This window comes from Streptomyces cavernae, from assembly GCF_004023625.1.
In the GTDB taxonomy this organism is placed as follows: domain Bacteria; phylum Actinomycetota; class Actinomycetes; order Streptomycetales; family Streptomycetaceae; genus Streptomyces; species Streptomyces cavernae.
In genome coordinates, this window is record NZ_RPDJ01000005.1 from 55,072 (window position 1) to 112,742 (window position 57,671).

At 71.9% G+C, this 57,671-nt stretch carries 47 protein-coding genes and 3 pseudogenes (2 of these 50 only partly in view); 23 read left to right on the top strand and 27 right to left on the bottom strand.

Going from position 1 to position 57,671, the window contains the following annotated elements; genetic code table 11:
* A protein-coding gene (locus tag EF387_RS14855) for an ABC transporter permease (protein ID WP_128377025.1) crosses the window boundary here: on the top strand, positions 1–1,983 show its 3' portion. It extends 675 nt beyond the left edge of the window; 1,983 of the gene's 2,658 nt are visible here — the last part of the coding sequence; its start codon lies beyond the left edge, outside the window; it ends in the stop codon at positions 1,981–1,983.
* A gap of 99 nt (positions 1,984–2,082) precedes the next feature.
* Here the strand turns inward: EF387_RS14855 and EF387_RS14860 are convergent, their stop codons facing one another.
* Positions 2,083–3,387 carry an MFS transporter gene (locus EF387_RS14860; protein WP_128377026.1) on the bottom strand — a complete coding sequence of 435 codons (1,305 nt, stop codon included), beginning with the start codon at positions 3,385–3,387 and terminating at the stop codon, positions 2,083–2,085.
* Between the two features lie 734 nt (positions 3,388–4,121).
* A complete protein-coding gene (locus EF387_RS14865; RefSeq protein ID WP_128377027.1) occupies positions 4,122–5,150 on the bottom strand; it encodes a DUF8017 domain-containing protein in 1,029 nt (342 codons plus the stop codon).
* Between the two features lie 179 nt (positions 5,151–5,329).
* On the opposite strand from EF387_RS14865, the gene EF387_RS14870 reads away from it, so the two are divergent.
* The 3 genes from EF387_RS14870 to EF387_RS14880 all read left to right on the top strand — a co-directional run bounded on the left by EF387_RS14870 (position 5,330) and on the right by EF387_RS14880 (position 8,545).
* Positions 5,330–5,767 carry a DUF4442 domain-containing protein gene (locus EF387_RS14870; RefSeq protein WP_128377299.1) on the top strand — a complete coding sequence of 146 codons (438 nt, stop codon included), beginning with the start codon at positions 5,330–5,332 and terminating at the stop codon, positions 5,765–5,767.
* 380 nt (positions 5,768–6,147) lie between these two features.
* A complete protein-coding gene (locus tag EF387_RS14875; protein ID WP_238431528.1) occupies positions 6,148–7,755 on the top strand; it encodes a carboxylesterase/lipase family protein in 1,608 nt (535 codons plus the stop codon).
* Positions 7,756–7,870: 115 nt separating this feature from the next.
* Positions 7,871–8,545 carry a DedA family protein gene (locus EF387_RS14880; protein ID WP_128377028.1) on the top strand — a complete coding sequence of 225 codons (675 nt, stop codon included), beginning with the start codon at positions 7,871–7,873 and terminating at the stop codon, positions 8,543–8,545.
* A gap of 94 nt (positions 8,546–8,639) precedes the next feature.
* On the opposite strand, the gene EF387_RS14885 is transcribed toward EF387_RS14880, so the two are convergent.
* Positions 8,640–9,170 (bottom strand): gamma carbonic anhydrase family protein, encoded by a 531-nt coding sequence (locus EF387_RS14885; RefSeq protein ID WP_128377029.1) that lies wholly within the window; start codon positions 9,168–9,170, stop codon positions 8,640–8,642.
* Positions 9,171–9,348: 178 nt separating this feature from the next.
* On the opposite strand from EF387_RS14885, the gene EF387_RS14890 reads away from it, so the two are divergent.
* Positions 9,349–10,104 (top strand): acyltransferase, encoded by a 756-nt coding sequence (locus EF387_RS14890; protein WP_202918266.1) that lies wholly within the window; start codon positions 9,349–9,351, stop codon positions 10,102–10,104.
* Positions 10,105–10,192: 88 nt separating this feature from the next.
* Here EF387_RS14890 and EF387_RS14895 read toward each other — a convergent pair whose 3' ends face one another.
* The gene (locus tag EF387_RS14895; RefSeq protein WP_128377031.1) at positions 10,193–11,050 is read right to left on the bottom strand and encodes a DMT family transporter; all 858 of its coding nucleotides are present in this window, start codon (positions 11,048–11,050) and stop codon (positions 10,193–10,195) included.
* Positions 11,051–11,156: 106 nt separating this feature from the next.
* On the opposite strand from EF387_RS14895, the gene EF387_RS14900 reads away from it, so the two are divergent.
* Both EF387_RS14900 and EF387_RS14905 read left to right on the top strand, forming a co-directional pair.
* A complete protein-coding gene (locus tag EF387_RS14900; protein ID WP_162467145.1) occupies positions 11,157–11,729 on the top strand; it encodes an XRE family transcriptional regulator in 573 nt (190 codons plus the stop codon).
* 23 nt (positions 11,730–11,752) lie between these two features.
* The gene (locus EF387_RS14905) at positions 11,753–12,310 is read left to right on the top strand and encodes a YbaK/EbsC family protein (protein ID WP_128377032.1); all 558 of its coding nucleotides are present in this window, start codon (positions 11,753–11,755) and stop codon (positions 12,308–12,310) included.
* A gap of 55 nt (positions 12,311–12,365) precedes the next feature.
* On the opposite strand, the gene EF387_RS14910 is transcribed toward EF387_RS14905, so the two are convergent.
* The gene (locus EF387_RS14910) at positions 12,366–13,400 is read right to left on the bottom strand and encodes a cation diffusion facilitator family transporter (RefSeq protein WP_128377302.1); all 1,035 of its coding nucleotides are present in this window, start codon (positions 13,398–13,400) and stop codon (positions 12,366–12,368) included.
* Positions 13,401–13,697: 297 nt separating this feature from the next.
* On the opposite strand from EF387_RS14910, the gene EF387_RS14915 reads away from it, so the two are divergent.
* Positions 13,698–14,057, top strand: a complete 360-nt coding sequence (locus EF387_RS14915) for an ArsR/SmtB family transcription factor (protein ID WP_162467146.1) — start codon at positions 13,698–13,700, stop codon at positions 14,055–14,057.
* A gap of 196 nt (positions 14,058–14,253) precedes the next feature.
* Positions 14,254–14,469 carry a twin-arginine translocase TatA/TatE family subunit gene (locus EF387_RS14920; protein ID WP_128377033.1) on the top strand — a complete coding sequence of 72 codons (216 nt, stop codon included), beginning with the start codon at positions 14,254–14,256 and terminating at the stop codon, positions 14,467–14,469.
* A gap of 94 nt (positions 14,470–14,563) precedes the next feature.
* Here the strand turns inward: EF387_RS14920 and EF387_RS14925 are convergent, their stop codons facing one another.
* The 3 genes and pseudogenes from EF387_RS14925 to EF387_RS14935 form a co-directional block, all read right to left on the bottom strand.
* Positions 14,564–15,790, bottom strand: coding sequence for a beta-ketoacyl-[acyl-carrier-protein] synthase family protein (locus EF387_RS14925; protein WP_128377034.1), 1,227 nt, complete (start codon positions 15,788–15,790; stop codon positions 14,564–14,566).
* Between the two features lie 797 nt (positions 15,791–16,587).
* A pseudogene (locus EF387_RS48340) lies at positions 16,588–16,767 on the bottom strand (sigma factor-like helix-turn-helix DNA-binding protein); the annotation flags it as partial.
* A gap of 187 nt (positions 16,768–16,954) precedes the next feature.
* Positions 16,955–17,362: a CoA-binding protein gene (locus EF387_RS14935; protein WP_128377036.1), complete on the bottom strand. Its 408-nt coding sequence runs from the start codon at positions 17,360–17,362 to the stop codon at positions 16,955–16,957.
* A gap of 325 nt (positions 17,363–17,687) precedes the next feature.
* Between EF387_RS14935 and EF387_RS14945 the strand changes: the two genes are divergently transcribed.
* From EF387_RS14945 to EF387_RS14960, 4 genes are all read left to right on the top strand, one after another.
* Entirely contained in the window at positions 17,688–18,878 is a 1,191-nt protein-coding gene (locus tag EF387_RS14945; RefSeq protein ID WP_128377038.1) for a 4-hydroxybenzoate 3-monooxygenase, read from the top strand.
* 130 nt (positions 18,879–19,008) lie between these two features.
* Entirely contained in the window at positions 19,009–19,866 is an 858-nt protein-coding gene (locus EF387_RS14950; protein ID WP_128377039.1) for a hypothetical protein, read from the top strand.
* A 143-nt stretch (positions 19,867–20,009) separates the two neighbouring features.
* Positions 20,010–20,591: a SixA phosphatase family protein gene (locus tag EF387_RS14955; protein WP_128377040.1), complete on the top strand. Its 582-nt coding sequence runs from the start codon at positions 20,010–20,012 to the stop codon at positions 20,589–20,591.
* A 253-nt stretch (positions 20,592–20,844) separates the two neighbouring features.
* Entirely contained in the window at positions 20,845–21,471 is a 627-nt protein-coding gene (locus EF387_RS14960) for a YigZ family protein (protein WP_128377041.1), read from the top strand.
* Positions 21,472–21,702: 231 nt separating this feature from the next.
* Here the strand turns inward: EF387_RS14960 and EF387_RS14965 are convergent, their stop codons facing one another.
* Positions 21,703–23,199, bottom strand: a complete 1,497-nt coding sequence (locus EF387_RS14965) for a CehA/McbA family metallohydrolase domain-containing protein (RefSeq protein ID WP_128377042.1) — start codon at positions 23,197–23,199, stop codon at positions 21,703–21,705.
* 263 nt (positions 23,200–23,462) lie between these two features.
* Between EF387_RS14965 and EF387_RS14970 the strand changes: the two genes are divergently transcribed.
* From EF387_RS14970 to EF387_RS14980, 3 genes are all read left to right on the top strand, one after another.
* The gene (locus tag EF387_RS14970; protein ID WP_128377043.1) at positions 23,463–24,986 is read left to right on the top strand and encodes an FAD-dependent monooxygenase; all 1,524 of its coding nucleotides are present in this window, start codon (positions 23,463–23,465) and stop codon (positions 24,984–24,986) included.
* 240 nt (positions 24,987–25,226) lie between these two features.
* Positions 25,227–26,390, top strand: coding sequence for an exonuclease SbcCD subunit D (locus tag EF387_RS14975; RefSeq protein WP_128377044.1), 1,164 nt, complete (start codon positions 25,227–25,229; stop codon positions 26,388–26,390).
* The gene (locus EF387_RS14980; protein WP_128377045.1) at positions 26,387–29,377 is read left to right on the top strand and encodes an AAA family ATPase; all 2,991 of its coding nucleotides are present in this window, start codon (positions 26,387–26,389) and stop codon (positions 29,375–29,377) included. The genes EF387_RS14975 and EF387_RS14980 overlap by 4 nt, the downstream gene beginning before the upstream one ends.
* Positions 29,378–29,446: 69 nt before the next feature.
* On the opposite strand, the gene EF387_RS14985 is transcribed toward EF387_RS14980, so the two are convergent.
* Complete coding sequence (locus tag EF387_RS14985; RefSeq protein WP_128377046.1) at positions 29,447–29,902, bottom strand: Lrp/AsnC family transcriptional regulator; 456 nt, start codon at positions 29,900–29,902, stop codon at positions 29,447–29,449.
* A gap of 94 nt (positions 29,903–29,996) precedes the next feature.
* Between EF387_RS14985 and EF387_RS14990 the strand changes: the two genes are divergently transcribed.
* Together EF387_RS14990 and EF387_RS14995 are read left to right on the top strand one after the other, a co-directional pair.
* Positions 29,997–30,467 (top strand): rhodanese-like domain-containing protein, encoded by a 471-nt coding sequence (locus EF387_RS14990; RefSeq protein WP_128377047.1) that lies wholly within the window; start codon positions 29,997–29,999, stop codon positions 30,465–30,467.
* A gap of 91 nt (positions 30,468–30,558) precedes the next feature.
* Complete coding sequence (locus EF387_RS14995) at positions 30,559–31,404, top strand: SDR family oxidoreductase (RefSeq protein ID WP_128377048.1); 846 nt, start codon at positions 30,559–30,561, stop codon at positions 31,402–31,404.
* A 342-nt stretch (positions 31,405–31,746) separates the two neighbouring features.
* Here EF387_RS14995 and EF387_RS15000 read toward each other — a convergent pair whose 3' ends face one another.
* The 6 genes from EF387_RS15000 to pdxR form a co-directional block, all read right to left on the bottom strand.
* Positions 31,747–33,438 carry a DUF885 domain-containing protein gene (locus EF387_RS15000; protein ID WP_128377049.1) on the bottom strand — a complete coding sequence of 564 codons (1,692 nt, stop codon included), beginning with the start codon at positions 33,436–33,438 and terminating at the stop codon, positions 31,747–31,749.
* 265 nt (positions 33,439–33,703) lie between these two features.
* A complete protein-coding gene (locus tag EF387_RS15005; RefSeq protein WP_128377050.1) occupies positions 33,704–35,155 on the bottom strand; it encodes a GNAT family N-acetyltransferase in 1,452 nt (483 codons plus the stop codon).
* Between the two features lie 188 nt (positions 35,156–35,343).
* Positions 35,344–35,520 (bottom strand): hypothetical protein, encoded by a 177-nt coding sequence (locus tag EF387_RS46670; protein WP_155589760.1) that lies wholly within the window; start codon positions 35,518–35,520, stop codon positions 35,344–35,346.
* A 123-nt stretch (positions 35,521–35,643) separates the two neighbouring features.
* Positions 35,644–36,717, bottom strand: coding sequence for a DUF7824 domain-containing protein (locus EF387_RS15010; RefSeq protein ID WP_420802574.1), 1,074 nt, complete (start codon positions 36,715–36,717; stop codon positions 35,644–35,646).
* Positions 36,656–38,230 carry an alkaline phosphatase D family protein gene (locus EF387_RS15015; protein ID WP_128377052.1) on the bottom strand — a complete coding sequence of 525 codons (1,575 nt, stop codon included), beginning with the start codon at positions 38,228–38,230 and terminating at the stop codon, positions 36,656–36,658. Before EF387_RS15015 ends, EF387_RS15010 begins: the two co-directional genes overlap by 62 nt.
* 371 nt (positions 38,231–38,601) lie before the next feature.
* Positions 38,602–40,020: a MocR-like pyridoxine biosynthesis transcription factor PdxR gene (gene pdxR / locus EF387_RS15020; RefSeq protein ID WP_128377053.1), complete on the bottom strand. Its 1,419-nt coding sequence runs from the start codon at positions 40,018–40,020 to the stop codon at positions 38,602–38,604.
* A gap of 47 nt (positions 40,021–40,067) precedes the next feature.
* On the opposite strand from pdxR, the gene EF387_RS15025 reads away from it, so the two are divergent.
* Entirely contained in the window at positions 40,068–40,994 is a 927-nt protein-coding gene (locus EF387_RS15025; protein WP_128377054.1) for a DMT family transporter, read from the top strand.
* 92 nt (positions 40,995–41,086) lie between these two features.
* Here the strand turns inward: EF387_RS15025 and EF387_RS15030 are convergent, their stop codons facing one another.
* A complete protein-coding gene (locus EF387_RS15030; RefSeq protein WP_128377055.1) occupies positions 41,087–41,917 on the bottom strand; it encodes an alpha/beta fold hydrolase in 831 nt (276 codons plus the stop codon).
* Positions 41,918–42,133: 216 nt separating this feature from the next.
* On the opposite strand from EF387_RS15030, the pseudogene EF387_RS15035 reads away from it, so the two are divergent.
* Positions 42,134–42,730 (top strand): annotated as a pseudogene (locus EF387_RS15035) (sigma factor).
* Positions 42,731–42,965: 235 nt separating this feature from the next.
* Complete coding sequence (locus EF387_RS15040) at positions 42,966–43,727, top strand: GntR family transcriptional regulator (protein ID WP_128377056.1); 762 nt, start codon at positions 42,966–42,968, stop codon at positions 43,725–43,727.
* 70 nt (positions 43,728–43,797) lie between these two features.
* Here EF387_RS15040 and EF387_RS15045 read toward each other — a convergent pair whose 3' ends face one another.
* Positions 43,798–44,952 (bottom strand): ROK family transcriptional regulator, encoded by a 1,155-nt coding sequence (locus EF387_RS15045; RefSeq protein ID WP_128377057.1) that lies wholly within the window; start codon positions 44,950–44,952, stop codon positions 43,798–43,800.
* Positions 44,953–45,304: 352 nt separating this feature from the next.
* Here EF387_RS15045 and EF387_RS15050 point away from each other — a divergent pair.
* Positions 45,305–45,673, top strand: a pseudogene (locus EF387_RS15050) (ABC transporter permease); the annotation flags it as partial.
* Between the two features lie 77 nt (positions 45,674–45,750).
* Here EF387_RS15050 and EF387_RS46675 read toward each other — a convergent pair.
* Positions 45,751–45,900, bottom strand: coding sequence for a hypothetical protein (locus EF387_RS46675; RefSeq protein ID WP_155589761.1), 150 nt, complete (start codon positions 45,898–45,900; stop codon positions 45,751–45,753).
* Positions 45,901–46,139: 239 nt separating this feature from the next.
* Between EF387_RS46675 and EF387_RS15055 the strand changes: the two genes are divergently transcribed.
* On the top strand, positions 46,140–48,521 hold the full coding sequence (locus EF387_RS15055) for an ATP-binding protein (RefSeq protein ID WP_128377058.1): 2,382 nt from the start codon (positions 46,140–46,142) through the stop codon (positions 48,519–48,521).
* Positions 48,522–48,588: 67 nt separating this feature from the next.
* Here the strand turns inward: EF387_RS15055 and mug are convergent, their stop codons facing one another.
* The 8 genes from mug to EF387_RS15095 form a co-directional block, all read right to left on the bottom strand.
* Entirely contained in the window at positions 48,589–49,134 is a 546-nt protein-coding gene (gene mug / locus EF387_RS15060) for a G/U mismatch-specific DNA glycosylase (RefSeq protein ID WP_128377304.1), read from the bottom strand.
* Complete coding sequence (gene purB, locus EF387_RS15065; protein ID WP_128377059.1) at positions 49,131–50,573, bottom strand: adenylosuccinate lyase; 1,443 nt, start codon at positions 50,571–50,573, stop codon at positions 49,131–49,133. Before purB ends, mug begins: the two co-directional genes overlap by 4 nt.
* A 152-nt stretch (positions 50,574–50,725) precedes the next feature.
* Positions 50,726–51,067, bottom strand: coding sequence for a DUF4326 domain-containing protein (locus tag EF387_RS15070; protein WP_128377060.1), 342 nt, complete (start codon positions 51,065–51,067; stop codon positions 50,726–50,728).
* 37 nt (positions 51,068–51,104) lie between these two features.
* Positions 51,105–51,905: an SGNH/GDSL hydrolase family protein gene (locus EF387_RS15075; protein WP_128377061.1), complete on the bottom strand. Its 801-nt coding sequence runs from the start codon at positions 51,903–51,905 to the stop codon at positions 51,105–51,107.
* A 53-nt stretch (positions 51,906–51,958) separates the two neighbouring features.
* Positions 51,959–52,981, bottom strand: coding sequence for a hemolysin family protein (locus EF387_RS15080; protein WP_128377062.1), 1,023 nt, complete (start codon positions 52,979–52,981; stop codon positions 51,959–51,961).
* Entirely contained in the window at positions 52,978–54,381 is a 1,404-nt protein-coding gene (locus tag EF387_RS15085; protein ID WP_128377063.1) for a hemolysin family protein, read from the bottom strand. The genes EF387_RS15080 and EF387_RS15085 overlap by 4 nt, the downstream gene beginning before the upstream one ends.
* Before the next feature lie 257 nt (positions 54,382–54,638).
* Positions 54,639–55,058 carry a GNAT family N-acetyltransferase gene (locus EF387_RS15090; RefSeq protein ID WP_128377064.1) on the bottom strand — a complete coding sequence of 140 codons (420 nt, stop codon included), beginning with the start codon at positions 55,056–55,058 and terminating at the stop codon, positions 54,639–54,641.
* A gap of 185 nt (positions 55,059–55,243) precedes the next feature.
* A protein-coding gene (locus EF387_RS15095) for an ABC transporter permease (protein ID WP_128377065.1) crosses the window boundary here: on the bottom strand, positions 55,244–57,671 show its 3' portion. The gene runs 137 nt beyond the window's last position; 2,428 of the gene's 2,565 nt are visible here — the last part of the coding sequence; its start codon lies off the right edge, out of view; the stop codon is at positions 55,244–55,246.

Sequence of the window (57,671 nt, forward strand, 5' to 3'; positions counted from 1 at the left end):
GATCTGCCGGGCTATCAGCGCGTGGACATCCGCGCCAAGGACGGAGTCCCGCAGAGCGAGCTGTCGCAGCAGGTTCGCGGCGTACTCGACAGGACGTCCGCCGGCGCGTCCCTCGCTTCCGGGCGCGCCGTGCGGGCCCAGGAAGCCCGCGACACGCTGGAGGGGGACCTGAAGGAGGTCTTCCAGCTCATCTCCGTGTTCCTGGCCGTCGCCGTGGTGGCCGCGGCGCTGGTCGCCACCTCCACCTTCCGCATCGTCTTCGCGCAGCGGCTGCGGCAGTTGGCCCTCCTGCGCGCCATCGGCGCCCAGCAGCGGCGGCTGGTGACCGCCCTCGCCGTCGAGGGCGCCGTGGTGGGCGCGGTCGCGGGCTCGCTCGGGGTGCTGCTGGCGCTGGGCGCCGGACACCTCGCCCCGCCGGCCGCCCGCCTCCTCGCGGGAGCGAACCTGTCGGCACCGGGCTTCCCCGTCCTGTACACCGTGCTGGTGGTCCTGGGAACCGTTCTGGTGACGGTGTGCGCGGTCCTCGCGCCCGCCCTGTCAGCGGCAGGTGTGTCACCGCTCCAGGCACTGCGCTCCGCGGGCACCGTCCCGGGCGAGCGCGGTATCCGGCCCGCACGGCTCGCCGCCGGCGTCCTCCTCGCCGCCGCGGCGACGGGGCTCGCCGTCCTGCTCCTCGGCGATCTGCCCGAGCCGGGCCGGCAGGACTACGACCGCGACTTCCCCATGCTGGGCACCGTCGCCTCGGCGGCCCTGGCCTTCCTGGCGCTCATCGCCCTCGGCCCGCTCCTGGTCCGGCCCGTCCTGACCGTGGCCGGCTGGCCGCTGCGCCGACTGGGCACCACCGGCAGACTGGCCGTCAGCGGCGTCGGAGGCGCACCGCGCCGTGCCGCGGCCGTCTCCGTCGTCGTCGCCCTCGGCGTCGCCCTGGTCTCCGGCGCCCTCGTCGGCCTCGCCTGCCTCACCGGCTACATGGAACGCTCCGACGCCCTAGCGGCCCCCGCCGACTTCCGGGTCGCGGACGACAGCAAGGGCCTGGAACCCGCCGTCGTACGACAGTTCGCCGCGTTGCCCCAGCTCACCCATGTCACCGGCTACCGCACCCTCCAGGTCACCGCCGGCCCCGAGGGGGCGCGCGAGGAGATCGAGGTGTCGGACCTGGATCCGGGCGCCCTGCCCACCGGCAAGGACATCGGCACCGCCACCGGCACCCTCGACGACCTGGAACCGGGCAGCGCGGTCGTCGCGTCCGACGTGGCCGACCTCCTCGGCGTCACCGCGGGCGACACCTTCACCCTCAACTCCCGCCGCGGCGGCATCCGGCTGACCGTCGCCGCAACACTGCCCGGTCAGGGCCCGCTCCAGGCAGGCGTACTCGTCGTACCCGCCGATCTCGAACGGATGGGCGCCGCAAAGAACCCGAGCGGCATCCTCGCCGACGCCGCCACCGAGGGCCTCACCGCCCGCGGCAAGGCGCACCGGGCGCTGGAGGCCACGATCCGCGAGACCCGTGAACACATGGCCGACCCCGACGCCGTCACCATCAGCGTCCTGGCGGAGAACCGGGACAACAGCCGGGAAACGATCCGGATCACCGGCACCACCGCACTCGGCCTCGTCGCCCTGACCGTCCTCATCGCGGTCGTCGGCGTCACCGCCACCACCAGCCTGACCGCGATCGAACGCACCCGAGAGTTCGGACTGCTGCGCGCGCTGGGGCTGGGCGGCGGCGCACTGCGCCGGACCATCACCATGGAAGCCGGTCTGTACGGAGTCCTCGGCGGCGTCCTCGGCCTGGCCCTCGGCATCCCCTATGCCTGGTTGCTCATCCGCATCGCCGTCACCGAGGCACCTCTGCGGCTGCCCGCGGGGCAACTGCTGGTGGTCTTCACCGGCCTGGCGGCCCTCACGGCCCTCGCGGGCCTCCTGCCCGCCCGCCGCGCGACGCGTGTCACCCCGATGACAGCACTGGGCGACACCGAGTGAAGCCGTGGCCGAACGCCCCCCAGGTCCTGTGCCGTTGCCTCGCAGTCGTGTGCGCGTGGATTGGCCGGCAGGGCGGGCCCGGGGGGCGGGCCTTACCCTTCACCGGGTTCCGGTGCTCTCGCGCGAGGACGAGGGGCGCCCCGACGTGACCGGGACCTCCGGCGCCGGGGCCACCGCGACCTCGCGCCCGCGCCGCGTCAGATTCCGTACGTCCGGCACGCACAGCACCGCCACCGTCACCACCACGACCAGCGCGGCGCACCCCCACAGGGAGGCCGTACGCCCGAACGCGGTCTCCGCGGGGCCGGCCAGCGCCGTTGCCAGCGGTACCATCGCGATGGAGCCGAACCAGTCGTACGCCGAGACACGCGACAGCTTTTCCTCGGGGATCTCCTGGTGCAGCGCGGTCATCCAGGAGACGCCGAACACCTCGATCGCCAGCCCGCTGACGAACATCACAGCACACAGCGCACCCACCGGCGCCGGTACCGCGAGCGCGGCCGACGGCAGGGCCAGCGGGAAGACGCAGAGCGAGCCGGCCAGCAGCATGCGGCGCGGCTTCCAGCGCATCATCAGCACGGCGCCGCCGACCGTACCCGCGCCGAACGCGCCCAGCGCAAGGCCCCACGGTCCCGCCCCACCCAGGTGGTCCCGTGCGACCAGCGGCCCGTAGACCGACTCGGCCGCGGCGACGACCGCCACCACCACGGAGAACTGGGCGACGATCGTCCACAGCCACGCCCGACCGGTGAACTCCCGCCAGCCCTCGCGCAGATCGGCGAGCAGCCCGCCGCCCTTGCCGCGCGGCGGAATGTGGCTGACGTCGAGGAAGGAACGCAGCGCGGCGGCGACCGCGAACGCCGCCGCGTCCACCGCCAGTACCCAGCCGGGCCCGATGGCGGCCACCATGGCACCGCCCAGGGCCGCACCGCCGAGCCCCGCGCCCTGGGTGGCGAGACGGAACAGGGCGAAGGCGCGGCCCGCCTGCTCGCCGCTGACCGTGGACATCAGCATGCCCTCGGCCGCCGGGTTGAAGAACGCCTGGCCGGTGCCGCCGAGCGCGGTCAGCAGCATCATCTGCCACAACCGGGGCTCGCCGGCCAGGACCAGCACCGCGAAGGCGCCCTGCGAAAGGCAGTTGAGGGCGTTGGCGACGACCATCACGCGGTGCCGCGGCAACCGGTCGGCGACCGCGCCGCCGATCAGCAGGAAGAGCACCAGTGGCAGCGTCCGGGCCGCCGCGACCAGACCGACGTCGCCGCCGTCACCGCCCGAGTCGAGCACCGCGAACGCGGCGGCGATCAACGCTCCGTGGGCGCCGAGGTTGGTCACGACAGCGCCGGCGGTCAGCAGAGAGTAGTTGCGGCCGGCCCAGGGCAGACGGCGGCGCTCGAGGGAGGTCACCGGGTGACTATGGCGCCACGAGCCGGGCCTGCCAAACGATTTACCGACCGGACCGCATGATTCGGCCCGAACTCGCGACGGCCGGACCTTGAGGGTCGTTATCGCGCCAAGAGTCCGGGGCCCGCTGGGAGTCGGGGGTCCGCTGGGAGTCGGGGGTCCGCGGGGAGCCGGGGGTCCGCCGGGAGCCGGGGTGCGCCGAGAGTCGGGGGTCGCGGGGGCTGGGGTCCGCCGGGAGTCGGGGGTCCGCTGGGAGCCGGGGGTGCGCCGGGAGTTGCGGGTCGCGGGGAGTTGGGGTGCGCCGAGAGTCGGGGGGTCGCGGGGGCTGGGGTCCGCCGGGAGCCGGGGGTCCGCTGGGAGCCGGGGGTGCGCCGGGAGTTGCGGGTCGCGGGGAGTTGGGGTCCGCCGAGAGTCGGGGGTGCGCCGGGAGTCCGGGGCTGGTTGTGAGTCCGGCGCTGGCTGGGAGACTTTCAGGGTTCGCTGGGAGTCCGGAGGTTGCTGGGAGTGCGGGCCTCGCCGGGAGATCGGGTTCGCCAGGGGACCGGGGTTCGCCAGGGCGTCCCCGGCTTCGCTCGGCGCCAAGGCTTGCTAGGACCCTGGGGCTCGCTGGCTTGCTAGGACCCTGGGGCTCGCTTGGACCCAGGGCTCGCAGGATCCAGGGCCCGCCAGGACCCGGAGCTCGCTGTCGCGCCAGGGCGCCCGGTGGTTCCAGGGCTCGTCGGGAGGCGGGGTCCGGCTCAGGGTCCGGTCGGCTCGCCGTGCAGTCGTACGGTGCTCATGATCTGCTTGATCATCGATTCAGGCACCTCACCGCTGACACCCTTGGCCCCGTAGAACGTCCACGACACGAAGTCCCCCGCGGAGTTCTTGAAGGCGAAGGTGGTCGCCTTCCCGTCGGAGTCGCACTTGTCCTTCTTGACGACTCCCGTCGTGTAGCTCGACGCGACGCTGCCCTCGACCCCGCCCTTCGACTTGTACGCGGCCGGCTTGCCTATCACGATCTTCTTCTCGTCGGCCTTCGTCTGCTCCGTGTAACCGGCCCAGGCCCAGGTGGCCGAGTCACTGCGGGCCGCGGCATCCGTGCTCTTGGCACCGTTCTGGCCCTTGGTGCCTGCCGCGGCCAGCGCGGTGTCCTCCGTGTTGCCGTCCTTGTTGTCGTCGGACGTGCACCACTTGTCCTTGTAGAAGGCCGGTGCGGACATTCCCACGATCGCCGAGCCGTCGCCCTTCTGCGCGTCCTCGAAGCCGATGAACGTCCCCGGGGACTCGATCGTCCAGTCCGAGGGAACGTCGAAGGCGGTGCCCCACTTGGGGTTGACGACGGTCTTCCAGCCGGCGATGAGCGGCTTCCCGTCGTCGGCCTCGCGCGGGTTCCCCGACGAGACGGAGGCGCTCGGCTGCTGTTCCACCGTGGGGGACTCCTTGGCCTTGTCCGATGAGCCACCGTCCGCCGCGTCGTCCTCGCCGCCGCCCAGGACCAGGACTCCGGTGACCACGGCGGTGACCACGACCGCCAGGGCGGCGACGACCGCGACGATCTTCGTCCGTTTGCTGTCGTCGTGCGGTGGCCCGGGCGGGGGAGTGGCGCCGAGCGGCATCGTGGGCGTGCCCCATCCGGGCTGTCCCTGCTGCTGCCCGTAGGGGTTCTGCTGCTGGTAGCCGGGCTGCTGATACGGATTCGGCTGCTGGTACCCCGGCTGCTGGTAGGGGTTGTCCTGGTGCTGCGGGTTCTGCTCGCCCCCGGGCGGCTGGTTTCCTGGCCACATGGGCAGTAACCCTAGTGCGGCCGGGGGAACGATTCGGTCACTTTGCTTCGCCGGCTTTGCACTTGATGAGGCTCGGCCCGGGGTGTGACGGCGATCGCTCGCCGGGGACCAAGCTGTGTGCCAGGTCATGGCCAAAGCTTCCTACTCGCGGGTAACCTCGCTTCATGAGCGCAGTCCAGATGTCCATCGGCGAGATGCTCGCCGCCACCGTGCCCATGGTCCGGACCCTGAACCTCGAGTTCCTCGAGACCACGCCCGAGAAGGCCGTGATGACCCTTCCGGACCAGAGCGAGTACCACAACCATGTCGGCGGGCCGCACGCCGGAGTGATGTTCACGCTCGGCGAGTCCGCCAGCGGCGCGGTCGTCCTCGCCGCCTTCGGCGACCAGCTCGCACGCGCCGTCCCGCTCGCCGTCCGCGCTGAGATCGCGTACAGGAAGCTCGCCATGGGACCCGTGACGGCCACCGCGACACTGGGCCGCCCCGCCGCGGACGTCGTCGCGGAACTGGACGCCGGCGAGCGCCCCGAGTTCCCGGTGTCCGTCACCATCCAGCGCGGCGACGGAGCGGTGACCGGCGAGATGACGGTCGTCTGGACCCTGCGCCCGAACGGCTGAGCAGGCCCCCTCAACTGCAAGCCTGACCCTCGTTGCGCGACGAGACCCCAGCCCGCCTGCCTGCCTGGCGGGGTCTCGGCGTCCGGCAATGTTCGCCCCTCCACTGCGTCGCCCCGGTGATGTGCGGCTCCTGGTGGAATCCGGTCCGGGCCGGCTTCCGACCGGAATCCTTCGGTTGTTGTCGGTGAGTCCGCCGTTTCTCGTTCAGGTCGTTGACACGAGTCACTCGCGGCCGTAGTTTTCCCGCCGCGTCACTGGTGCGAACGGTGTGCCAACTTCCCTCTGGTTCATGGCGAGTTCAGAGGTTGAACGCACAATCCGCCAGGGGCGCGCCGCGGTGCACACCGTCGTGCCCGCGCACGGAAGGAGGGTGACGGCTCATGCTCGGATCCATGGCCTTACGCGGTCTCGCCGCCGGAGCGACACTGCTCGCCGCGGTGGTCGCGGCACCAACGCCCGCACAGGCGGCGGGCGGTTCCACGCTCGTCCGTACCGACGCCGGCCGAATCCAAGGCGAAGTCACTTCCGAGGGACGGCAGTTCCTCGGTGTCCCGTACGCCCAGCCGCCCGTCGGCGATCTGCGCTGGAAGGCGCCGCGGCCGGTAAGACCCTGGCAAGGTGTCCGCCAGGCCACGGAGTTCCCCAACCGCTGCGTGCAGACGTCGAGTTGGGACCCCGGCTACGAGCAGCCCAGCTATACCGAGGACTGTCTCTACCTCAACGCCTATGTCCCCGAAGGGAGCGCCGCTGTCCCGGACGGCACGGCGCAGCGGCCCGTGATGGTGTGGCTGCACGGCGGCGGGCTCACGGCGGGCGCCGGCGAGGACGTGGTTCCGGACACCTTCGCCCGGCAGACCGGCGCGGTCGTCGTCACGGTCAACTACCGCCTCGGAGCGATGGGTTTCCTCGCCACCGACGACCTCGACCGGGAGGCCCGCGACGGCGTCTCGGGCAACTACGGCATGCTCGACCAGCAGGCGGCACTGCGCTGGGTACGCGCCAACATCGGCCGCTTCGGCGGCGATCCGGCGCGGGTCACCATCGCCGGCGAGTCCGCCGGCGGCCGGTCGGTGTGCACCCAGATGGCGTCACCGACCGCCAGGGGCCTGTACCGCGCGGGCATCGTGCAGAGCGGTGCCTACGGCGACTGCGCGGCCCGCACCCAACGGGACGCGGACACCTCCGGGGCGGCCTTCGCCCGGCAGCTGGGCTGCTCCGACGTGGCCTGCCTGCGCGGCAAGCCGGCCCAGGAGATCCTCCAGGCGCAGGGCCGCTACGACTGGGGTCCGGTCGTCGGCGGTGACTTCCTGCCGCTGCAACCCTTCGAGGCGTTCCGGAAGGGCGCCGCGGCCCGGGTCCCCGTACTCAACGGGGCCAACAAGGACGAAGGGACCATGTTCGCGTTCGGGCAGTTCGACGCGAACGGGACACCCCTCACGGCCGAGCAGTACCCCGGCGTCCTCACCTCCGTCTTCGGCCCGGAACAGGGCGAGCGGGCCCTGCGGCGCTACCCGCTGTCCGGTCATCCGTCGCCCACGCTTGCCTACGGCACCGCCTTCGGTGACTTCCTGATGGCCTGCCCGGCGCTGCGGCTGGGCGAAGAGCTCAAGGGGCGCGGACCCGTCTACTCCTACGAGTTCGCCGACCGCACCTCGCCTCCGTTCGCCTCGCTGCGCAACCTCGACACCGACTTCCCGTTCGGTGCGACCCACGTCAACGAAGTGCAGTACCTCTTCAAGCACTTCGGTCTGCGGACACCCCTGAACGCCGAGCAGAAGGTGCTCGCCCGGCGGATGGTGCAGTACTGGGGGTCGTTCATCCGCGGCGGGGCGCCGCGTGCGGACGGCCAGCCGCCCATGCCGGACCAGCGGACCCAGGACGGCCTGGTGCTGTCGCTGAAGACGGCCTCCGCGGGAGGGAACACGCTGAGCGGGACCGTGCACCGGGAGCACCGGTGCGACCTGTGGGACTCCGCTCCGACAGAGTGAACAGGTAGGCTTCCCGGCGTGCGTCGGGGGGAAACGCACGCCGGGTTCGTCGGTTTCGCCGGAATCCTCCGGGTAGGCCGAATCCGCCAGCTTTTGTCGGGGAAAGGGAGCTGCGTTGCACGTCCAGGAATGGCTCGAGACCGTGCCGGCGGTCAGTATCTACATCCTGGTGGGCCTGGTCATCGGCCTGGAGAGTCTGGGCATTCCACTGCCGGGCGAGATCATCCTGGTCTCCTCCGCGCTGCTCGCCTCCCAGCACGGCGATATCGACCCGCTCATCCTCGGTATCTGCGCCACCGCGGGCGCGATCATCGGCGACTCCATCGGCTACGCCATCGGCCGCAAGGGAGGGCGGCCGCTGCTGGCCTGGCTCGGCGGCAAGTTCCCCAAGCACTTCGGTGAGGCGAACATCGCCACCGCCGAGCGCTCCTTCGAGAAGTGGGGCATGTGGGCGGTCTTCTTCGGCCGGTTCGTCGCCCTGCTGAGGATCTTCGCGGGGCCGCTCGCGGGTGTGCTGCGCATGCCGTACTGGAAGTTCCTGATCGCCAACGTCCTCGGCGGCATCCTCTGGGCGGGTGGCACCACGGCCGTCATCTACTACGTCGGCATCGTCGCGGAGTCCTGGCTGAAGCGGTTCTCCTGGCTCGGGCTGGTGGCGGCCGTGCTCGTCGGACTCACCTCGATGCTGGTGCTCAAGCGCAAGGCGAAGAAGTCCGCCGAGGCCGCGTCCGCCGCCGCTCCCGCCGAGCGGGGGGCGACGGAACCCGAGGCGGTTCCGGCCGCGGACTAGTGCCTCGGGCCGGGACCTGTGCCTCGGCCCGGGCGGGGACGTAGGTGGTTGCTCGCGTAGCCCCCGCGCCCGCCTTCGGGGCACCTGGTCTCCGTCAGTCTCCGTACTCCTGGCTGTGCGCCTTCGCCAGTTCCGTGTAGTACGTGCCGTTCAGCGTGATGCCCTCGCGCTCCTCGTCGGTCAGGGGACGCTTGACCTTGGCGGGTACGCCCGCGACGAGTGAGCCCGGGGGCACCCGCATGCCCTGTGGCACCAGCGCCTGTGCGGCGACCAGTGAACCCGCGCCGATCACCGCGCCGTTGAGCACCGTCGCCCCCATGCCGATCAGACAGTCGTCCTCGACCGTCGCGCCGTGCACCACGGCGTTGTGCCCGACCGACACCCGCGCGCCGATGGAGATCGGGAAGCCGGGGTCGACATGCAGCGTGCAGTTGTCCTGGATGTTGCTGTCGGCACCGAGGACGATCGGTCCGCAGTCCGCACGCAGTACCGCCCCGTACCAGACGCTCGCGCCGGCGAGCAGCGTCACCTCGCCGATCAGCACGGAGGTCGGGGAGACGAAGGCCGCGTCGTCCACCTCCGGCTCCTTGCCGCCGAATGCCGTGATCAGCGCATGCTGCCTCATCGACGTCCGCCTCGTCGTCCGCCCCATCGTCGTTCCCCTCTTCTCTTCGTCCCACGCCCTCGCCGGTGTGCTCACCGGAACCGTAGGGCATGGACGCCAGAGCCCGGCCGGGCGGGTGGGGCGAAGATCACAGCCGTATCGGCCCGTGCGCCGGGAGCGCCCTGAGTACGGTGAGCGGGTGCCCAAGAGCAGGAACACGTTCTCGTCATGGCGACGGCGCCTCGCGCAGCGCGCAGTCCACGTCGGCTGGGCCTGGGTGCAGCGCACGGGGTCGGTGAGCGCCGAACGCCCGGGACGGTTCGCCTTCGGCGCCATGGGAACGGGTACCAGACTCGCCTTCCCGCTCGGCACGGTCTTCGGAGAGCCCTGGATCCACCTCGGCGCGCACTGCATCATCGGCGAACAGGTCACCCTGACGGCCGGGTTGATGCCCGACCTCGACCTCGGCCCCGACCCCATCCTGCGCATCGGCGACGGTGTCGTACTCGGCCGCGGCAGCCATGTCATCGCCGACACGACGGTGACGATAGGCAGCGACTGCTACTTCGGGCCCTATGTGTACGTGACCTCGACCAACCACTCCTACGACGACCCGCACGAGCCCATCGGCAAGCAGTGGCCGCGCATGGACCCGGTCTCGATCGGGTCCGGCTGCTGGATCGGCACGGGGGCGGTGATCCTGCCGGGGGCGCGGATCGGGCGGAACGTGGTGGTGGCGGCCGGGGCGGTCGTCCGCGGTGCCGTCCCGGACCACTCGGTGGTGGCCGGGGCGCCGGCCCGGGTCGTACGGCACTGGGATCCGGTGGACGGCTGGCAGCCGCCGCTGCGCACCCCGCCACCGGTGCCGATACCCGAAGGGGTCACGCCGGAGCAGCTGCTGGCGCTGGCGGACCTCGACGAGGAGGGGGCCGCGCGGCTCGCGGAGCTCGACTAGCAGGTGCGGTTGTGGAGTTGGGTGGGAATGACGGCGGACGCCCCCTGCGGCGGCGGACGCCCCCTGCGGCGGCGGGCGTCGTGGTGGCTCAGCCCGTCGCGAGCAGCACCGTGCCCGCGAGCGCCAGAGCCGCTCCCGCCGCCTGCACCGCGCGCAGCCGCTCGCTGAGGAAGCCGCGGGCGGCCAGTGCCGTGACCACCGGGTAGAGCGAGGCCAGTACGGCGGCCACCGTGACGGGGCCGTGCTGGGCGGCGATCGCGTAGGTGCCGTTGGCGGCGACGTCGGCGAGCCCGACGAAGCCGAGGGCGGGGAGCGAGCGCCAGGGGAAGCCGTCCTCGGGCAGTGCCCGCGCGCCGCGCCGCACCGATACGTACAGCGCCGCGCCGCCCGCGGCCACGTTCATCACGCGCTGTACGAAAAGGGCGAGGAACAGGCCCGTGATCGTCGTCGAGGCCTCCGCGATCAGGGACATCACCGCGCCGAAGCCGACCGCGGCGAGCAGGGTGAGCCAGACGGCCTGCCGCTGTACGGGGGCGCCCTTGAACTGTGGTCCGCCCGCGAGCACGACTCCGACCACGGCGACCGCGATGCCAGCGAACTGCAGCAGCCCCGGGCGTTCCCCGAGCACCAGCCCCACGGCGACGGGTACGGCGACACCGAGCGAGCCGAGCGGTGAGACCACGCCCATCGGGCCGAGGGCCAGCGCCTTGTAGAACCCGAGCATCGCCACCGGCCCGACCAGGCCCGCCGCCACCGCGAACCACAGCTGACCGCTCGCCTCGCTCCAGGCGCCGGTGCCGAACACGATCGCGCCCAGCACCGCCACCGCGATCGACTGCGAGACGACCACCACCGTGAGCGCGGGGGTGCGCCGGGTCAGCAGTCCGCCACCGAAGTCGGCCAGCCCCCACAGGAGGCTGGTGGCCAGGGCGAACGACGTGGTCATGGGGCTCCTCGCAGTACAGTTCAGTGAACGATCAGGTGCACCTCAGCATAGTTCATTGGACTGTACTGAGTCATCCACAATAGTGGACGGACAGAGTGGACGGAATGTGTCGGACCTCGACCTGCTGACCCAGTCCCTGGCGCGCAACGTCAAGCGCTGGCGGAACGAGCGCGGCTTCACCCTGGAAGCGCTCGCCGCCAGGGCCGGGGTCAGCCGCGGCATGCTCATCCAGATCGAGCAGGCCCGGACCAACCCCAGCATCGGCACCGTCGTCAAGATCGGCGACGCCCTCGGGGTCAGCATCACCACCTTGCTCGACTACGAACAGGGCCCGAAGGTCCGGATCGTCCCGGCCGAGCAGGCGGTGCGGCTCTGGCACACCGAGGCGGGCAGCTACAACCGGCTGCTCGCGGGGACGGAGGCGCCGGGGCCGCTCGAGATGTGGGACTGGCGGCTGATGCCGGGTGAGAGCAGCACCTCGGACCCGCATCCGGCGGGGACGGTGGAGCTCGTCCATGTCACGGCCGGCGAACTCGCGCTGACCGTCGACGGCGTACCGCACCGTGTGCCGACCGGCGCGAGTGCCTCCTTCGAGGCGAACAGTTCCCACACGTACGGCAATGACGGGGAGCTGCCGGTCGAAATGATCATGACTGTTTCGGTGCCGCCCGTGAGGTGAGGTGGCCCTGTTAGCGTGCCGGTATGCGCGCACCCATCGGACACTTCGACAACGCCACGCCCGCTCCCGACTGCCTCGAAGAGCTTCCGCCACCGGTGGCCGAGGCCGTACGCCATTGGGGCGGCAGCGTGCCCGCCGAGCAGATCCTCTACGTCGACACCGAGCCGCAGTGGGCGGACACGGCGGTGTTCCTGGAGCACTACGGCAGGGAACTGCTCGACCAGTCCGCGAACTGCGTGGTCGTCGCGGGCAAGCGGGGTGCGGAGACGACGCTCGCGGCGTGCGTGGTGCTGTCCGCCACGCGGGTGGACGTCAATGGCACGGTCCGTCGCCAACTCGGCACCCGCAAGGCGTCCTTCGCGCCGATGGAGACCGCCACCGGGGAGACCGGGATGGAGTACGGCGGCATCACGCCCATCGGGCTGCCCGGGGCCTGGCCGGTCCTGGTGGACTCCGCGGTGGTGGATCTGCCGTACGTGCTGGTCGGGAGCGGGCGGCGCAGGGGGAAGCTGTTGGTGCCGGGGAAGGCGTTCGCGGAGTTGCCCGGCGTGGTGGTGCTGGAGGGTCTGGGGCTGGGCTGAGTTGCCCGGCGTGGTGGTGCTGGACGGTCTGGGGCTGGGCTGAGCGGCCCGTGCGTTACGTCCTCGCGTGGTGTGACAGGGCCTGGTGGGGATCCGATTCCCCGGGGCGCGGGGACGGGTCCGCGTGGACCAGGGCCGCGGTCAGCCGGGGCACCGCGTGCAGGAGTGCGTGCTCCGCCTCGACCGCCACACAGTGTGCCTGACGTACTGTCAACTCTCCGTCCACCACCACCGCGACCTCCGCCCGCAGCCGATGCCCCACCCAGCGCAACCGCAGTTCGCCCACCTCGGTGACCCCGGGGACCCTCCGCAGGGCGTGCTCGGCCGCGTCCACGAGAGCCGGGTCGACCGCGTCCATCACCCGCCGGAAGACCTCGCGCGCCGCGTCCCGCAGCACCAGCAGGATCGCGGCCGTGATGGCCAGACCCACAAGTGGGTCGACGAGTGGCAGGCCGAGGGCCGCGCCGCCCGCGCTCAGCAGGACGGCGAGTGAGGTGAAGCCGTCCGTGCGGGCGTGCAGTCCGTCGGCGACGAGTGCGGCGGAGCCGATCGACCGGCCCACGCGGATGCGGTAGCGGGCCACCCACTCGTTGCCCGCGAAGCCGATCAGGGCGGCCGCGGCGACCGCCCCCACGTGGTCGATGGCCCGCGGGTCGAGCAGCCGGTCGACCGCGCTCCACGCGATGAACGCGGCCGAAGCGGCGATCGTGAGCACGATGGCGATCCCCGCCAGATCCTCCGCCCGCCCGTATCCGTACGTGAACCGGCGGGTCGCCGCGCGTCGGCCGAGTACGAACGCGATGGCGAGCGGCACGGCCGTGAGCGCGTCGGCGGCGTTGTGCACCGTGTCGCCCAGCAGGGCGACGGAGCCGGACAGGACCACCACGCCCGCCTGGACGGCGGCCGTCAGACCCAGGACGCCCAGCGAGATCCAGAGTGCTCGCATCCCCCGCGCGGACGACTCCAGGGCCCGGTCGACCTTGTCGGCGGTGTCGTGCGAGTGCGGGGTGAAGGCGTGCGACAGCCGGTGGCGGAGCCAGGAGAGGGGGGTGTGCGCGGGGGAGTGGTTGTGCTCGTGCGGGCGGTGCACATGATCGTGGTCGTGCCGGCCGGGGTCGTGCTCGTGGTCGTGTCGGCGGAGGCCGTGGTCGTGCGGGAGGTGCGCATGTTCGTGGTCGTGCCGGCGGTGCTCGTGCCGGTGGGGGTCGTGGGTGCCGGTGTGTGACGTGGGGCCGGGCCCCGGCGTGTGGTGGGCGTCCCCGTCCTCGTACGGCTGGGTGTCTCCGGGCCGGTCGGTCACGAGCTTCCCCTTTCGGGCGTGCGAGCGCGGTCGCGGGGCCGCGTCGGACGGTGGACTTCTGCCCCGCCCCTGGCCCATTATGTGCGTATGAGCGCACGCATGCACCTTTCATCTGCGAACGATGCGCATCCGCGCAATCCGGGCGAGGAGCAGTTCGCGCTCGCCGCGGAGTTGCTCGCCCTGTTGGGGGACCGCACCAGGCTCACCCTGCTGCATGCCCTGACCGGCGGTGAGGCGGACGTGAGCACCCTCACCGAGATCTGTGGTGCCGCGCGTCCGGCGGTCAGTCAGCATCTGGCCCGGCTTCGGCTCGCGGGGCTCGTCGCTACCCGCAAGGAGGGGCGCCGGGTGGTCTACTCGCTGCCCGACGGCCACCTCCGTCGTGTTGTGGCGGAGGCCCTGAACCTGGCGGATCACCGTCTGAGCAACCGTCCGGCGCACGACTGACGAAAGCGGCGAGGCCGGTACGGCCCGACGGGAGACCCCTGACAGCGAATGTGTCCTGACGTGCACCGGCTTCGCGACGGAGCGTTTCGCCGGGTTGTACAGCCCTGTAAATTGCCTCCCGTGCCGGAACGCCTCTCGTACCGGCCGCGGTCCGCGCCCGTGCGACCCCGTCCGTCCCCGGAAGAGAGCAGTCCAGATGTTCGGCTTGAGTGAACTCGCCCTGATCCTCCTCGTCGTCATCGTTGCGCTCGGTGTCAAGAAGGGGCCCGAGCTGATCCGTTCGGCCGGCCGGGCGACGCGTGTCTTCAAGAGCGAGGCCAAGGCGCTGCGCGATCCGCGGGCGGGGACGGCGCCGCGCGTCGTGCCCGGCACGGTCGTCGGGCGTGACGATCCGGCGGCGCCGCGCGCCTGAGAACGGCACCGTCCGTCGGAGGCGGATTCCGCCGCCGCCGCGTTCCACGGTGGGCGTACACCGTGGAACACCGGAGGGACGATGACTTGATGTGTCAGGTCGCGGAGGTGAACACGGCGGCGGCGTTCTGGCCGCCGAAGCCGAAGGAGTTGCTGAGGGCCGCGCGGATCGTCGCGTGCCGGGGGGACTTGCGTACGACGTCCAGCTCGATGGCCGGGTCGAGGCTGTCGAGATTGGCCGTCGGCGGAATGACCTGCTGCTGGAGCGTGAGCACCGTGACCGCGGCCTCGATGCCGCTCGCTGCGCCGAGGGCGTGCCCGAGGACGCTCTTGTTCGCGGTGACGGGCGGCGGGGTGCCGAACACGGTGTGCAGGGCACGGTACTCGGCGAGGTCGCCCGGGACCGTCGAGACGCCGTGCGCGTTGACATGACCGACGTCGGCGGGGCCGAGACCGGCGTCGCGCAGTGCGATGGTCATCGCCTCGGCGGCGCCCCGGCCCTCCGGATGCGGGTCGGAAAGGTCGTGGGCGTCGCTGGTCGCACCGAAGCCCGCGAGCAGCGCCCGTGGTCGCGCACCGCGTCCGACGGCGTGCGCGGTCCGCTCCAGCACCAGGATCCCGGCGCCCTCGCCGAGCACCGCGCCGTCCCGGTCCCGGTCGAAGGGACGGCAGGCACCCTCGGGGTCGTCCAGGTGCTCCGACAGCGTGCCCGTCTGCTGGTAGCAGGCCACCGACGCGTAGGAGCACCCGGATTCGGCCCCGCCGGTGACGACGACGTCGCAGGAGCCGCCGCGCAGCAGATCACGGGCCACGCCCAGGGCCGTCGCCCCGGAAGCGCAGGCGGTGGTCACGGACAGGCTCGGCCCGCGGGCGCCGAGGTCGAGGGCGACCTCGGCGGACACCATGTTGGGGACGCTGCGTGCGAGGGCGAGCGGCGGCATCTTGTGCGCGCGGCCCGCGTTGATCCGGGCGTACTCGCGCGGATAGCGGTCCAGGCTGTTGCCGCCGACGCCGAGGACCACGCCGACCCGTGTCGGGTCCCAGCCGCCGCTCCTGAGGCCGGCGTCGATGACCGCCTCGCGGGCCGCCACCAGTGCGAACTGGGCGGCCCGGTCGGGCCGCCAGTCGAAGGTGCGGCCCAGCAGTTCCTCCGGGGCGAAGGCGGCCACCCGGCAGGTGAAGTCGACGTCCAGCTTGGTGAGTTCGGGGTCCACGGTGGCCGTGGAAGCTCCCTCCAGCAGGCCCCGCCAGGTCGCCTGGGTGCCGATGCCGGCCGGGGTGACCAGACCGATGCCGGTGACGGCGATGTCGTGCTCTGTCATCGGCGGGGTCCCGTCGGACGAAGTTCGCCGCGGACTGCGGCGTCTGGCACGGGAGCGACCCCGGCGGCGCGAACGCCGACCATCGGGTCATGGCTTGTGGTCACGCTGAATCTCCTGCGGGGAACGGGGAGTCGACCGAAGGGAGCGACGGGCCGAAGAGGTGGTGCGACGGAGGTGATGCGACGTCGGCTGTGCGGCGTCGGCGATAGGGGAGGGTGGGGCCGTGTGGGGCGGCTGAGGCGGGTTGGCGGGGTGGGGTGGCGCTCTGGAGCGGTCACGTTCGGCGGCGCCGGTGGTGTGGCGCGATGAGGCGGCCGTGTGGTGTGGGGCAGCGCCGGTCGGGACGCGCGATGAGGTGGCCGCGTGGGGCGGCGCCGTGGGGTGGCGGTCCCCTGGTCGGAGACGTCCCGACGGAGGTGGGGACGATGGCCCGTGGTGCCCGTCCCGATGCGTCTGTCGCGCCGGTTGCGCCCGGTTGGATTCCGGGCCCGACGCGGGGCCCGGAGCGGAGGGTGTGCCGCAGGTTGGGGGACGGGCGTGACCCGTGACAAGAGCATGCTTCCTCGCATGTGCACGACGGCGAACGGCGAGGACTCTACATGGTGTGATCTGATGCTAACGCTCAGCTATGACAAACGTCCGACCCAGGGCCAGGGGCTGGGTTAAGGTCGAAGGTTCACCCCCGGACCCTGGGCCCTCCCCGGACCCTGGGCCCTCCCCGGACCCTGGGCCATCCACGCGCCCGCTGCACCCTCCGCGCCCGCGGCGCCGTCCACGTATCCGCGTTCGGGCATCACGACGCCCCGTTCCCGCAGGGCGAGTCGGAGTTGGCGCAGGGCGTAGTACAACCGGGACGTCACGGTCCCCGGCGGAATGCCCAGGACCACGGCTGCCTCCCGAGGCGTGCGCTTCGCGAAATACGTCGCGTACAACACCTCCTGGTGCGCGGGGGACAGACTCTGTAACGCGTCTCTCATCACGGCGACAGACTAACCGGTCTGTCGGCAACTCCTTACCCAGGGCCTACATCCGGGGCGGGTCCGTCAAGCGGGTTTGCTCACAGCCGGACGAGGTCGTCAATGCGAGGGGCGCGCCGACTTCCCCGGTCAATCGTTCGGTATCGGCCCGCTCGCGGTTCGCGCAGTGACCGAGGTGATTCGAAGGTCAGCCCAGGGCCGGGAGTTCGATGGCCGGGCAACGGTCCATGACCATGTCGAGGCCCGCCTCCCGGGTGCGCTCGTACGCCCGCTCGTCGATCACGCCGAGTTGGAACCACACGGCCTTGGCGCCGATCCGGACGGCGTCGTCGGCCACCGGCCCCGCGAGATCGCTGTTCACGAAGACGTCGACGACGTCGACCTCGAAGGGGATGGCCTCCAATGAGGGGTAGCCCTTCTCGCCGTGCACGGTCTCGGCCTTCGGGTGGACGGGCACGATGCGCTTGCCGTGGCTCTGGAGGAACCGGGCGACCCCGTAGGCGGCCCGACTCCGGTTGTCGGAGAGGCCGACGATGGCCCAGGTGTCGCCGAGATCGGTGAGAATCCTGCGGATCGTCGCTGCGTCGCCGTACACGGTCGCCTCCTCGGCTTCGGGCCCTGCTTGCTGTTCGCCCCAACAGCGAGCGGTCCGCCGGGATTCCCAGGTCGATGGCGGCTGCGGGGGTGCGGGCAGGGTTGTCCTGCTTGTTCGGGCGGGGTGGTTGTGGGGTTCGGGCAGGGGTGGTTGTGGTGGTTCGGGCGGGGGTGGGCTTTCGGCGCGTCGGCCGCCCGGCCGAGTGTTCTCGCTGTTGTCCGGCCGACGGAGGCACGCCCATTGACAGGGGTCGGGACTGTGCGGACACTCGGAGGAACGCCTTGGTGAAGAGAGTTTCACCAGGCGAACAAGACGAGGAGAGGTCATGCACACCACCGTCGGGATCATCGGAGGCGGCCCGTCCGGACTGCTGCTCGCCCGTCTGCTGCACAACGCCGGCATCGACAGCGTCGTACTGGAGAGCCGCGACCGGGCCTACGTGGAGCAGCGGCAGCGCGCCGGAATCCTGGAGCAGGCAACCGTCGACGTCCTGCGAGAGGCCGGCGCCGGAGCGCGGCTGGACCGCGAGGGCCTGGTCCACGACGGCATCGAACTGCGCTTCGACGGACGCGCCCACCGAATCGACTTCCCCGCCCTGACCGGCGGCCGACGCGTGTGGGTCTACGCCCAGACCGAGGTGGTCAAGGACCTCATCGCTCTCCAGCTCGACGAAGGCGGACCGCTGCTCTTCGAGGCCGAGGCGCACGCGGTGGAGGGCGCCGACACCGAGCGGCCCGTGATCCGTTACACCCACGAGGGCGTCGAGAAGACGCTGACCTGCGACTACGTGATCGGCTGCGACGGCTTCCACGGAGTCACGCGGGGCGCCGTGCCGGAGAGCGTGCGCACGACGTACGAGCGGACCTACCCGTACTCCTGGCTGGGCATCCTCGCCGACGCCGCACCCGTCTACGACGAGCTGATCTACGCCCACTCCGAGCGCGGATTCGCCCTTGCCAGCATGCGCTCGCCGTCCGTCAGCAGGCTCTACCTCCAGGTCCCCAACGGCACCGACCCGGCGGACTGGCCCGATGAGCGGATCTGGGACGAGCTGGACACCCGCTTTGCCGTGACCGCCGACGCCGGCTGGCGGCTCAAGCGCGGCACCGTCACCGCCAAGGCGGTACTGCCCATGCGTAGTTCGGTGACCGAGCCGATGCGCTACGGACGGGTCTTCCTGGCCGGCGACGCCGCGCACATCGTGCCGCCGACCGGGGCCAAGGGACTGAACCTCGCCGCCGCGGACGTGATCGTCCTCGCCCGAGCCCTCATCCACCTGCGCGACACCGGCTCGACCGAACTGCTCGACGCCTACTCCGACACCTGTCTGCGCCGGGTCTGGCGGGCCGAGCACTTCTCGTACTTCATGACCACCACGCTGCACGTCGACGAGGGGCAGTCCGCCTTCGAGACCCGGCTGCAGCTGTCCCAGCTCGACCGCGTCGCGAGTTCGCCGCACGCCGCGGCGGAACTGGCGGAGAACTACACCGGATTGCCGCTCGGGCCGGTGGACTGAACAGGGGCGTCGGGGACTCGGTGAGACGGCGCCGGGTTCCACAGCTGGGCGTCACCGGTTCGGGCCCCGCCTCCTCCGGTTTGGGCCCTGCCCCCTGCGACCCGGCCGCCGTCCGCCTACGCTCGGGCCCGTGCTCCACATCACAGATTCCCGAACCGGCGCCCCCGCGGCGCTCGCCTCCGGACGGCTGACCCGCGTCGACGCGCACCCCAGGGGAGCCGACGTGCCGACGGCCGTACGCATCCTGCTGGTCGCCGACGTGCTGGCCAGAGCGCTCGACATCGGCGGCGCCCCGGTGCGCACCGGCCTGATCACACCGGACCTGCCCGCGGAGGTGCGGCCGTGGGCGGCTGCCCTGGGTATCCGCCCACCGGACGCACAGGGCGACATCGCCCGGGTCGCGGGGGAGCTCGGGGGAGGCCGGGGGGTCCAGGTGTGCGCCCGCGGTGGCGGGGTGGACGGGGGTGTGCACATCGAAGTCGCCGGGGTGGAGTGGGCGGCGGCCGACGCGGCGGTGTGGCCGGACGCGGAACCGGGAGCGGGAGCGGGAGCGGGAGCCGGCGGGGGGCCTCCCGGTGCCTCCGGCGCCGCCTCAGGTCCCGCCTCCGGCGCCGCCTCATCCGGTCCCGCCTCAGTCTCCGTCTCCGCCTCGGCGTTGCGGTTGGCGCTGCTCGCGCATCCCCGCGGGATGCCCCTGCGCCTCACGGAGGAGAAACTGGCCGAAGCCGCTGAGGTACTGGGCCGGTGGCGCGGCAGCGTCGCCCGGTGGGCCACGGAACCGTCCCGTCCCATCCCCGACGACGTACGGCGCGAGCTGCGCGGCACCTGGGAGAACGACCTCGACCTACCGGCCCTGATCGAGACCTTGGACCGGCTGGAACGGGGCGGCGCCGACGACGTTCCGCGGGGCGCGCTCTTCGAGGCGTTCGTCTACGCGGACCGAGTGCTCGGCGTGGAACTGGCACGGGAGATCGGAGGGCCGATGTGAGCACCGATACCGCGGCACACCATGGCACCTCAGCACCCCGTGGCACCTCAGCACCCCGTGGCACCTCAGCAGCGTCCCGTGGCACCGCAGCGTCCCGAGGCGGGGAGTCCGCCTGCGGCGAGGAGGTGGTCGGTCGTGGCGAGGTGGCTGGCCGTGGCGGGGAGGCCGTCCGCGGTCAGGCAGTCGGTCGGCCCGAGTCCGGTGGACCGTCGCGGCGGCTCGTCGTCCTGCGGCACGCCAAGTCGGCCTGGCCCGCGGGTGTGCCCGATCACGAGCGGCCCCTGGCGGCCCGGGGACGCCGCGACGCGCCGGAGGCGGGGCGGGTACTCGACGCGGTCGGCTGTGTGCCCGACCTCGTCCTCTGCTCCACCGCGGTCCGGGCCCGCGGCACCTGGGAGCTGGCCGCCGCACAGTGGGCAGTCCCGCCGCCCGTACGCCACGACCCCCGGCTGTACGCGGCCGACGCGGCGGAACTGCTGGCCGTCGTACGGGAAACGCCCGCAGCGGTCGGGACGCTGCTGCTGATCGGCCACAACCCGGGCCTCGAGGACCTGGTTCTCGAGCTGGCCGGGGACGGCCTCGACGACGCGCTGGACGACGTGCGGACGAAGTTCCCGACCTCGGCGATCGCGGTCCTCACCTGGCAGGGCGGCGCATGGCGGTCGCTCGCCCCGGGCGCCGCGCTGCTCACCGACATGATCGTGCCGCGCGGCCGGAAGGACTGAGGGGTCCTTTCACTATGCCGGCCCGGGTCGCGTGGTCTGGCACCGCTCCCCCAAGCTCTCGGCTGCGCTCGAGCAGGGGGCACCCCCATCGCCGCGTTGCCAAAGGTCCTAGTAGCTCCGCTACGAGGACCTTCCGGCGCCTTGCGATGCACGGCACCAGACCACGCGACCTGATCGGACGCTCATAGTGAAAGGACCCCTGAAGCCCGGCCGGGCGGACAGCCGTCACCGGGGGTGCGCATAGGCTGACCGGATGCAGGACGAGTACCGCACCGTCGCCCGCGCCGGCGTGCACGAGACCGAGGTCAACCGCTCGCGCTTCCTCTGCGCGCTGGCGCCCGCGGCGACCGAGCAGGAGGCGCAGGAGTTCATCGCCGGTGTCCGCAAGGAGCACGCCGACGCCACCCACAACTGCTACGCCTACGTCATCGGCGCGGACGCCGCGATCCAGAAGGCGAGCGACGACGGCGAGCCCGGCGGCACCGCGGGCGTACCGATGCTGCAGATGCTGCTGCGCCGGGATGTGCGGTACGCCGTCGCCGTCGTCACCCGCTACTACGGAGGCGTCAAGCTCGGCGCGGGCGGGCTGATCCGGGCCTACGGCGGCGCGGTCGGCGAAGCGCTGGACACCCTCGGCACCATCACCCGCAAACGCTTCCGGCTGGCCACGCTGACGGTCGACCACCAGCGCGCGGGAAAGGTGCAGAACGAACTGCGCGCCACCGGACGGGACGTGCGTGACGTGCGGTACGCGGAAGCGGTCACCATCGAGATCGGGCTGCCCGAGGCGGAGGTACCGGACTTCCGGTCCTGGCTCGCGGACGCCACGGCGGGAACGGCGAGGCTGGAGCTCGGGGGCGAGGCCTACGGGGACGCGTGAAGTGGACGTGCGCAGGGCACAGCGCACAGCGCACGTCCTGGAACCGCCGTGGCGAAACGTGGCGAGGGTGCACAGTGCCCACAGTGCCCAGGAAGCAGGCCGGCACGTCTCACCCCAGTCCCCGGCGGATCCCGACGCCGAGGCGCGGGCCGGGCAGCCTGAGCAGCGGCCCGGCCATGTCGACGACATACGCCGGGGCGGACCCAGCGCTGACGCCGAGCCGCTGCGGCACTAGCGGACCTGGACGAACACCGGGTTCGAGTAGAACCAGAGGTCCTCCCACGGGCTCTCCAGCCCGTCGGCGAGCGGCTCGGCCTCGTCGGTGCTCGTGCCGCGCACTCGAGCGTAGAGGTCTGTCTCGACGTTGCGCAGGGTGTGCTTGATGACGTACTCGTGCCCCTGCTTCCGCCAGTCACGGGGACCGAACCGCGCCACGACCTTCGTGGTGGGGTTGGTGTCGGAGTCCGGGTTGGAGCTGGGGCCCGTGACCTGACCGACGATCAGGTCGACCCGCCGCACCTCCGGACGGTCGCCGTTCGCGTTCTTGCCCGTCAGCGGCCGGAACCTGACCTCGATGTCGACATCGCCGCGGTGGCGGCGGCTCACGACGAGCGTCTCGCCCATGGCCGCGCTTCGGCCGCGGCTGCCGGCCGTGAGGTCGAGGCTGGTGATCAGGTCCCCCGTCCCGACCCATATCCGGCCGTTGCGGAGCCCGTCCATGATGTCGGCGTAGTCCTGCCGGGCGTACACGTAAGTCTTGCTGTACTCACCGGGCCAGAAGTCGGTCCCCCCGCGTGTCCAGTGCACGTGCGAGTCCGAGGTCGCGGTGATCCACCAACGGCGGCCTTCGCCCAGCAGAGAGTCCCACAGTCCGCCGACACGGGCCGTCATCTGGTCGAAGCCACCGTAGGTCGGATGGTTGCCGTAGCCGCCGCGCGCGTCCCCGTTGAGCGGGCCGGCCTGGTGTCCGGGAGCGCCCTCGAAGCCGACGTAGACATCCGGTGCGGCGTTGTTGCCGTTGCGGAACTCGCGCGGAGTGTCCTGCCCGTACACGCCGAGGCCCGTCGCCGACCGTGCGGCGTGATGGGCGATCACCAGCGGCTTCTGCCGCATGTCCTTGGCGGCCTTCAAGAACTCGATCATCTTGGCCTCGGTGTTGCGCCCGGGATCGGCGGGGAACGCGTCGTTCTTGGCGAAGCGGCTCTCCAACTCGAACAACTGCTGTGCCTCACCAGCGTGGTGAGGGATCATCAGCGTGTGGTGGTCGAGCGCGGGAGCGTCGAACTCCATACCCCAGAACTGGAGCACCTCGGGCACGAGGATGCGGGACCGCAGGAGGTCGGGATAGGCCTGCTCGAGGTTCACCTTCGAGTGCGTCGGCCCGCCGTGGTCGGTGCACATGGCCCAGGTGAGACCGAAATGCTTCGCCATGATCGCGTTGGTGACGATCGGATACACCGCGTCGGCGCCCTTTTGGAATCGGGGCGGGTTGGTCGATGTGTCGAACGAGCCGCTGTACTCAGAGTGCACATGGTGATCGCCGGCCCGCCACACTCTCTTTCGGGCGCCCGCACCGTAGTTGCGGTCGTCGGCGGCGTCCGCCGAAGCAGGGCTCGCCGCCGCCAGGGGGCTCGCAGCGACGAACGTCGCCCCCACACCCGTGTACTTGACTAACTGGCGCCGGGAGATTGCCGAACGCGCGGAATCCTCGTCGTGCCGGTCCTTCATCGAAAAGCCTCTCGATCATCGATTGTGATCATGCCTGGCGGGCAAGTCTCGAAGCACCCACTGAACGCGGCATGAACACGCCGGTAAGCGCGGAGAACGAGGACGCGGCCAAGGGCCATGGCGGGGCAGGTGGCGGTTGGTGCCGCCGATGCGCGCGGGCCCGGTCGCAGGGTGTACGCGACCGTTGCCGCGGCCTGCGATCAGGGCCATGGCCTGGTCGGACATCGCGCGTCGGTGGGCAGGGCCTGCACTATCGTGGGTTCATGGCGGCACCACTGGATGTGCTGGTAGTGGGTGCAGGTCCCACAGGGCTCGCGCTCGCCGCGCAGCTGCGCTCGTACGACACCGGCTTCCGGATCGTCGATCGGTCTCCGGACCGGGTGCGTGAGTCACGTGCCCTGGCCATCCAGCCGCGCACACTCGAGATGCTGAACGGGTTCGGGGTCACGGAGCGACTGGTCGAGCGCGGTAACCCGGCGGTTCAGCTGCGGATGCATCTGCCTCGTGGCGTCGCCGTGCAGCTACCGCTGTTCGACATCGGATTCCAGGACACCCCGTATCCCTACCTTCTCTTCCTGTCGCAAGCCGAGACGGAGAGGGTCCTCACGGAGCATCTGAGTCAGCAGGATGTGCCGGTGGAACGCGGCACGGAGCTGCTCAGGCTGGAGCGCGAGAGCGGACTCGTGAAGTGTCGGCTGCGGCGGCGGGACGGCACGGAGGAGACCGTGAGCGCCCGCTACGTCGTCGGCTGCGACGGTGCCCACAGCCGCGTCCGCAGCCAGGCGGGCATCGATTTCGAGGGGTATGCCTACCCGCAGACGTTTCTCCTGGCCGATCTGGAGGTCGACGGGTTGGAACAGGGCGCCGCGCATACGTTCATGACAGAGATCGGGATGCTCTTCTTCTTCCCGCTCGGTTCACCGGCCACCTGGCGGATGCTGGCGATGTGGCCGAAGGACGCGCCGGACACCGAGGTCACGCTTGATCTGTTGCAGGGCGTCGTCGACCGGTACGCCGACGAGCGGCTGGTGCTCCGCGATCCGGTCTGGATGACCGACTTCCGTATCCACAATCGTGGAGCCGTGAGCCATCGCGCCGGTCGTTGCTTCCTCGCCGGGGACGCGGCCCACATCCACAGCCCGGCCGGCGCTCAGGGCATGAACACCGGCATACAGGACGCCCTCAACCTGGGGTGGAAGCTCGCCTTCGTCTGCCGGGGCGCCGCTCCGGGAGCCCTCTTGGAGACCTACGAAGCCGAGCGTGCCCCGATCGGGCACAGCGTGCTCCGCTTCACCGACCGTGCCTTCACCATCGGCACCAGCCACCATCCGCTCATCCGCCTGGCCCGCGCCCGACTCGCCCCGCGACTGGCCCCGTTGGCGCTGCGCGCGGACGGCCTGCGCGGACGGGTCTTCCGTACGGTCTCCGAGCTGGGCATCCACTATCGGAGCAGCCCGCTCTCCACCATCGGACCGCGTCCGCCGCGCAAGGGCCCTCGGGCCGGAGACCGGCTGCCCGACCTGCCCCGCGGAATCCAGGCCCTGGCCGCCGCGCCGGGCTTCCACCTGCTCCTCGCTGGTCCGCCCCGACTCTGGGGCGACCGGAGGACCGGCCCACTCCTGCACGGCCGTGAGGGCCTCGTCAGCGTCCACCACCTCGATACGCACAACCCTTGGCCGGACGTGGCCCATGGTCTGGTCCGCCCCGACGGGTACCTCGGGTACGCGGCACTCGGAACCGGGAGCCAGGGCCTGCACGCATACCTCGATCAATGGCTGCCGACCTGAAACGGCCCTCGGACATCGTTCTCGCGCGTCACCGCCGGGGAGTTCGCCACCGGCAACCCTTCGGATCGCCCCGGACCTCCACGGCCGTCCGACGCCCCATGCCGGTGGCAGACTGAGGTCCGTGAGGGATCAGATGCTGCCAGGGGTTAGCGTGGTCGGTGCCGACAGCGAAGACCGTGCTGGTTCGGTGCCTGGGTCCGGGGGTGAAGTTGGGGGAAGCATGCGGGTCGGAGCGGCGTCTTGAGAATTCTGCACACATCCGACTGGCATCTGGGCCGGTCCTTCCACCGGGCCGACATGCTCGGGCCGCAGGCCGAGTTCATCGGACATGTCGTCAGCACGGTGCGCGAGTACGCCGTGGACGTGGTGGTCGTGTCGGGTGACGTGTACGACCGGGCCGTGCCGTCGCTCGCCGCGGTCGAGTTGTTCGACGACGCGCTGCACCGGCTCGCCGAACTGGGTGTGCCCACGGTGATGATCTCGGGGAACCACGACTCCGCTCGCCGGCTCGGCGTCGGCGCCGGACTCATCGGCAAGGCCGGCATCCATCTGCGGACCGCACCCGCCGAGTGCGCCACGCCCGTCGTCCTCGCCGACGACCACGGCGACATCGCCTTCTACGGGCTGCCGTACTTGGAACCTGCCCTGGTCAAGAGCGAGTTCCAGGTCGAGAAGGCAGGCCACGAAACGGTGCTCGCCGCCGCGATGCAGCGGGTCCGCGCCGACCTCGCCACCCGCCCACCGGGCACCCGTTCCGTCGTCCTCGCGCACGCCTTCGTCATCGGCGGTGAACCCAGCGACAGCGAGCGGGACATCACCGTCGGCGGGGTCGCCGCGGTACCGGCCGGTGTCTTCGACGGGGTCGACTACGTGGCCCTGGGCCATCTGCACGGCAGCCAGACCATCACCGAGCGCGTGCGCTACTCCGGTTCCCCGCTCGCGTACTCCTTCTCCGAGGCCGGCCACCGCAAGACCATGTGGCTCGTCGACCTCGGAGCCGACGGCTCCATCGCCGCCGAGCGGATCGACTGCCCGGTGCCCCGCCCGCTCGCCCGGATCCGGGGGCGGTTGGAGGAACTGCTCGCCGATCCCGAACTGGCGCGTCACCAAGGCGCCTGGGTGGAGGCGACGCTCACCGACCCGGTCCGCCCCTCCGAGCCCATGGCGCGCCTGTCCGAGCGCTTCCCGCACACCCTCAACCTCGTCTTCGAGCCCGAACGCGCCCCCGACGACCCGGACGTGTCCTACGCCCGGCGCCTCGCGGGACGCAGCGACCAGCAGATCGCGGAGGACTTCGTGGCCCATGTGCGCGGCACGGGACCGGACGACCAGGAACGCGCCGTGCTGCGGGACGCGTTCGACGCCGTACGCGCCGACGAGACCGTCCGCGAGGTCGCCCGATGAGGCTGCACCGGCTGCGGATGACCGCCTTCGGCCCGTTCGGCGGCACCCAGGAGGTCGACTTCGACGACCTCTCGGCCGCCGGTCTCTTCCTGCTGCACGGACCGACCGGCGCCGGCAAGACCTCCGTCCTGGACGCGGTCTGCTACGCCCTGTACGGCACGGTCCCCGGCGCCCGCCAGAGCAGCGGCCTGTCGCTCCGCAGCGACCACGCTGCCCCCGCCAACCGCACCGAGGTACTCCTCGAACTCACCGTCGGGGGGCGCCGGTTGGAGGTCACCCGGCAGCCCCAGTGGGAGCGCCCCAAACTGCGCGGCAAGGGCATGACCACCGAGAAGGCCCAGAGCTGGCTGCGCGAGTACGTCGCCGGCACCTGGAAGGACCTCAGCCGCTCCCACCAGGAGATCGGTGAGGAGATGACCCAGCTGCTCGGCATGAGCCGCGAACAGTTCTGCCAGGTCGTGCTGTTGCCGCAGGGCGACTTCGCGCGGTTCCTGCGAGCCGACGCCGAGTCCCGCGGGAAACTCCTCGGTCGGCTCTTCGACACCCGCCGCTTCGCGGAGGCCGAGCAGAAACTCACCGAGCGGAAGCGGGCCGCGGAAGCCGAAGTCCGGGCCGGTGACGCCGAGTTGCTCGCGGACGCGCACCGGATGCAGCAGGCGGCGGGGGGCGCCGCCGAACTGCCGCTGCCCGAGTCGGCCCCCGGCGACCCGGGACTCGCCTCGGCCGTGCTCTCCTGGGCCGCCGTCGCCCGCAGCACGGCCCGGGAGACACTCACCATCGCCCAGTGCGGGCTCACCGCCGCCGAGTCGGCGCAGTCCGCCGCCGAACGCGCCCTGGACGACGTACGCGAAGTCGCCCGGCTGCAACGGCGGTTCGCCGAGGCGCACGAGCGGGCCGCACTCCTCGAGGCGCGGGCCGAAGCCCACCGCGAGGCACGGACGCGCATGGAGCGGGCCCGGAAGGCGGAAGCGGTGGCGCCCGCCCTGGAACTGCGCGACACCACCGACGCCGAACACCGGCGGGCCGTCCGGGAGGAGGCACGCACGCGTGCCCTGCTCCCCGACGGCCTCGCCGACGCCGGCGCGGCCGGACTCGCGGCCGCCGCCCGCAAGGCCGCCGAGGAACTGGGCGGCCTGGAGGCGGCTCGCCGGGCCGAGCACCGGCTGGCGGAACTCGCCACCGAACGCGCCCACCTGGACCGCCAGGAACGGGCCGACGAGGACGTCCTCGAGGACGCCGAGAGCTGGCTCGCGGAGTGGGACGCCACCCGTGCGGACCTGCGGGCGCGCATCGAGTCCGCGCAGGAGGCGGCCGCCCGCGCCGAACAGCTCGACGTCCAGCGCGAGCCCGCCCGGGGGCGGCTCCGGGCGGCCCGGCTGCGCGACCAGCTCGCCCAGGACACGGATGCCGCCCAGGCACGCGCGCTGGCCTCGAGGGAACGCGCCTCGGCCGCCCACGAGCAATGGCTCGCCCTGAAGGAACAGCGGCTGCAGGGCATCGCCGCCGAACTCGCCGAGGGACTGACGGCCGGCGAGGCCTGTGCCGTCTGCGGCGCCACCGAGCACCCCGCGCCCGCACGCAAGGTCGCCGGGCACGTCGACCGGCAGACGGAGGAGGCGGCGCTCGCCGCGTACCGGCGGGCCGAGCAGAAGCGCGACGAGGACGAGGAACGCCTGGGCGTCGTACGGCAGGCACTTGCGGCCGCCACCGCCGAGGCGGGCGACACACCCACCGACCGTCTCGCCGAACAGGCCGACGAGCTGGAGCGGCTGTACACCGAGGCACGAACGGGAGCCTCCGGACTGCACGCCGCCCGAGAGGCCCTGCACCGGGCCGAGCAGGAGCACGAGCGCCGGGTCGCCGCCCAGCACGAGGCCGCCCGCCGGGCCGCCTCACGGGCCTCCCTGCGCGACGCACTGGAAAGGGAACGGGTCGCCCTGGAAGGGGAGTTGGCGCAGGCACGGGGTGATGCCGCGAGCGTCGCCGCACGCGCCGCGCAACTGGAGCGCCGGGCCGAACTGCTCACGGAGGCCGCCGACGCGGCCCGCACCGCGCAGGACGTCGCCCAGCGGCTCAAGGACGCCGACGCCCGCCTCGCCGACGCCGCCTTCCGCGCCGGGTTCGACACCCCGCGCGCCGCCGCGGAAGCCCTGCTCGACGACGCCGCCCACCGGGAACTCCAACGCAGGCTGGACGCCTGGCAGTCGGAGGAGGCGGCGGTGCGCTCCGTGCTCGCCGAATACGACACCGCCGCCGCGGCCCAGCTGCCGCCCGCCGATCTCCCGGGCGCCGAACGGTCCGCCGATGCCGCGGGCCGGCGCCTGCGGGAGGCCGTCTCCGCCCGCGACGACGCCGCCCGGCGGTGCGCCGAACTCGACCGGCTCACCCGGCGCACGCTCTCCGCGGTACGGCGGCTCGCCCCGCGGCGCGAGGAGTACGACCGGGTGGCACGTCTCGCGGGCCTCGCCGCGGGCACCTCCGCGGACAACGAGCGCAAGATGCGCCTGGAGTCCTACGTCCTCGCCGCCCGGCTGGAACAGGTCGCCGCCGCGGCGACCGTGCGGCTGCAGCGCATGTCGTCCGGGCGCTACACCCTCGTCCACTCCGACGACCGCACCGGACGCGGCAGGAGCGGCCTCGGACTGCACGTCGTGGACGCCTGGACCGGCCGCGAACGCGACACGGCCACCCTCTCCGGAGGCGAGACGTTCTTCGCCTCCCTCGCGCTGGCGCTGGGCCTCGCGGACGTCGTCACCGACGAGGCGGGCGGCGTACGGCTCGACACACTCTTCATCGACGAGGGCTTCGGCAGCCTCGACGACCAGACCCTGGACGAGGTGCTCGACGTCCTGGACACGCTGCGTGAGCGGGAACGCAGCGTGGGGATCGTCAGCCATGTCGCGGACCTGCGCCGGCGCATCCACGCCCAGCTGGAGGTGGTGAAGGGACGGTCGAGCTCTGTCGTGCGCCAGCGGGGCGGGACGTAGGGGCCGGGGAGGGCCTGGAAGGACCCGGGAGACCTGGGAGGGCCCGGGAGACCTGGGGGGCCCGGGAGGTCAGTGACCGATCGGTCTGCGCGGCAGCGGTGAGGAGTACACCACGCTGGTCGTCACCGACCCCAGCGCGCCGATCCTGCCGGAGACCTCCTCCAGGTGCCGCATCGAACGCACCGCCACTTTGATCACGAAGCAGTCGTCGCCGGTGACGTGGTGCGCCTCCAGGATCTCCGGCGTCGCGGCGACGAGGTCGTGGAACGGCTTGTAGTTGGCGTGCGGGTAGCGCAGCCGTACGAAGGCCAGGATCGGCAGGCCCAGGCGCTCCGGGTCGACCACGGCCGCGTACCCCTGGATGACGCCGGCCTCCTCCAGCCGCCGCACCCGTTCGGTGACCGCGCTCGGGGACATCGAGACGGAGCGGGCCAGTTCGGCGAAGCTCGCGCGGCCCTCCCGCTGGAGGACGTCGAGGATCCGCCAGTCGGTGGCGTCGGGGGTGTACGGGGAATGCGTGGTCATGAGCGATGAGTAGCAGGGGAATCCACGGCGGATCAAGACAAGCGCCGTGGTTTGCTCCTTCAAGGTGCGGATGTGCGGCCGTAGTTTTCTGGTCATGACCGACACCAACGCCGTGCTCCGCGTCCCCCCGGCCTCCCCGGCCGAGGCGGCCGCCCACTTCGCCGCGAGCGTCGCCTTCCACACCGACGTGTCCGACGTCGCCGCCGCACTCGCCACCGACGGCGACCCCGGTTTCGTCCTGCTCGACTCGCGTTCCGCCGAGGCCTGGGACCAGGGCCGTGTTCCCGGCGCGGTCCACCTGCCCACCGCACTCGTCCCCGACCAGGCCGGACAACTCCTGGACAGATCCGTCCCGGTCGTCACCTACTGCTGGGGCCCCGGCTGCAACGGCGCCACCCGCGCGGCCCTCGCCCTCGCCGAACTCGGCTTCCAGGTCAAGGAGATGCTCGGCGGCTTCGAGTACTGGGTGCGGGAGGGCTTCGAGTACGAGACCTGGCAGGGCCGTGAACGACGCCCCGCGGACCCGCTGACCGTGCCGGTGGGGGAGGGGGACTGCGGCTGCTGAGCATGCCGACGGTCTTGTGGGAATGAGCATGCCGACGGTCTCGTAAAAAATCACGTGCGGCCCACCGCCCGGGTGTCCATCATGAACTCCCATGCCTGCATTGCCTGCTCCCACAGCCCAGGACCTCCGCCGCGACCCGCTGCCGCTGCGCGGTCGCACCGCCCTCGTCACGGGTGCCAGCCGACGGGCCGGTATCGGCTACGCCGTGGCCCGGCGACTCGCCGCGTATGGTGCGAGCGTGTATCTGCACCACCATGTGCCGCACGACGAGGCGATGCCGTGGGGTGCCGACCGGCCGGAGGCGGTGGCCGCCGGGGTGCGGGAGGCGCTCGCCGATCCGGCGGCGCGGGTGGCTCACGGGCCCGGTGACCTGTCCACGCCGGACGCGCCGGCACGACTGATCGAGACCGCCGCCGAAGCCCTCGGCGGACGGCTGGACGTCCTGGTCGCCAACCACGCCCGCAGCGGCGCGGACGGCACGCTGGACGCCGTCGACGCGACGATGCTCGACGAGCACTGGGCGGTGGACACCCGCTCGGTGATCCTGCTGGTCCAGGCGTACGCGCGGCTGCGGGCCGAGTCGCCGCCGCGGACTCCGGGCGGCCGGGTGCTGATGATGACGTCCGGGCAGGACATCGCGGGCGGGATGCCGGGGGAGATCGCGTACGCGCTGCAGAAGGGCGCCCTCGCGTCGATCACGCGCTCACTGGCGACGACGCTGGCGGAACGAGCGATCACGGTGAACACGGTCAACCCCGGTCCGGTGGATACCGACTACCTCGCCGGGGCGGACTACGCGGCCGTCGCGTCCCACTTCCCCGGCGGGCGCTGGGGTATGCCGGACGATCCGGCACGTCTGCTCGCCTGGTTGGCGACGGACGAGGCGGAGTGGGTGACCGGGCAGGTCATCGACTCGGAAGGTGGCTTCAGGCGTTGACCCGGCTGTCATCAGCGGACCGCGAACCGCGTTGGTCGGGTGTGAACCGGGTTGTCCGCTGTGAACGGCATGGGTCTGGCGTGAGTTGTGCGTGCGGGCGTGAACCCGTGCGGGTAAGTGCGAACCTCTGTAGGTGGGTGTGCGGGCGCCGAAGGCTCGGTGAACCGTGGCGACGAGTTGTAACCGTGGCGACGGCTGGCAACCATGGTGACGATTGTGAACCGTGACGGCAACTGTGAACTGACGGCAGCTGTGAACTGTGACGGCAGCTGTGAACCCATACGACAGCTGTGAACAGCGGCCGGGCCGTGGGAGCTTGGCCCGGCCGCCACACATCAACCCTCAGAGCCGGGACAGTTCCTCCACCAGGTCGTCCAGGCCCAGCGACCCCTGTGACAGGGCCGCCATGTGCCAGGCCTTCGCGTCGAAGGCGTCACCGTGCCGCTTGCGAGCGTTCTCACGGCCGAGGAGCCAGGCCCGCTCGCCCAGCTTGTAGCCGATGGCCTGGCCGGGGATGGTCAGATAGCGCGTCAGCTCGCTCTCCACGTAGTCCGCCGGACGGCTGCTGTGCGCGCCGAAGAACTCCTCCGCGAGCTCCGGGGTCCAGCGCTCGCCCGGGTGGAACGGCGAGTCGGCGGGGATCTCCAGCTCCACGTGCATGCCGATGTCGACGATGACGCGGAGCGCGCGCATCATCTGCGCGTCCAGATAGCCGAGCCGTCGCTCGGCGTCGCTGAGGAAGCCCAGCTCGTCCATGAGCCGTTCCGCGTACAGAGCCCAGCCCTCGCAGTTGGCGCTGACCCAGCCGATGGTCGCCTGGTAACGGGAGAGGTTCTCCGCGACATGCGTCCACTGCGCCAGCTGGAGGTGATGGCCCGGCACTCCCTCGTGGTACCAGGTGGACACCAGGTCGTAGACAGGGAACCGCGTCTGACCCATCGTCGGCAGCCAGGTGATGCCCGGCCGTGAGAAGTCCTCCGACGGCGAGGTGTAGTACGGGGCCGCGGCACCGCCCGGCGGCGCGATACGGGACTCGACCTTCCGTACGCGCTCGGCAAGTTCGAAGTGCGTGCCGTCCAGGGCCTCGATCGCCTCGTTCATCAGGTCCTGGAGGTAGGCGCGCACCTCCTCGACGCCCTCGATGTGCGTGCCGTGCTCGTCCAGGTGTGCCAGCGCCACCCAAGGTGTCTCCGCCCCGGGCAACACCTTCTCGGCCTCGGCCTTCATCTCGCCGAGCAGCCGGTGGTATTCGGCCCAGCCGTACGCGTACGCCTCGTCGAGGTCCAGGTCCGTGCCGTTGAAGTAGCTCGAGAACCGGGCGTACCGCTCCCGGCCGACCGTGTTCGACGAACCCTCGATCGCCGGCGCGTACACATCGCGCATCCAGTCGCGCAGGTCCACCACAGCACGGGTCGCCGCACTCGCGGCCTCGTCCAACTCGGTGCGCAGCGCCTCGGGGCCCGCCGAGGCGAACTCCTCGAACCAGCCGCGGCCCTTGCCGTCCGGGTCCGCCCACTCGGTGAGCTGGTCGATGAAGGTCGCGGTGGGGCGGGGTGCGGCGGGCACCTTGCGCTCCAGGCCCAGTTCGAGCGACTCGCGGTACCCGGCGAACGCCGTGGGCACCGCGCGCAGCCGCTCGGCCACCGCCGCCCAGTCCTCGTCGGTCTCGGTCGGCGTGATGGTGAAGACCTCGCGGATCGAGTGCGGGGCCGTGTGCAGATTGCCCACCCAGCGCAGGAACTCGTCCGCCTCGATCACGGCGAGTTCCGCGGTCAGCCGTTCCCGCAGCAGCCGACCGCAGCGGCGCTCGATGCCACGGTCCGCGCCCGGTTGTCGCTCCGCCTCGTCAAGTCGCGCGAGCGTGGCCCGGATCAACTCCGCGTGCGCCTCGTGCCCCGCGGGCGAGGTGTCGGGCAGCTTGCTGTGACTCTCCTTCACCCCGAGGTAGGTACCGACGAGCGGATCGAGTTCGATGAGATCGGCGACGTAACGGTCGGCGACTTCACGTGGCAGCGGGCTCTTGGTATCTGACATGCGGACATCCTCGTACGGGGACGGGGTGCGCGTCAGCACGATTCTGAGCTGCGCCTTCGTGGTTGGCCGGAACTCGGCGACGGACCGGGCGGACCGGGAGGCCGGTTCGGACGGGCGGTCCGCGAGGCCGGTTCGGAGCCGGGCGGTCTGGGCCCTCCGGGCGCTCCGGGCGGGCCTGGGGGAGCCGGTGGGGAGGTGGGGAGTCCGGCCGGGTCGGGTGCGTGGGCCCGGCCCGGCCGGACGTTCCTGGGTGTGACGACAGGAGCTAGTCGCGCGGCGTCCCCTGCACCCGGTCGTACGGCAAGCCCGAGCGCACCGGCGTCGCGTCCAGGCGGGCCGTGATCACCAGCGTGCCCTCCTCTATCTGGTAGTCCAGCGGCAGCTCGAGCCCCCGCATCGCCGCGACCATGCCGGTGTTGGAGGCCTGTGTCACCGCGTACACGCTCTCGCAGCCGCCCTCCACCGCCATCGCCACCAGTCGGCGGAGCAGTTCGCTGCCGATGCCACGGCGCTGCCAGGCGTCCTCGACGATCAGCGCGATCTCCGTCTCGTCTCCGTCCCAGAGCAGATGGCCGAGGCCGACGATCCGCCCCGACGCCGTACGCACCGCGAGGGTCCGCCCGAAACGAGGGCTGAGCAGATGGTTCAGATAGCGGTCCGCGTCGCCGACGGGGCCGTGGTAACGCATGCTCAGCGTCCGCGCCGAGCAGCGCTCGTGCATCGCCTTGGCCGCGTTGAGATCGGCGGTGTCTGCCCGCCGTACGGTGATCGCGTTGCCCTCGGGCAGTGTCAGCACGTCCTGACTGCGCGGAACCCGCGGGCCGAGCCGGCTGTCCAGTTCGACGAGTGCGCGGGCCCGCGCGAACTCGGTGGGGGTGAACGGCAGATAAGCCCGCTCCACTGTGATCACTCCGCCTTCGGGTGCCCTCAGCCTCAGCATGGTGTCCTCCAGCGCGCCCTCCTCGGGAACGCCCGCGTCGCCCACCGAGGCGGCAGGCAGCGAACGGATGGTGCACCGGCCGAGCAACTGCCGCAGTGCGAGCGGAAGTTCGGCGGCATCCAGGGCGGTGCGGGTGGCCAGACCGAGGACCCGGGTGGGAGCGTCGACCAGATCGTGGGCGTCGGCCCGCTCGATCCAGGTGTCGCTGCCGCCCGCCTCGGAGACCGCACGCGTCAAGTCGGCGGTGGGGAGCCGCGCCGGGACCCGCAGCAGGAACTCGTCGACGGTGCCCTCGGCCAGCGGATGCGTCTGCAGGCTGAGTATGTCGACCTGATGACCGGCCAACGCCGTGCACAGCAGGGCCAGCGAACCCGGCTGGTCCCGCACGGTCGTCCGCATCCGCCACAGTGTGGTCGCCGCGCCGGGCGCCTGTGCAGCGTCGGGCCGGGTCTCCGACGGCTCGGTGCCCGACAGTTCGCTCCCCGACGGCCCGGCCTGCCGCGACTCGGCGGGCGGCCGGGCACCGGTATCGAGCTTCGGCGGCGCATGACCGTGGCGCCGTGACCACCACACGTGGAACCCGGCCGTGGCGATCAGCGCGACCGCCGAGATCACCAGCAGGGCGGGGCCGTCGGGCCCGTGCCCGACAACGTTGGCCACGGCGTCCGCGACCGCCACCGCCGTGAACAGTGCCGCCAGTTCGACCACGTCCCGCCGCCAGTGGCGGACCGGCCGCCCGTCTTTCGCACGCCTCACATCAGACATCTTCGGAGTCATACAGCAACTGTGAAGGAAGGGTGTTGCGTGATCACGAACGCTCTGTGACCCCACGGTTAAGCGTAGTTCTGCCCCTTTTGGTGTTCTTTTGGGAGAACTCTTGCGCAAGCGGAGTCCGTGGATGCCGCCTCAGGTCGACGGGACGTGAGCGGGGCACCGCGCCCTGTCACGGCTCTGTGACCGCCTTCTTACGCGGTCAGCGCCGTGTGCAGCCGCCGGGCCTGTGACAGGACCCGCGACGAGCCCTCGCGTGCCGCCACCTCGGCCAGATGCGTGACCTCGCCGCGCGCCCGGGACCGCTCGGCGCACTCGGCGCCCACCGCCAGCAGATCCCCGAGTCCGCACGCCACCTTGCCCTGTGCCACGACGCTGCCTAGCAGACCGGGCAGGGCGTGGCGGAGTATCGCTCAGACGGGTCGCGTACGCCCCCGAGACCGCCGCGGTCCTGAACGATGCCACGAACCGGACCGGCTTGGCGGCACCGCAGCTCACCAACGCCTGGAGGTCTGCGCCCAACCGCTCGGGGTCAACTGCCCGCGTGCGGCCGGCACGAGCAGCGCGTCCACGGCCGGCAGCCGGTCCTCCTGGTGCCGTGCGCACAGCCCGTACGCCAAGCAGAGGTGCACCGCCTCGCCCGCTTCGCCGTCCGACTCGGCGAGCAGCGCCAGCGGGATCCCGTTGTTGGGGCCGTCCCACCTGCTCTTCGACGCCAGGTCGATCAGCAGCCGCGCGGCCACGAGCTCCCGTCGGCCGGGCAGCACGGCCAGCCAGTGCTCACGCCCGGTGCTGTGCCAGTGTTCGCAGTGGTAGTGGTGTATCTGGAACGGCGCGACGGGACCGCCGATACCCCGGAACCGCACAGGGAGGTCCGTCCGGAACTCCGGGGCCTCTCCCAGTTCGAGCGCCATGGCAGCGTCCTGCGTACGGCGCCGGACCGTCGGGTGCTCCGGCTCCTCGGCGGTGAGCCACCGGGCGAGCCGAGCTCCCTCCGCCGTCCCCAGCGCGGCCGCCCGCACCGCCGCCTCGGCGGCCCTCGCCCGGTCGTCCCTGCACACCCGCAGCAGGGCCTGGGTGAAGTCGGCCTCACCCGGCCGGGCCCCGAGCCGTCGGTACTCCGTCAGCCGCGCCACCAACTCCTCGGGCTCCAGCGATCCCGTGGACCAGGTCGGCGTGGCCAGCAGAAACGGCATCGGGTCGGTGCGGATCCGGAACGCCACCTCTCGCAGCCTGGCCTGGAAGGCGCGGGTGAGGTCGGCGTGCGTGCAAAGGTCGTCATCGTGGATGCGCGGCCCACGGCCTGCAACGATCGCGTCATGGGGAAACCGTAGAGGCGACCACTGACAACCGGCTTTGAGCTGCAGGAACAGCCGAAAGACCGCCGCGCACCGGGGGCGGGCCCCGATGCGCGGCGCGATGGGTGGCGCGATGCTCCGCCCGTAGGCGAGGCCACGGCTCCGTTCGCCGCCCCGCGCCTCCCGGTTACCGCCTCGCGCCCCCGGACTACTGCCCCACGCGCCCCGGCTGCAGCGTCTTCGTGAACAGCACCGTGCCGTCCTGCTCACGCAGACGGACCGTCAGTTCCCCGCTGTGGCCGTCGATGTCGACCTCGCCGAAGAACTGGTAGCCCCCCGCCGGCGAGACATTGGCCGTGGAGGGCGCCTTGACGAAGACACGGTCCGGGCCGAACGTGCCGTCCAGCGCGTTCGCAGGGAACGCGCCCGCGTTGAGCGGTCCGGAGACGAACTCCCAGAACGGTGCGAAGTCCTTGAACGCGGCGCGCGACGGGTCGTAGTGCTGGGCCGAGGTGTAGTGGACGTCGGCCGTCAGCCACACGGTGCCGGTGATCCGCCGGTGCTTGACGAACCGCAGCAGCTCGGCGATCTGCAGCTCCCGGCCGAGCGGCGCGCCGGGGTCGCCCTGCGCGACGGCCTCGAAGTTGGGCTTGCCGTCCCCGGTGTCCGGCACGACCAGGCCGAGCGGCATGTCGGAGGCGATCACCTTCCACACCGCCCGGGAGCGGGCCAGCTCGCGCTTGAGCCACTCCAGCTGCTCCCGGCCGAGGATGCCCTCGGGGTCCGTGGTCTGGTTGTCCGCCGAATTCGTGTTGCGGTACGTGCGCATGTCCAGGACGAATACGTCCAGCAGCGGGCCGTAGCGCTGCACCCGGTAGACGCGTCCGCCGGGGCGGCGCAGCGTCGAAATCGGGAAGTACTCGGAGAACGCCTGCCGGGCGCGGGCGGCCAGCACGTCGATGTTCTTCTCGGTGTAGCGGGCGTCGGCGAAGATCTCCCCCGGGAACCAGTTGTTGGTGACCTCGTGGTCGTCCCACTGGATGATCGAGGGGACCTGGGCGTTGAAGGCCCGCAGGTTGTCGTCGAGAAGGTTGTAGCGGAAGTTGCCGCGGAACTCCGCCAGCGTCTCGGCGACCTTCGACTTCTCTTCGGTCGTGACGTTCCGCCAGGTCCGCCCGTCGGGCAGGGCCACGGTCTCGGTGAGCGGGCCGTCGGCGTAGATGTTGTCACCGCTGCAGATGAAGAAGTCCGGATCGAGGGCGGCCATCGTGTCGTAGATCCGGTAGCCGCCGAGTTCCGGGTTGATGCCCCAGCCCTGCCCGGCGAGGTCACCGGACCACACGAACCGCACTCCCCGCCGCCGCTTCGCCGACGCCGTGCGGAAGGTGCCGGTCACCGGCTCGCCGGTACGGCGCGGGTCGTCGGGGTCGGCCAGCAGTACCCGGTAGTGGATCTGCTCACCGGACGGCAGCCCGCGCAGCAGCGTGGTGCCGGTGAAGTCCGAGTCCGCGCCGAGCAGGGGGCCGTGCCATCTGCGCGGGTTGCGGAACGACTCCGTCGCCGAGGTCTCGACGATCATGCGGGCCGGGCGGTCGGAACGCACCCACACCAGGCCGGAGTCGGTGGTCACGTCGCCCGTCTGGACACCCCACCCCGCCTTCGGCCGGCCCGACAGGGCGAGTGCCGGAGCCGCGCCGAGCGCGCCGGGCAGGGACAGGGCCGCCGACGCGGCGAGCGAGCCGCGCAGGACACTGCGGCGGCCGGGGAGCGGACGGTGTGACATGGGATACGCCTCCAAGGACGGTTCCGGCCAATGGGCACAGCCACAACTACGCGCGCGTCGCGGCGCACGTGGAAACCACAAGTGAACAACTGTCACTGGGGCGGCGGGAACCACACGGGTCTGCGCGGAGGGGGCGAAGAGCCGGCCGGCCCGCACCTGAAGGCCACGCGTGCCCTGGGCTGTTGGCCGTCACGGCGCCGCCTGCCGCAATCACGGCGCCGCCTGCCGCCATCACCGCGCCGCGTGCGGCCTTCACCGTGCCGCGTGCGGCCGTCTCCGCGCCGCCTGCTCACCGCACGGCCTCCGCCATCGCCGCGCCGCGTGCGGCCGTCTCCGCACCGCCTCCGCCGTCACCGCACCGCCTGCGGCCGTCACCGCACCGCCTCCGCCATGAGCCGTACGCCGTCGCGGATCCGCGCGGGCGACAGGTGCGCGTACCCGAGGACCAGCCGCACGGAGTCGTCGTCCACCGTCCTCGCGAACCTGTCCGACCCGTAGTCCGTCAGGGCACGCACCGCCACGCCCGCCGCCGCTGTCCGCTCGAGGAACCGCCCCTGCGGGCCGCATTCCCCGGGCAGCCGGGCGATGGCATGGAGACCCGCGGCGATCCCGGACACCTCGGTCCCGGGAAAGTGCTTCTCCAGGGCGGCCACGAGTGTGTCGCGCCGCTCCCGGTAGGCGCGCTGGCAGCGCCGCAACTGCCGGTCGTAGTCGCCGCGTTCCACGAACCGGGCGAGCAGCGCCTGGTCCAGCACCGGATTGCCGAGATCCATGGTGCGTTTGCGTTCCACGACCTCGTCGGCCAGCGCCGCCGGGACCAGCAGCCAGCCGAGCCGCAGCCCTGGGGCGAGCGATTTGCTGACGGAGCCCGTATAGGCGACATGTTCCGGATCGAGTCCTTGCAGGGCGCCCACCGGCGCGCGGTCGTAGCGGAAGTCCCCGTCGTAGTCGTCCTCGACCACCAGGCCGTCCACGGCACGTGCCCAGTCGAGCAGTTCGGCGCGCCGCCGCGCGGAGTACGCGATGCCCGAAGGGAACTGGTGGGCGGGCGTGGTCACCACCGCACGCACGCCCGACGCACGCAGCGGCTCCAGGGCCGGCCCCTCCGCGTCCAGCGGCAGGGGCACCGCACGGAGCCCGGCCGCGGCGTGCAGGATCTCGTGTTCCGGGCTCCCGGGGTCCTCCACCCCCACGGAGCGCACCCCACGCGCGCGGAGGACCAGACCGAGCAGGGTCGTCGCCTGCGCCACGCCCGAGACCACCACGACCTGCTCCGGATCGGCCACCACGCCACGGCGCCGCGTCAGCAACTCCGCCAGGGCGGTGCGCAGTTCGGGAAGGCCCCGCGGGTCCGGGTAGCCGAGTGTGTGGTGCGGGAGCGCGGCGAGCACACTCCGCTGCGCTGCGGCCCACGCCGGGCGCGGGAACAGCGACAGGTCCGGGGTGCCCGGCAGGAAGTCGGCGCGGGCGCCCGCGGGACGCGGCGCCAGGTCACGCGCGCGTGGGCGGCTCGCCCGGGCGGCACCGCTCACCCAGGTACCCGCACCGCGGTCGCTGCGCAGATAGCCCTCCGCGGTCAGCTGTTCGTACGCCTCGGTGACCAGCCCCCGCGACACGCCGAGGTCCGCGGCGAGGTCCCGGCTCGACGGCAGCCGGGTGCCGGACGCGAGCCGCCCCGAGCGCACCGCCTCGCGCAGCGCCGCCTGCAACGTGCGGCCACGCGCGCGTGCGGGCGCGGAAGCGGCCGGCAGAAGCAGTTCCCAGGCCGGATTGGTCCCCGATGCAGTCATGAAAGTGGACCTTAAACCGGACCACGGGCGTTCCTAGCGTCGCTGCCATGAACGCCACCACCACCCGCGGGGCGCTGCTCGCCGCCCTCGCCTGCGTCCTCGTCGGAGGCTCCTTCACCGCCAACAGCGTGCTCGGCGACTATCCGTACGCGGGCGGCCAGTTCCTGCGCTACGGGCTCGCTTGCCTGCTCCTGCTGCCCCTCCTCCCGCGTGGCCGGGCCGCACGTCTGCGGGGCCTGAGCGCACGCCAGTGGGTGCGGCTCGCGCTGCTGGCGGCCATCGGCATGGTCGGCTTCAACCTCGCCGTCATCGCCGCCGAACGCACGGCGGAACCGGCGGTACCGGGCGTCTTCGTGGGCTGCGCGCCCGTGGTGGTGGCCGTCGTGCTGCCCTTCCTCGAGGGCCGCCGACCGCAAAGGGCCGTGCTGTACGGGGCGTTGCTCGTGGCCGTCGGGGCGTTCACCGTCCAGGGATGGGGTCGGACCGACGTGACGGGAATCGTCTACTCCGGGTGCGCGCTCGCCGGAGAGGTCGCCTTCGCGGTGCTCGCCCCGCCCGTGCTGCGTCCCCTGGGGCCGCGGCTGCTGTCCGTCGTCGTGTGCGGGCTCGCCGCGGCCGAGTCGGCGGCGGCCGGGCTGCTCGCCGACGGCGGGGCGTGGCTGCGCGTGCCGGACCGCACCGAGGCCCTGGCACTGCTGTGGCAGGCGGCGATCGTCACCGTCGTCGGGTTCGTGTGCTGGTACATGGGCATGCAGCGGCTCGGCACGGAGCGCGCGACGCTCTTCTCCGGCCTCATCCCCGTCGCCGCGGCCTGCACCGCCCCGCTGGTCGGGACGGGCGCCTACGGGGCGCCGCAGGCCCTGGGAAGCGCCCTCGTGGGCGCCGGAGTGGCGCTGGGATCCGGCGCCCTGCGACGGCGTGCCTTGCAAGGACGTGCCCCGCGACGGAGTGCCCTGCGACGGAGTGCCCCGTGACTACTCGGCCGATCCGATCCGATCCGATCTGACCGGACCCGACCCGACACGACCGGGGCCGGCCGCACCATCGCCGACCGGCCCGTCCCCGCTCAGCGGCTGCCGTCGAGGATGACGCGGGCCACCAGAGCGGGGTCGTCGTTCATCGGGACGTGCCCGCACCCGGGCAGCCGCACCAGCCGGGCGGCCGGGATGATGTGCTTGGCGCGGACCCCCTGACGGCGCACCAGAAGCCGGTCCCGGGTGCCCCAGGCGACCGTCACCGGAACCCCGGGCACGTCGTCCGTGAACAGCACGTCGGTGCCGGCCCGGAGGGTCTCGGCGAACCCGGCGGCGTTGCGCAGCGCCAGCGTCTCGGCGACCACGGCCTCCGGTGAACGCCGGCCGGGGCGTGCGTAGATCGTGCTGGTCAGCGCGGCGCGCCCCGCCGGAGACTGGGCCAGCCGCTCCACCATGGACAGGGGCATGCGCTGCGCCGCGTGCCGCATGGCCAGCAGTATGCCGAACGCGTAACGCCGTTCGACGGGCGACCAGAACCCGGCGGGCGACAGCGCCGTGACGGACCGTACGAGCTTCTCGCGGCCGAGCTCCAGCGCCAGCAGCCCGCCCAGGGAGTTGCCCGCCACATGGGGACGCTCGATCTCCAGCGCCTCGCACAGCCCGCCCAGGGCAGGCACCACCGTCGCCAGGTCGTGCGAGAGACCGTCGGGCAGCGCCGGGGACTCGCCGAACCCCGGCAGGTCCACCGCGATCACGTCACGCTCGGTCGCCAGGATGTCGACCACTGGGTCCCAGGCCTGCCGGTGGTGGCCGATGCCGTGCAGCAGCAGAAGCGGTTCACCGGCGCCCACGCGCGCGTAGGCGACGGTCACGGTCCGCGGGCCGGACGGAGAGGGGACGTCGAACGAGACCGTGGCGGACATCTGGTTGCTCCTCGTCTGGGACACGCTGACGGACAGTCTGGTGGGACACCCCGCGCGACAGCCCTGGAGACACGCTGACGGACGGCCCGAGGCACACACCGACGGACAGTCCGTGGGGCGCGCCCACGGACCGTCTTGTAGACAGCTTGTCAGCAACTGCTACCGACGGGTAGACCCCGGCTGGACAGACCTCATCCGGTCGGCTGGGACGGGAACGTGGCAGCCGGCTCCGCGACCGACCTCTTCGAACAGCACCGGCCCGTCCTCCTCGGTGTCGCCCACCGCGTGCCCGGCCGGGTGACCGACGCCGAGGACGTCGTCCAGGAGGCGTGGCCGCGCTGGTCCGGCGCGGAGTCGCACCGGGTGCGACTCCGCGCCCGTATCCGGTCCGCATCACCACCCGGCTCGCCGTCGACCGGCTGCGCCACGCGCAGGCGCGCAACGAGGCCTACTGGCCCCTGGCTGCCCCGGTCCCTCGCCGCGGCGGAGAGCGGCGACACCGAGGGGCCCATGGCCCTGCTCGCCCCGGACGTCCGGCGGGTCGGCGGCAGTGACGGCAAGGCCCGGGCCCCGCTGCGGGCCGTCGAGTCCGCCGACAAGGTGGGCCGGTTCCTGGCCGGCGCGGCCCGCAAGGGGGTCGCGGACGTGTCGTTCCGGCTGCTGGAGATCAACGGTGGCACGGCGCTGCCGGCACTCTCCGGCGGCAAGCCGGACTGCGTCGTCCAACTGGACGTCCTGGACGGCCGCATCCGGTGCGTATACATCATCCGCAACCCGGAGAAGCTGGTGTCGCTCCCCGCGGCCGAGGGCTGAGCGCACGGCACGCTCCGGCCGTCCCTCCCCGCGTGACCTGGGTGTCGAGGCTGCGTGACGGGCGCCAACAGTGTGTGAACGCCGTGCCGTACGCGCCCGGTTGGCGGCCCAGGGAATCGATGATTGGTCTTGACCAAGGGTGGGGGCGGGCCTATCGTCGCGGATAGTGCAGGAACCTTTAATAAACAAGGGCGCTTAAACGCCGCCGGGGACACGGCGAACGTCGGAGGACAGGGTGGGGACCACACAGCTGGAAACGGTGCCGGAGCCGAAGTACTGGCACCTCAAGACCGTGCTAAGTGAGGCACTCGACTCCGAGTTCACGGTGGGTGAGGTCCTGCCCAACGAACGGGAGCTGGCGTCCCGTTTCGGGGTGGCACGAGCCACCCTCCGCCAGGCCTTGGAGCAACTCGAGCTGGAGGGCCGGCTGCAGCGCCGTCGCGGGGTCGGCACCACGGTCGCCCCGCCGCGCATGGGTGTGGCCGTCGGCACCGCGCAGCACGCGTGGCCGGGAGCGGCCGGCGACGCCTGGCAGCCGGTGGACTGCACGGTCGCGGCCCCGCCCGTGGCGGTGTCGCGCATGCTGGAGACCGGCCGCAAGGAGCAGGTGCACATCGTGCGCCGCTCCCGGATGACGCACGGCCAGCCCGTCGCCGCCGAACTGCTGTACGTGCCGGACGCCTCGGCGCCCGGTCTGTCCGCCATAGAGGCGCCCTCCGGATCGGCACGCGCGCGTTCCGTGCTGCGCGCACTGCAGCGGCTGGAGCTGACGGGCCAGGACCGTGCCGTCGAGCTGGGCTCGGCACGCGCGGACGACGCCAAGGAACTCGACCGGCTGCCCGGAGCACCCGTACTGGTCGTCACCACCCGCTTCTTCGCCGAGGGGCGCACCGCCGCGGTGTCCGTCGCGACCTACCGCGCCGACACCTGCCGGCTGACCTTCGGCGACACCGGCAATGTGGAGATCCACCACGACCCGGAGCGCCGGGCCTCCTGACCCGCGCCGTCCACGGTCCGCACCCGCACGCCCCGGGACTTCCCGGGGCGTGCCGCGCTGTCGGCCGCAGTCAGCGGCCCGTCACCGTGCCCTCCACCGCGAACAGCTGCGCCTCCACATGGTCCAGCGCCAGCCGCAGCGCGCCCATCGCGACGGCGGCCTCGCCGAGCACCGACTGGGCGACGCGGGGCGGGCGCAGACAGTAGCGCGCGAGTTCCTGGCGCAGTGGCTCCAGCACGCCGTCCAGGCCCGTCGCCCAGCCGCCGATCACCACCAGCTCGGGATCGAGGGCGAGCACCAGCGCGGCCACGTCGTGCACCAGCCGCCGGATGAACCGGTCCACGGCCGCGCGCGCCCGCTCATCGCCTTCGCGCGCGTGCTTGAAGACCTCCGCGACCGCCTGCTCGTCCAGCGGGTGCAATGGTGTGTCCGTGGTCGACAGCAGCGTCTCCGGAGTGGCTTCGCGGCCCAGCAGGTGCAGCGCCCCGATCTCGCCGGCCGCGCCGCCGTACCCGCGGTGCAGCCGCCCCCCGATCAGTGAACCGGCGCCGGGGCTCAGCCCCGCCAGTACGAACACCATGTCGTCGGAGTCGACGCCCGCACCCTTCCAGTGCTCGGCCACGGCCGCCGCGTTGGCGTCGTTCTCCACCAGCACCGGGCACTTGAAGGACCGCTGCAGCCGCTCGCCCAGCTGCAGGCCCGTCCACTCCGGCAGGGCGGTGCCGAGGCGCACCGTGCCATCCGCCTCGACGATGCCCGGGGTGCCCACGCCGACCGCCTGCAGCGAACCGCGCGCGATCCCTGAGCGGCGCAGCAGGTCGGCCACCGCGGTGCGCAGCCGCTCCAGCCGCTCGTCGGCGGACGCCGTCTCGGACACGTCCTTGGCCGTCGATCCCAACAGCCGGCCGTCCAGGTCGGACAGCAGCACGGCGACCCCGTGCGCGCCGATCTCCAGTCCCAGCAGATGGCCTGCCTCCGCCCGGAAGCGGAACCGCCGCGCGGGCCGCCCCTGACGCCGCGCGGCGCCCTCCTCGGCCGCCTTCTCGACCACCAGCCCCGCGTCGATCAGCCCCTCGACCACACCCTCGACCGTGGGCCGGGACAACCCGGTCACCCGGGCGACCTCGGTGAGCGTCGCGGAATCGGTGGCGCGCAGCGTGTGCAGCACCACGGCGGAGTTGATCCGCCGCAGCAGAGAGGGGTCCCCGCCGGTCAGCCGCCCCAACGTCGTCCTCCCAGCTCGTGCGCGTGTGTGGGCGGATCGTACTCGGCGCCGCGCTGACCTGCGAGTGCCGGGTGGAGATCATCCCGCGGAGGGGAAGGTGCCGCGCCGCCGGCGGGGCCGTGACCGGCGGCTGGTCGGGGCAAGGACCGGGCGTGCCGCGCCCGGCCGGCAGGGTCTTCAACTGGTGGGTGTTTCATTTAGGGATCCTTGTTGATGCTGCATAGCAGGGTTGGCGTGGATCTATAGGTAATCCGTGGTCTGTCATGCGATGGTGTGGGGCTCGCGCCGGGTCGGGCTGTCCGGTGCTGATGCGGCCGTAGGGTCCGTGGTCTTGGAGCTTCTTCGTTTGGCGGTGGCCGCGCGGACGGGGCTCGGGGCCGCCGCGGACGGACTGTCCTGGGGCGAGCAGGTGCGCGGGGTGGCGGGCTTCGGGATCTACGTCATGTTGATGGCGCTGTTCGCGGCCGGGCTCGCGGCGTTGCTGGGGAGCGGTGTGACGGCGATCGGCATCATGATCCCATTCATTCTGCTTGCCTCGTTCGTGTTCGGTTACATGGCCGACGGGTTGACGGACGGCCTGCCCGACAGGGCCGGGCAGGCCGTCCTCCACGAGACCTCGGAAGGGCACCTCGGGCCGTGGTCGGGCCTCCTGGTGACGTTCGCCTGGACGGCCGGCGTGCTCCTGGCGGGCGCATGGAGCGTACGTCGGCGGGACGCCTGAGCCCGGAGCCTGCGTTGCGTGGCGCCGCACCGAACGGGAGAGGGCGACCTGCCCTTTCCGGGCAGGTGGTTGGGCGGCTACCAGTAGCGCGGCTGTCCCGTGCTGTGGGCCGGTGTGGGATCCGGCGCCCCCGGGCCCTCGTAGGAGGCGCCCGTCGCGTGCAGGACGAGCGCGATCACCACTGCGAGGACGATGGCACCGAGGAGCATGTCGGTGATCGCCTTCACCAGAAGTTCGAGGACGCGCTTTCCGGGAAGTAATACTAGGCAAATCAGTATGACGAAGGACATGGTGGACATCGGATCCTCCGCTCGGACCACACCACATCGGCTGAGATGCCTACTACGCTGCACTTCAGCCCAGGGTGGTCCAAGGTGCGAAGGGGTTCACGTTGGTTACGAACGCGGACAATCTACTCATTATCCTATCGATTCCGGCATCGTGAACCCGTTGCGGGCCGAGAAGCATGGACGAACGGACACCGGGGGCCCAAGACGTCCCGCCGGCCCCGGAGACAGCACGCACCATCGCCGAATTCGGTGCTCTGCTCCGGCAGTTGCGTATCTGGGCGAAGGTCTCGATCGGTGCGCTGGGCAGACAGAGTGTGGGCACCCGCTGCTACGGCAAGCTGGGCAAGGGAACCGTCTCCCAACGGGAACGAGGGCAAGGCATGCCCAAGTCCTATGACGATTACGAGTTGTTCGTGGACTGCTTCGTGCGCGCCTGTCTCGCCGGAACCGACCTGACGCCCGACAACGTCGAGGCCGAGGTCGCACGCTGGTGCGGCGCATGGCGGGAGCTGGCCAACGCGCCCTGCCCGGACCCGGTCGCCGAACACGTGGTGCCGCGTTCGCTGCCGCCGTCGATGACCGCCTACCTGGCGGGCCGCCACACGAACGTCGACGAGTTGGACCAGCTGCTGCCCGGCTCGTCCGCGGGACACGACGCCCCGCTCGTCGCCATCACCGGGCCGCCCGGTGTCGGCAAGACGACGCTGGCCGTCCACTGGGCCCATCGGGTGGCGGACCAGTTCCCGGACGGGCAGCTCTACGTCGACCTCTGCGGCTGGGACAGTGCCCATGAGGCTCTCGCGCCGGAGACGGTGCTGGGCCGCTTCCTCAGGGACATCGGTGTTCCCGACGCGGAGATGCCGACGACACTGGACGATCTCCAGGCGCGGTACCGCACCGAGATCGCCGACAGGCGCATGCTGCTGGTCCTCGACAACGCCGCCGGGTCCGAACAGATACGCCCCCTGCTGCCGGGTTCACGCCACTGCCGCGTCGTGGTGACCAGTCGCGCTCCGGTGACGGGCGTCGGCGCCCGCGCCATGCCGCTCGGCGTGCTGAGCGAGACCGAGTCGTCCGACCTGATCGTCTCGCTCATCGGCGGCACACGCGCCCGGAGCGAACCCGAGGCGGTCGACCGTCTGACACGCCTGTGCGGACGGTTGCCGCTCGCCTTGCGCGTGGTGGCCGAGAGCATCGCCGTTCGTCCAGCCATCCTGGTGGCCGAGGCAGCCGAAGAGATCGCCGACGAGACGACCCGCCTGGACGCCCTCGTCGCGGGCGACGACGAACCCCGCGACATCCGCTCGATCTTCTCCTGGTCACTGCGCGGCCTCAGCCCGTCGTCCGGCCGGCTCTTCCGGCTGCTCGGCCTGCACGAAGGGCCCGACATACCGCTTCCCGCCGTCGCGGCGCTGGCCGACATGCCGACGGCCGCGGCGGGGAGGCTGGTCCAGACACTCGCCCGCGTCAACATGATCGAGCAGCGCCCGGGTGGCCGCTACCGCTTCCACGACCTGCTGCGGCTGTACGCACGGGAACGCGCGCTCGCGGAGATCCCCCGGGAGGAACGGCTCGAGGCAGTCAGAAGGCTGGGCGCCTGGTATCTCAAGGCGGGTGACGTTTTGGACCGGGTCTTCGCCCCCCGGCGCCGGCGCGTGCCGATCGACGATCACGAGCTCCCCGCCGTCCCCGCGGCGCCGCACCTGCAGGACCACCGTGCGGCGTTCGCCTGGGGTGACACGGAACGGGCCAACGTCCTCACGGTGGTGCGCCAGTGCGCGCGGGAGGGCCTGGACGCCATCGCGTGGCTGCTCACCGCTGCGATGGGCGAGTACTTCTACCTCCGGCGGATGTGGTCGGATCTCTACGGGACCCACGCGGACGCCCTGCCTTCCGCGCAGCGGGAGGGCCCCTTCGCGGAGGGCTGGATCCGCAACAACCTCGGATTCGCAGGAAGTTACCTCGACCTCCATCGCGAGGCGGAGCAGCACTGCCGGATCGCGGTGGAGGCCACCAGCAGCATTGACGACTGGATGGGGCTGGGCATCGCCTGGAACAACCTCGGGCTCGCCCTCACCGGACTGCAGCAGTGGGAAGAGGCCGTCGCGGCGTTCGAGCGCGCCCTGGAACTGCATCGCTCCCACGGCATCCGATGGGGCGAGGCCCACGCCGTGATGAACATGGCACGGGCCTGCTCCAGAAGGGGCGAGTGGGCCTCAGCCGTCGAACACTACGAGCGGGCCCGGGAACTGCACGGCGTCATCGGCAACCGTGTGCTGGAGGGGACCATGCTGCACGAGCTGGGCCTCGCGCACGCCTCGCAGTCCCACTGGAGCGAGGCCACCGACTGCTATCTGCGCGCTCTGACGGTGCACAACGAGGTGGACAACCGCATCGGTGCCGGCATCACCCTCGACGACCTGGGCACGGCGCTGCTGGCCGAGGGACACCGGGAGGAGGCGTTCGACCGGTGGAGCCAGGCCCTGATCGTCCTCGACGAACTGGCGCACCCACGCGCCGCGCTCGTACGCAGTCGCGTGGAATCCGTGCGGTGGTGACCGGACGGTGTCCGCCTGCCCGCCCGGCGCTACCGCCTCCCCCATCCAGGGCAGTCCTAGGGGATCCCTAGGCCGGAGCAGCCTCCCGCAGGCGTGCGAACTCCTCCGCCATCGTCTCCGCCGTCCAATGGGCGTTCAGACCGCTCGGGTTGGGCAAGACCCAGAGGCGGGTGTCGCCGATCTGCCGCTGCTGCGGGCCCACTCGGGCCTTGCGGTCGTCGAACGCCGCCCGGTACGCGGTGACACCCACCACGGCGAGCCACCGGGGACGCAACGAGGCCACCTTGAGGCTCAGCTGCCGCCCGCCTTCGAGGTACTCGTCCGCCGTCAGCTCGTCGGCGCGCGCGGTCGCCCGTGCCACCACGTTCGTTATGCCGAGCCCGTAGGAGAGCAACTCGCCCTGCTCCGAGGGCTTCAGCAGGCGCGGGGTGAAACCCGACAGGTGCAGAACCGGCCAGAAGCGGTTGCCGGGGCGCGCGAAGTGGTGTCCCGTCGCGGCGGTCATCAGGCCCGGGTTGATACCGCAGAACAGGACCCTCAGACCGTCCGCGACGACGTCCGGCACAAGCCGGTCACGGGCCGCCTCCAACTCCTCGGGTGTGAACCGCGTCAGAGGATCGCCCCCGGTGTGTAACCCGCGGCCTCCGGACGCTGCTTCACGACCTCCTCGATCCGGCCCACGACCACCGAGACCTGGTCGGCCGCGGCGCCCGTGAAGGACAGCTTGTCCGCCATCAGCTCGTCCAGCTGGGCGCGGTCGAGCGGGATGCGGTCGTCGGCGGCGAGCTTGTCCAGCAGGTCGTTGCGCTCGGCCCCCTGCTCGCGCATGGCGAGGGCGGTGGCGACCGCGTTCTCCTTGATGGCCTCGTGCGCGATCTCCCGGCCCACACCCGCACGCACCGCGCCCATCAGGACCTTGGTCGTGGCGAGGAACGGCAGATAGCGGTCCAGTTCCCGTGCGACGACCGCGGGGAAGGCGCCGAACTCGTCGAGGACGGTCAGGAACGTCTCCAGCAGTCCGTCCAGCGCGAAGAAAGCGTCCGGCAGTGCCACCCGGCGTACCACCGAGCACGACACGTCGCCCTCGTTCCACTGGTCGCCCGCCAGCTCGCCCGTCATCGACGCGTAGCCCCGCAGGATCACCATCAGACCGTTGACGCGCTCGCAGGAACGGGTGTTCATCTTGTGCGGCATCGCGGACGAGCCGACCTGCCCCGGCTTGAAGCCCTCGGTCACCAGCTCGTGCCCGGCCATCAGCCGGATCGTCTTCGCGAGGGACGACGGTGCCGCGGCCAGCTGCACCAGCGCGGTCACCACCTCGTAGTCCAGCGAGCGCGGGTAGACCTGGCCGACCGAGGTGAACGCCTGCGAGAAGCCCAGGTGGTCGGCGATCCGCTGCTCCAGCCGCGTGAGCCGCGCCGCGTCGCCGCCGAGCAGGTCCAGCATGTCCTGCGCCGTGCCCACCGGGCCCTTGATGCCGCGCAGCGGGTAGCGGCCGAGCAGCTCCTCGAGACGCGCGTACGCGACGAGCAGCTCGTCGGCGACGGTCGCGAAGCGCTTGCCGAGGGTGGTGGCCTGCGCCGCCACGTTGTGCGAGCGGCCCGCCATGACCAGCTCGCCGTACTCGCCCGCCAGCTTGCCGAGCCGCGCCAGGACCGCCACCGTACGGTCGCGCATCAGCTCAAGGGAGAGCCGGATCTGCAGCTGCTCGACGTTCTCGGTGAGATCCCGGGAGGTCATGCCCTTGTGCACGTGCTCGTGCCCGGCGAGGTCGTTGAACTCCTCGATCCGCGCCTTCACGTCGTGCCGCGTGACCTTCTCGCGCTCGGCGATCGAGGCGAGGTCGACCTGGTCGAGGACGCGTTCGTAGTCGGCGATCGCCGCGTCCGGCACCTCGATCCCCAGGTCCTTCTGGGCCCGCAGCACCGCGAGCCAGAGCTGCCGCTCCAGCTTCACCTTGTACTCGGGGGACCAGAGCGTGGCGAGCTCGGCGGAGGCGTAGCGTCCGGCGAGGACGTTGGGGATACGGGGCTTGGCTGGCGCAGAAGTCACGTGTACGGATTCTACTGGCGAATCGTGCAGGCCAGCCCCGCGGGGTTCGTTGGCGGAAGCTACAAGCGACCCCGCACGGCTCAGGGCTTGCCCGGCCTGCCCTGCCCGGAGGTTCACGGACGGGGCCAGGCCCTGATCCGTCCGGACAGGCCCTACCCCTCCTTGTCCGCCAGCTCCGCCAGGATGTCGGCGTGGCACAGCTCGGGCGCGCACCAGCACGCCAGGGTCTTTCCGCGCAGCTCGGGCACCAGTGCCAGCAGCTCGGGACGCTCCATCAGGTACGCCCGGTACTTCTCCATGACCTCCGCGCGTGTGCCGTCCCGCTTCCTGGACGCCGTGTCGGGGACGAACGGGTTGTAGAGCGGATGCTGGGGGAGGTCCCAGTGGCCCATGGTCCAGCGGCGGCCGACGTAGACCAGGTCGGCGGGCGCGTGTTCCAGCCGGGGGCCGAACTCGCGGATGTGGCCCTTGAGGTTGATGACGGTCGTGGACATGTGGAGCTCCCTTCAGGAGCTCCACTATCGCGCTGAACTACGCCGCAGGCCCCTCGGAGGGCAGCGGACTCTCGTACGGCAGCAGCTCCGGCCGCTTGGCCGGGCGCCCGTCACCCGATGAGCGGCCCGTCAGCCGCCGTCCGATCCAGGGCAGCAGGTGCTGCCGGGCGAAACGGGCGTCGGCGACGCGGCGGGCCATCCACCCCGGCGGCAGGGTCGACGGCATCGGGGTGTGCCAGTCGGGGTCCTCCGCCTCGTAGCCCAGCGTCTGCCACACCGCCTCCGCCACCCGGCGGTGGCCCTCCGCCGTCAGGTGCAGCCGGTCCACGTCCCACATCCGGGGGTCGGACAGCGACGGTGCACCGTACAGGTCGACCACCGTCGCGCCGTGCCGCTCGGCCAGCTCGTCTATGCAGGCGAACAACTCCTCCATGCGCGGGCGGAAGCGCTCCAGGACGGGCCCGTTGCGACCCGGGCTGCGCATCAGGACGAGCCGATCGCAGGCGGGCGCGAGGCGCTCCACGGCCTCTTCGAGCAGGCCGCGGACCCGGCCCATGTCGCATTTCGGCCGCAGAGCGTCGTTCAGGCCGCCCACCAGGGTGATCACATCGGGTCGCATGGCAGCCGCGACGTCCACCTGCTCCGCGACGATCTGTCCGATGAGCTTGCCGCGCACGGCCAGGTTGGCGTACCGGAATCCGGGGGTCCGGGCGGCCATCCGTCCGGCGAGCAGATCGGCCCAGCCGCGGTACGAGCCGTCCGGCAGCAGATCCGACATGCCCTCCGTGAAGGAGTCGCCCACCGCGACCAAGCTGGTGTAAGTGACATTCGTGTACATGGCGAATGCGATGGTAACGCGCTCCGCCGAGTGCCCCGGCGGCGTTGCCGGTCTCACACCGGCTGCCCGAACAGCGCCCGCAGCACGTCCTCCAGCGTCACCAGCCCCGCCAGCCGCCCGTCCCGGCTCCGTACGGCCGCGAGATGTGTGCGGCTCCTGCGCATCGCGGTGAGGACGTCGTCCAGCGGGGCGCTCTCGCGGACGCGGGCGATGGGGCGCATCTCGGACACCCGGAACGGCCGGTCGTGCGGCGACGCGTCCAGCGCGTCCTTGACGTGCAGATAGCCGACGATGCGGCGGCTGTCGTCCACGACCGGGAAGCGGGAGAAGCCGGACTCCGCCGCCAGCCCCTCCAACTCCTCCGGAGTGAGGCCGACGCGCGCGTACACCACCCGTTCCAGCGGCAGCATCACATCGCGCACCGGACGTCGCCCCAGTTCCAGCGCGTCGTGCAGCCGCTCCTGAGCGCGGTCGTCGATCAGGCCGGCTTCGCCGGAGTCCTTGACCAGCCGGGCCAGCTCGTCGTCCGAGAAAGTGGCCGTCACCTCACTCTTCACCTCGACCCGCAGTAGCTTCAGCACGCCGTTGGCGAAGGCGTTGACCGAGAAGATCACCGGTCGCAGCGCCCTGGTCACGGCGACCAGCGGCGGTCCGAGCAGCAGGGCCGTGCGCACCGGCTCGGCGAGCGCGACGTTCTTCGGCACCATCTCGCCGAGCAGCATGTGCAGATAGGTCGCCAGGGTCAGGGCGATGACGAACGAGATCGCGTGCCCCGCGCCCTCGGGCACCCCGGCGGCGTGGAACACCGGCTCCAGCAGATGCTCGATGGCGGGCTCGGCGACCACACCGAGCACCAGAGTGCACAGTGTGATGCCGAGCTGCGCCGCCGCCATCACCGCCGACACGTGCTCCAGACCCCACAGCACACTGCGCGCCCGCAGGTGGCCCGGCTCTCCCTGGCCGGTGAACGGCTCGATCTGACTGCGCCGTACGGAGATGAGCGCGAACTCCGCTCCCACGAAGAAGGCGTTCAGGACCAGGGTCGCGAGACCGATCAACAGCTGTACGACGGTCATGGGCCCTCCCCGACCTGCCGGTCGTCCATCGGGCCGGCGTCACCCTCGTCCGTGAGCCTCGCGGGATGTCCGTCCGGGGCCTGCTCGGCGGGCCAGTTCGGCGGCGCATGCAGCAGCACCCGCGCCGCCCTCCGCCCCGACGCGTCCAGCACCTCGAGCCGCCATCCGGCCACGTCGACGCGGTCCCCGGTCGTGGGGATCCGCCCCAGTTGCGTCGCGACGAGCCCGGCGAGGGTCTCGTACGGTCCCTCCGGCGCCCGGAGCCCGACGCGTTCCAGCTGGTCCGTGCGGGCGAAGCCGTCGGCCGAGTACTGGAAGCGCCCGTCCGGGGACCGCCCCGCGGGCGCCAGGTCCGGTACCTCGTGCGGGTCGTGCTCGTCCCGCACCTCGCCGACGACCTCCTCGACGATGTCCTCCAGGGTGGCGACCCCGGCGGTGCCCCCGTACTCGTCGATGACGACGGCCATCGTCCGCTTGCCGGACAATCGGTCCAGCAGCCGGTCCACGGTCAGCGAGCGGGGTACGAGCAGCGGCTCGCGCATCCGCTCCACCACGCTTCGGCGGGGGCGCTCCCGGGCCGGGACAGCGAGTACGTCCTTGATGTGCACCACCCCGACCACCGAGTCGAGGGTGCCGCGGTAGACCGGGAAGCGGGACAGCCCCGTCGCCCGGGTCGCGTTCGCCACGTCCTCGCAGGTCGCCGCGACCTCCAGGGCCACCACCTGCACCCGCGGGGTCATCACGTTGCCCGCCGTCAGATCGGCGAGGTTGAGCGTGCGCACGAACAGTTCCGCCGTGTCCTCCTCCAGGGCACCCTCCCGCGCGGAGTGCCGGGCCAGGGCCACCAGTTCCTGGGGCCCGCGCGCGGACGCCAGTTCCTCGGCGGGTTCGAAGCCGAAGCGGCGGACGAAACGGTTCGCGGTGTTGTTGAGGTGGGTGATGAAGGGACGGAACGCGGCGCTGAACCAGCGCTGGGGCGTGCCGACCCGTTTGGCGAGGGCCAGCGGCGAGGAGATCGCCCAGTTCTTGGGCACCAGCTCCCCGACGACCATCAGGAAGACCGTCGACAGTCCGGTGCCGATGACCAGGGCGAGCGATTCCGCTGTGGTGCGTGATATGCCCACCGACTCCAGTGGGCCCGCGATCAGCTTGGCGATGGACGGCTCGGCGAGCATGCCGACCACCAGGTTGGTGACGGTGATGCCGAGCTGCGCGCCGGACAGCTGGAAGGTCAGACTCCGTACGGCCTTCAGCGCGCCCGCCGCACCGCGCTCACCCCGTTCCGCGGCCCGCTCGAGCTCGCCGCGCTCGACCGTGGTCAGCGAGAACTCCGCCGCGACGAAGGCGCCACAGGCCACCGAGAGCAGCACCGCGACCGCGAGGAGGAGCACTTCGGTCATCGCGTCACCTCCGTCCCATGATCGGTCGGCGGCGGGGGGAAAGCGAAACCGCCGTGAGCCCTCCGGGGCCCGCCGTGAGGCCTCCCCGGGCCCACCGTGAGCCCATCGGGCCCGTCCCGAGCCGGTCCGGCGCGGGGCTCACCCGGTGAAGGGCTTCGCCCCACTTCCGCCAGTGTTTCTCCGGCTTGTACCCCGCAGCACGCCAGGCATGATGGATGGTCCCGTTCCGCTTGGCGGATCCCGGCGCGCGGCCCTCCTCACAGCCGTTTGACCCAGCGGCGCCAGTGGTCCTCACGGTGGTATCCGGCCGCGGCCCAGACGTGGTGGGCCCGTTCGTTGGCTTCCAGCACCATGGCGTCCACACGGCGCCCGCCGAGCTCGGCGAAGCGTTGTTCCGCCGCTTCCAGGAGGGCGGTGGCGACGCCCTGCCGACGGTGGTCCGGGTGTACGGCGAGCCGGTAGGCGGAGCATCGCCATCCGTCGAAGCCGGCTATCACGGTCCCGACGACGAGCCCGTCGCGTTCCGCGAGGAGCAGGGCTCCGGGATCTCTCGTGATCAGCCGGGCCACTCCGTCGTGGTCGTCGGTGATGCTCGTTCCTTCCGCGGCTTCGCGCCAGAACTGCAGCACGGTGCCGATGTCGGAGAGGGTGGCGCAACGGATGGGAAGATCGCTCATGGGGCGAGCCAAGCAGATCACCGACCTGGTGGCGAACGGTTTCCCTGCCGCGAACGAACGAACGGATGGGCGGGCGGGTCGGTCTGGGCGCGGGCCCGGCGGGCAGCGCCGGCTCGGCCGACGACACACCGCCGGGCGACGCCACGCGACCGGGAGCACCACCCGCGCGACGACGCCTCGACGCCTCACTCGTGCGCGATGGCCGCCAGCACGTTCATCCGGGACGCACGCAACGCCGGGAGCAGCGCCGCCACGATGCCCACCACCGCCGAACCGATCACCACGGCCACGATCGTGCCCCAGGGGATCGCCAGCGCCGTCATGCCCTGGAGTGCCAGCACCTGCTGGATGCACACGCCCCAGATCAGCCCCAGCGCCAGCCCGAGCACCGCGCCGAAGACGGCGATCACCACCGACTCCAGACGGATCATCCGCCGTAGCTGGCGCCGGGCCAGCCCAATGGCGCGCAGCAGCCCGATCTCCCGGGTGCGCTCCACGACCGACAGGGCCAGGGTGTTGACCACGCCGAGCACCGCGATGATGATCGCGAGCCCCAGCAGCGCGTACACCAGGTACAGCAGCACCGAGATCTGGTCCCGGATCAGCTGTTTGTAGTCGGCCTGGTCGCGGACCTGCACCTGCGGATACGGATCGAGGGTCTTCTCCAGCCGCGAGCGCAGCTCGTCCTCGGACGTACCGGAGGCCGCGTTGACGTACAGCGCGGAGTCCTGGCCGCCGGGCACGTACCTCTCGACGGTCCCGAAGCCGAAGTACAGCCCGCCCTGCATGCCGAAGCCGTCGGAGTTCTCCTGGGCGGTGAGCGCGGCGACCGTCAGCTCCGTCCGCCGCTGCGACGGGAACTCCACCGGGATCCTGCTGCCGATCCGTACGTCGTGCTCCCGGGCGAAGTCGGCGTCCATCGCGATGTTTCCCGGCGCGAGCGCCGCGGCGGTGTCGCCCCGCGCGTAGGTGACACGGGCGACGTCGTCGAGCCGCTCGTCGTAGCCGGCGGCGGTCGTCTCCACCCGCTCGCCGTCCGGCAGCCGGACCGCGACGGGCGTGAAGCGCTGGCGCACAACGAGTCCGACGCCGTCGGTGGCCCGCACCTTCTCGGTGATCTCCTGCGGGAACGGCTGGAAGTTGCTGTTCTGCACCACGAAGTCGGCGCCGAGGGTCTTGTCGATCTGCTGGTCGAAGGACTTGGTCATGGACGCGCTCGCCACCGACATCCCGCCGACCAGGGCGAGCCCCACCATCAGGGCGGCGGCGGTGGCTCCGGTGCGGCGCGGATTGCGCAGCGCGTTGCGCTGGCTCATCCGGCCGACCGGGCCGAACAGCGCCGGGAACGCCCCGCCGAGCACCCGGATCACCGGCCGGACGAGCAGTGGGCCCGCGATCACGGTGGCGATCAGCGTCAGGACGACCCCGAGACCCAGCAGGGACGCGGCCGACGAGGTCTCGGTCGCGGTGGCGCAGCCGACGAGGGCGGCGGCGCCGAGCGCACCGACGACCACCCCGACCACAGCGCGCACCCGGAGCGGTCGTCCCACGCCGGCGATCTCGGCGTCCGACAGCGCGGCCATCGGCGAGACCCCGGCCGCGCGCCGCGCCGGGAGGTAGGCCGCGACGAACGTCACGCCCACACCGACGACGTAGGCCACCACCGGGGTGCCCCAGCCGACGACCATCTCCGTCGACTTCAGGTTCATGCCGAACACGCTCATGAGCTTGATCAGCCCGAGCGCCAGTCCGACGCCGGCCGCCAGCCCGACCGTCGAGCTGACCACGCCCAGCAGCAGGGCCTCCAGCAGTACCGACCGGCGCACCTGACGCCGGTCGGCGCCGAGTGCGCGCAGCAGCCCGAGTTCACGGGTGCGCTGGGCGATCAGCATCGAGAAGGTGTTGACGATGAGGAACACACCGACCAGCACGGCGATCCCGGCGAAGCCGAGCATCACGTACTTGATGACGTCGAGGAACCCGCCGAGGGACTCGGCGGAGGACTTGGCCTCCTCGTCGGCGGTGTTCAGCTCGTAGGACGAGCCCACCACGGCGGCGACACGCTGCTTCAGCTGCTCGTCGCTGACCCCGGACGCCGCCTCCACCGAGATGCTGGTGGCGGCGTCGGCCTTGCCGAGCAGCCGGGTCTGCGCGGTGGGGGTGTCGAGGAACACCAGTGCGGCGCCCGGGTTGGTGGTGGTGAAGGTGGCGATGCCGACGATCCGGACCTTGAAGGAGCCGGGCTGGGCGATCACGGTCAGGGTGTCGCCGATCTCCAGATCCTTCTTGTCGGCTGTGTCCGCGTCCAGCAGCGCCTCGCCGTCGCCGCGCGGTGCGTGGCCCGAGGTGAGTTCCACGGGGCTGCGGTCGGTGACCTTCCAGTTGGTGGCGATGGTGGGCGCGCCCGTCGTGGGCCCCACGGGATCGTTCTTCGCGTCGACCACGGTGAGGTTCTCGACGTCGACGTCGACGAGGGCCCTCCTGACCCCGTCGACCTCGTCCACGCGCTGGGCGAGGGACGCCGGCACGGTCGGGGTGGCGCCGGAGGGCACGGCCTCGCTGAGGTCTTCCTTGGGCTGGACGGTGACATCGGCCGAGGTGGAGGCGAACAGC

Bases quoted from the DNA above. Each gene is read 5' to 3' on its own strand.
- EF387_RS14865 (WP_128377027.1), bottom strand. From the start codon at position 5,150: ATGTGGCCAGGAAACCAGCCGCCCGGGGGCGAGCAGAACCCGCAGCAC.
- EF387_RS14870 (WP_128377299.1), top strand. From the start codon at position 5,330: ATGTCCATCGGCGAGATGCTCGCCGCCACCGTGCCCATGGTCCGGACC.
- EF387_RS14875 (WP_238431528.1), top strand. From the start codon at position 6,148: ATGCTCGGATCCATGGCCTTACGCGGTCTCGCCGCCGGAGCGACACTG.
- EF387_RS14885 (WP_128377029.1), bottom strand. From the start codon at position 9,170: ATGAGGCAGCATGCGCTGATCACGGCATTCGGCGGCAAGGAGCCGGAG.
- EF387_RS14895 (WP_128377031.1), bottom strand. From the start codon at position 11,050: ATGACCACGTCGTTCGCCCTGGCCACCAGCCTCCTGTGGGGGCTGGCC.
- EF387_RS14905 (WP_128377032.1), top strand. From the start codon at position 11,753: ATGCGCGCACCCATCGGACACTTCGACAACGCCACGCCCGCTCCCGAC.
- EF387_RS14915 (WP_162467146.1), top strand. From the start codon at position 13,698: ATGAGCGCACGCATGCACCTTTCATCTGCGAACGATGCGCATCCGCGC.
- EF387_RS14920 (WP_128377033.1), top strand. From the start codon at position 14,254: ATGTTCGGCTTGAGTGAACTCGCCCTGATCCTCCTCGTCGTCATCGTT.
- EF387_RS14925 (WP_128377034.1), bottom strand. From the start codon at position 15,790: ATGACAGAGCACGACATCGCCGTCACCGGCATCGGTCTGGTCACCCCG.
- EF387_RS14945 (WP_128377038.1), top strand. From the start codon at position 17,688: ATGCACACCACCGTCGGGATCATCGGAGGCGGCCCGTCCGGACTGCTG.
- EF387_RS14960 (WP_128377041.1), top strand. From the start codon at position 20,845: ATGCAGGACGAGTACCGCACCGTCGCCCGCGCCGGCGTGCACGAGACC.
- EF387_RS14965 (WP_128377042.1), bottom strand. From the start codon at position 23,199: ATGAAGGACCGGCACGACGAGGATTCCGCGCGTTCGGCAATCTCCCGG.
- EF387_RS14970 (WP_128377043.1), top strand. From the start codon at position 23,463: ATGGCGGCACCACTGGATGTGCTGGTAGTGGGTGCAGGTCCCACAGGG.
- EF387_RS14980 (WP_128377045.1), top strand. From the start codon at position 26,387: ATGAGGCTGCACCGGCTGCGGATGACCGCCTTCGGCCCGTTCGGCGGC.
- EF387_RS14985 (WP_128377046.1), bottom strand. From the start codon at position 29,902: ATGACCACGCATTCCCCGTACACCCCCGACGCCACCGACTGGCGGATC.
- EF387_RS14990 (WP_128377047.1), top strand. From the start codon at position 29,997: ATGACCGACACCAACGCCGTGCTCCGCGTCCCCCCGGCCTCCCCGGCC.
- EF387_RS14995 (WP_128377048.1), top strand. From the start codon at position 30,559: ATGCCTGCATTGCCTGCTCCCACAGCCCAGGACCTCCGCCGCGACCCG.
- EF387_RS15000 (WP_128377049.1), bottom strand. From the start codon at position 33,438: ATGTCAGATACCAAGAGCCCGCTGCCACGTGAAGTCGCCGACCGTTAC.
- EF387_RS15005 (WP_128377050.1), bottom strand. From the start codon at position 35,155: ATGACTCCGAAGATGTCTGATGTGAGGCGTGCGAAAGACGGGCGGCCG.
- EF387_RS15015 (WP_128377052.1), bottom strand. From the start codon at position 38,230: ATGTCACACCGTCCGCTCCCCGGCCGCCGCAGTGTCCTGCGCGGCTCG.
- pdxR (WP_128377053.1), bottom strand. From the start codon at position 40,020: ATGACTGCATCGGGGACCAATCCGGCCTGGGAACTGCTTCTGCCGGCC.
- EF387_RS15025 (WP_128377054.1), top strand. From the start codon at position 40,068: ATGAACGCCACCACCACCCGCGGGGCGCTGCTCGCCGCCCTCGCCTGC.
- EF387_RS15030 (WP_128377055.1), bottom strand. From the start codon at position 41,917: ATGTCCGCCACGGTCTCGTTCGACGTCCCCTCTCCGTCCGGCCCGCGG.
- EF387_RS15055 (WP_128377058.1), top strand. From the start codon at position 46,140: ATGGACGAACGGACACCGGGGGCCCAAGACGTCCCGCCGGCCCCGGAG.
- EF387_RS15070 (WP_128377060.1), bottom strand. From the start codon at position 51,067: ATGTCCACGACCGTCATCAACCTCAAGGGCCACATCCGCGAGTTCGGC.
- EF387_RS15075 (WP_128377061.1), bottom strand. From the start codon at position 51,905: ATGTACACGAATGTCACTTACACCAGCTTGGTCGCGGTGGGCGACTCC.
- EF387_RS15080 (WP_128377062.1), bottom strand. From the start codon at position 52,981: ATGACCGTCGTACAGCTGTTGATCGGTCTCGCGACCCTGGTCCTGAAC.
- EF387_RS15085 (WP_128377063.1), bottom strand. From the start codon at position 54,381: ATGACCGAAGTGCTCCTCCTCGCGGTCGCGGTGCTGCTCTCGGTGGCC.
- EF387_RS15090 (WP_128377064.1), bottom strand. From the start codon at position 55,058: ATGAGCGATCTTCCCATCCGTTGCGCCACCCTCTCCGACATCGGCACC.